Raw genomic sequence first — 57,671 nt, 5'->3', positions numbered from 1 at the left:
AAGCTTTACGTGAATTCTCTTCAAGTAAGGGAGAAATTCCTGGACGTAAAGGATATCCAGGATACTTATATTCTGACTTAGCTTCATTATATGAAAGAGCTGGTATTTCTAAATCAGCAAAAGGATCAGTGACACAAATTCCAATTTTAACAATGCCTAACAATGACATTACTCACCCAGTACCTGACTTAACTGGATATATCACTGAAGGTCAGATTACACTTGATTCTGAATTGAATTCAATGGGTATTTATCCACCTGTCAGTGTGCTTCCATCACTTTCACGTTTGATGAAAGATGGTATCGGTGAAGGATATACAAGAGCTGATCATTCAGATGTATCTAACCAGTTATTTGCAGCTTATGCACATGTTCAGGATGTTAAATCATTAACATCAGTTATTGGTGAAGATGAATTAACACCTGTTGATAGAAAATATATGGAATTTGGACGTTTATTTGAACAACATTTCCTTAACCAAGGTTTCAATACAAACAGATCTATTGAAGAAACATTAGATTTAGGATGGACTCTATTATCTGTTCTTCCTAAGAATGAATTAGATCGTATTGATAATGCGGTGTTAGAACAATTCTATGATCATGAAAAGGCAGTAGCTCAATTTGATCTTCAAGAAGATACAATGATTAAAGAGTTACAGCAGGCAGTAGATAATGGCTAATCAGGTCTTTCCAACAAAAGGGAATTTGATTGCTACCAAAAAGTCATTAGAACTCGCATATTTGGGTTATGACTTGATGGATAAAAAAAGAAATGTTCTCATCAAGGAAATGATGAATTTATTAGATGATGTCAAATTGATCAGAGATGATATTACAGATTCTTATCAGAAAGCTTATTATGCTCTTCAGGAAGCGAACATGTCACTTGGTATTATCAGTGATATTGTAGAAGCTGTTCCTATTGATGAAGGATTGAGTGTGACTTATCGAAGCGTTATGGGAGTCGAAATTCCAAAAGTGAGTTATGAAAAAACACCTCTTCGTCTAGGATATGGTTTTGAAAGAGCAAACTCTAAAGTGGATTATGCATATAGATGTTTCTATCATGTTAAAGAATTAACTGTGAAATTAGCAGAAATAGAAAATGCTGTTTATCGTCTAGCCAATGCTATTCGTAAAACACAAAAACGTGCTAATGCCTTGCAAAACATTTCTATTCCTGAATTTGAAAGAACAGTGAAATTCATTAGTGAATCTTTAGATGAAAAAGATAGAGAAGAGTTCTCTCGTCAAAAAGTCATCAAAACACAAAAAAATAAACAAGAAAGATTAAAGAAAGAACAAGGTCTTGAATGATCTTGTTTTTTTATCTATATAATAAAACTTATTAATTATTTGTGGATTAAAAAAGGGTTGGTGTAGTCATAATGTTAAAAAATTTTTATATATGAGTATTGTTTGAAACTAAAAAACAAGAAGAAATGTTTGAGATTAAATGAAAAAATAATAATACCTTAAGATTATCTTTACATGATATGAAGTAATCTCAATTTTTAACTTTATTAAAGAAAAATCAATGAATACATATATAATCTATGATATAATTTTTTTATTAAATGAAATAATATTTATAAAGATAAAATTAATAATGAATAATGTTTATTCAAGGAGTAAAATAATGATTTATTAAAGAAGAAAGGATTATTGATATTGTACAATTATTTGATAATTTTGATTTATTTGACGATATGTTTTCAATAATTATAACGTATACTAATTAAGAAAGTGAGTGATTAGATGGATGCACAACAAGAGTATTATATAAGTTTAGTTAAAAGGTTAAGAAACTTACCTAATGAAAGAGAATGGCTTGAGTTCAAAGTGGATAACAATGATCCCAAAATTATAGGTGAATATATTTCAGCGTTAAGTAATTCTGCATCAATATGTGATAAGGATAAAGCGTATATCATTTGGGGGATTGAAGATAGAACACATGACATTGTTGGTACTCAATTTAAGCCTAAACAATTTAAGATTGGTAATGAGGAATTAGAAAATTGGTTATTTAGATTGTTAAAACCAAGAGTTGATTTCCATTTTGTTGAAGTTTCTATGAATGATAAAAACATTGTGATATTAGAAATTCCACATGCACATAGTCAACCTACGAGTTTTAAAGATGAAGAATATATTAGAGTGGGATCATATAAGAAGAAACTTAAAGATTTTCCAGAAAAAGAACGTAAATTATGGCTATCTTTTGAACAAAAACCTTTTGAACTTATGTTAGCTATAGAAAATATTTCTGCTTCTAAAGTAACTGAACTTTTAGATTGTGCTGCATATTACACTCTTATGGAATTACCTTTACCAAGTCATCGAGATGGTATTATTCATAATATGATAGATGAACAATTTATTGTTGAAATGGATAATGGTCATTATGCTATCACAAACATGGGGGCACTATTATTTGCTAAAAATATTAATGATTTTTCTCGTTTAAAACGTAAAGCTATACGTGTCATTCAATATAAAGGAAGTAGTAGGACACAGGCTTTAAGAGAACAGGTATTTACTAAGGGATATGCTATACAGTTTGATGATGTTACTGATTATGTAATGACATTAATTCCTCAAGAAGAAATTATAGAGGGCGGTCGTAGAGAAGAAAAGATTATGTTTCCTAGAAAAGCAATTAGAGAAATGATCGGAAATATGATTATTCATCAAGATTTAGCTGTGCATGGTAGTGGACCTATTTTAGAAGTTTTTGATACCAGAGTAGAAGCTTCAAATCCTGGAAGTTTATTGGTAGATATTGATCGTATTATTGATACTGCTCCGCATTCTAGAAATGAAAATATGGCTTCTTTTCTTAGAATAGTAAGAATCTGTGAAGAACGAGGAAGTGGATTTGATCGTATGGAAGAAGGAATGAATGAGCTAAAGATACCTGCACCAAAGGTTGAAACATCTGAGGATTTTACTCGTATTAAGTTATTCTGGTTTAATGATATAAGTGATTGGAAAAAAGATGATAGAATCAGAACATGTTATTTGTATACTTGTTATTGTTATATTAATGAAATAGATGTTTCTAATGCTGTTTTAAGAGAAAGATTTGGTGTGAGTTCCAACAAGAAAGCTATGATTTCCAAGATTATTAAGAGTACAATTGATGCTGGTTACATTAAAATATATGATGAAACAGCTTCGATGAAAATGAGACGTTATAAACCTTATTGGGCATAAATTTTTAGTTTCTGTAAGTTTCCAGTTTTACTTTAAAAACATTAATATATATTGGAAAACCTTGAATTTATATCATAATTTTTTGTTGAAATAACTCATTTTAGTTTCCATAAGTTTCCGATTTAACTTGATAAGTGATAATACATATTAGAAATCCTTGATTTTACAACAAAATTTCATATTAAAGTGAATTGTTTTAGTTTCCATAAGTTTCCAACCATAACTAATGATTAAAAAATATTTGGTTTCTAGGAGAACATATTTTCCATGACCTGACGAGATAATACATTGGTACAGTTGTGGAGTTAGTTCGATTCCAATAATTATCTTCTCAATGAAAAATGGGTATTTGTTTAAGGTGGAAGTCTTTTGAGAAGAGAGATAAAAAAATTAAATGAACAGCTTTGAAGGAAAGTTTTTTGTAAAGATTTAACAAAGAAAATAAAAGAAGGAACAAGGTCTTGAATGATCTTGTTCTTTTATTTTTAAGAAATATTAAGAATTTTTTAAGAAAATTTTAGAAGTGAAACATTATACTGATAATGGGTGGTTAATATGAAAAGAAAATTATTAATGACAGTGATCTTTATCATAAGTTTATCAACAATGCTGATGGATTGGTTTGGTGGACAGCGAGGTGTTCAGGATATTTCTGGACTCATTTTATTAAATAATCCTATTGCAGTGGCATGTATGATTTTAACATTGATTGGTATATGGACACATTATGGTGAAACAAGTTATATGCTGATTTATGTTGGTTTAACTGGTATTATGACGATGGAGATTTATGAGTTTTTAACATGGCATATCCTTACCATTTCTGGTTCTTTTAATTTAGCATTAAGCTTTGATTGGTGTAATCCAGAGTTTTATATTGCTGTGATGAGTATGATAGCAACCCTTTTGATTTATAGATATTATTTTCAAAAAATGGATTTGACAAAGTCACAAGATTATGTATGATAAAGAAAAAGAGAGGGGGGAGTTATGGTGCTTAAAGATAAAAAATATGATGCTTTAATAAAAAATATTTTACAGTTTTCAATCTTCTATAAACTCATGATTCTCTTTTTCTTTAGTCCTTTATTAAGATTTATTTTAAAAGAATATTTGAGTCAAGTTTCAGTCAGTATTGCTTTTAATCAAAATATGATTGATGTTTTTTTATCTATTCCTGGAATCATCATTTTACTGGTACTATTATTAGCAATAATGCTTCTTGTTTATTATAATCTTTATGTTGTGATACAAATTGTTATATTAGAATATCGAAAGCAATCTTATCATTTAAAAGATATTGTTTTAAAAAGCTTTCAAGATTTAAAAAATATACATAAACCAACGTTTATACTGAGTGGTTTATACCTTATTTTATTATTACCATTAGTTCATGTCGGGTATTTGAATAACTATATTCCTAGATGGAATATACCTCCTTTTATCTTTAAAGAATTACAGTTAACAGGGCTAGGACAAATACTGATCTTTTTTATATATATGCTTTATTATGGACTGTTCATAGTTATGATTTTTGTACCATTTTATTTGGTTATTGAACATGATTCATTGATCACAGCGGTTAAGAAAAGCTATCAGATGATTAAACAAATAACTTTTCATCAAAAAATACAGATTTTATTATGGATTGTCGTATGGGTAGTCATAGAAAATATAATGATGAGTCTTTTGCCTTATCCATTGTTACATAATCGAGATTTTAATATTTATTTGATTAAATATTTTGTTCATTTTGCTTCATTTCGTTATAGTGTGATTCAATATATAATTGTCTTTTTATTATCCGTGATTGCAATGATATTCTTTTTAAGATTTCTGGCATCTCTATTTTGTCAATATGAAACGCATTTTATGACAATTCAGGATGTTCAGATGGATACAACCCGTTTACAACAGACATTAGCTAATATTCAAAATCATTTCACATCATTGATTGAAAAAATAAAACAGCGTGTTTTTCAAATTCAATGGATTCAGACTTATAAAAAAACGATTCGTTTGATTTGTATTGTCTGTGTGATTGTTGGAAGTTTCGTTTATTTGCATCAAGATTCAAGATTACATAAGCCTTATGTGATCGGGCATAGAGGTTCAGGATATGTCATAGAAAATACTTTTGAAGCTGTAGAAAATGCCAATCAGTGTGGCAGTGATTTTGCGGAAATTGATATTCAGCTTTCACAAGATCAAATTCCTGTTGTTTATCATGATACAACGATGTCTCGATTATCTGACTCTTCTTCACCCGTTTCAAAATTATCAGCTCAGGAATTTGAAAATCTATCTTTATATGACCAGGGATTAACGGCTAGTCCTATCACTTTAGAACATCTGATTCAAAAAATGCAGGAACAACAATTAGATGTCAAATTACTGATTGAATTCAAGCCAACCAATGACAACTATCGAAAAATGGTAGATGAAGTTGTCAAGATTATACAAAAATATCATTTTGAATCACAAGCTATCTTTATGTCACTGCATTATCAAAGTGTTGCTTATTTACAGCATTTGTATCCAAAGTGGTGGGTTGGTTATTGTATTTATGGAAGTATTGGTGATATAGATAATAGTATTTGGGATATGGATATAGATTTTTTAGCGATTGAAGAGAATCGTGCGAGTACGTCTCTAATCCAAAAGGCAACATCTCAAATGATTCCTATTTATATATGGACGGTAGATAATGGTAAGAAAATGAAACAGTATTTAGATATGGGAGTAAGTGGACTGATTACCAATTATCCTGATAAAGGTCGAAAAGCAATTGATGAATATCTCAAAGAACATCCATATTCTTATTATTATGAAGATATTGAAAAAGCAGGATCCCCTGCTTAAAATTCAAGTTGAATATGATAAATTTTTCCCCATAAATAAATTTGATAGAAATAAGCCATAAGTTGTGGACCCATCATGAGTTGACCAAACCATGGTGCAGTGAAGCTTTGGCCATGTGATTGAATGAAGTTTTCCAGTCTTGGAATATCAAAGAATTGAAATAAGATATTAGAAGGATCCTTAAGGGATTCTTTTAATTTGTCTTCAATTAGTTTTTCATATAGTGGAGAATAAGTTTTAGGATATGGGTTTTTCTTTCGATGCACAATATCATCTGGTAAAAAATCAGCAAATGCCTGACGAAGAATACCTTTTTCTTCACCTTGATCAAACATATAGGCTTCAGGCATATTATAGAGATACTGTAAAATTTGAGTTGAAGCAAATGGAACACGGACTTCTAAGGAAGCACGCATGGTTTGACTGTCAGCACGTGTTAAAAGTGTTTGCATAAACCATTGTGTATTGAGATAGATAAGCTGTTTTTTACGATTGTCAGTATGAATTTCCTGTAAAGATTCCTGATAACGTTGAATAATATAGTCTTTAAGATTTAATTTTTGAACCTTTTCATTAAACATACTTAATCTCTGATCTAAATCACGCATCCAAGGGAAATAAGGCTGGTTGTAGAGTTCTTCTTTATAAAACCATGGATATCCTCCAAAGATTTCATCAGCACATTCACCTGATAATGTGACTTTATGTTCTTTTGAAATAGCTTTAGAAAACAGTAAAAAGCTTGCATCAATATCCGCCATACCTGGCATATCTCTGGCAATGAGTGCTTCCCTTAAAGCCTCTATTAAATCAGTTTGTTTTAAAACAATAGAATGATGATGTGTTGCATAACGTGATACCATCTGTTGAATATAACTATCATCCATTGTTGTCTGATAATCATAGGCATGGAAATATTTATCCTGGTCTTCATAAGTCACGCTGTAAGTCGAAAGTGGACGTACATATTGTGAAGTGATGGCTGTAATAATACTAGAATCCAGCCCACCAGATAACATGGTTGATAATGGAACATCACTTAATAATTGATGCTGGATACTTTGAATGACAAGATGACGAACGTGTTGGATAGTTTCAGTTAAATTTTCATCATGTGATTCATCATGAAGCTTCCAATAACATTGAATATGCAGTGTTTTTTGGAAATATAAGTAGTAGCCAGGTCTTAAAGCGTATATATCTTTATAAAGTGTTAATCCTGGTGTTAAGCTTGGTCCCAGTCCTAATAATTCTTTCACCCCATTTTCATCCACAACTGCTTTTCCAATATAGCTTAAAAGACTTTTGATTTCACTGGCAATGACAAGTGTATCTTTTTGTAAGGTATAGTAAAGTGGTTTGACACCTAGTGGATCTCTGGCCGCAAAAAGCTTTTGTCCATCATCAATGACAAACGCAAAAATACCTTCAAATAAGTCCAGACAGTGTTCCTGATATTCAATATATGCAGCTAAAACAACTTCACTGTCACTCATTGTATGAAACGTATAACCTAATTCAATCAGATGATTCTTGATTTGAGTCATATTATAGATTTCACCATTATAAGTCATACGATATGTTTTCTCATGATGGGTATAGAGAATAGGCTGATTGCCATTCTTTAAATCAATGATTGCTAAACGTGTATGTCCCATTAAACAATGTGGTGTCATCATATAGCCGATATGATCAGGACCACGTTTTTGCAGTAACTTTGTCATTGTCATGATTTTCTCATCATAATCAAATAAATGTTTTGAATAATTACAGATTGTTATAATACCACACATAGATTTCACCCCATACAATGTATGAATGGATTTAAAAAATATGAAACAAATCAGAGAAAAAAAGAAGACAAACTTGAGATTTTTAATGATAGATCTATGCTATGATACAGGTGGGTGATGAAAAGTGGAATGTCCAAGATGCCATAATCAAAATGTCAAACGTTTATATAAGCTTCATGGTAAATATTATTGCCGACAATGTATAGCTTTTCATCGTGTTTGGGTAGATGAGCCATATACTCAAGATCATACACGTTTTCCTCCACAAAAAGTAAGATATTCTCTTGATTTTGAATTGTCAAAATCCCAACAGGATATATCTAGACAATTGGTTTACAATTATCAAAATCATTATCATTCCTTAGTCTTGGCAGTTTGTGGATCTGGCAAGACCGAAATTGTTTTTGAATTAATACAATATGCCTTACAAAGAGGTGATCGTGTATGTTTCTGTATTCCACGTAAAGAATTGGTTAAAGAGCTTTATCAAAGAATAAAAGAAGCTTTTCATCAAATAGATATTGGTCTGGTTTATGGTGGACATATTGAAAATATCAATGCGCAATTGATAGTATGTACTATGCACCAGCTTTATCGTTTTGAAAAAAGTGGATTTCATCTGATGATAGCTGATGAAGTGGATGCCTTTCCATTTTATGGCAATCCTGTCTTACAACAAATTTTTATGCGTTGTTGTATTGGAAATTATGTTAAGTTAAGTGCTACATTTGTCAAAGAGGATATTGATGGTGAAGAATTACTAATTATGAATAGAAGATACCATGGCTATGATCTTCCAGTACCTCAACTGATCATTTGTCCTCATTGTTTACAAGTGTTATTGATTTCATTTTTGCTTAAGAAATGGAAAAAGAAAGTCATTGTTTTTGTACCACTCGTTCAAGATGTGGATAAACTGGCTTGTCAATTACAGTCTTATACACATTTAAGAGTTCGTGGTGTATCATCTATACACAAACATAATCAAGATAATCTGATGGCTTTAAAAAATGGCGATATTGATGTGATTGTTTCTACAACATTATTAGAACGTGGAATCACAATAGAAGATGTACAGGTTATTGTTTATCATGGTGAACATGATTTATTTGATCGAAGAACACTGATTCAAATAGCAGGACGCGTGGGGCGTAAAATTTCTCATCCTCAAGGTCATGTTTACATATTATCAAATGAACATACCTCCTCTATTAGACAATGCATTCATACAATCAAAAATCTCAATCAGATGAGTGTCTGATTTGTCATGCGCCACTCCTGAAACAAATATCTTTAGCTCATCTTCTTTGCCCATTATCGCTTTGTCAAAACTGCTTATCACAATTTCATGTTCTTGATATCCAGACAACTTTTCATCACTATCCTTTAAGGATTCTTTATGAATACAATGAATTTTTTAGAACACTTCTCTATCAGTATAAAGGACTCTATGATTATGCCCTCAAAGATGCGTTTCTTTGTACGTATTTATCCAAGTTCAAAACACAATATGATGAATATTTGATAGCAGTAGCCCCGAGTTCATCAGTCGAAAATGAAAAACGTGGTTTTGCTCCAATGGAAACCATAGCTTATACATTTTCACAACATGTGTTTACAGGATTGTATAAAAAAGAAGCATATAAACAAAGTGGCTTATCATTTGAAGAGAGAAAAAATGTTGTTCATAAAATAGGTATTCATCATCCAGAAGAACTTCAAGGAAAAAAAGTTTTAATTTTTGATGATGTGGTCACATCATCATCAACATTAACAGCTTGTCTATCTCTCATTAAGACAGGCCATCCTCAATGCATCGAATTATTAGTCTTATCAACAAAAAGCTTTCAAACAATATAAATGTACATTTCTTATAAAGAAGTGTACATTTTCATCATTTTCTATATGAGGAAAAAGTATTATAATAGAGTCAGAATAGGAGATGAAAACAATGAAAGTTCTTTTAATTAATGGTAGTCCTCGTCCAAGAGGTTGTACTTATACGGCATTAAATGAAGTTGCAAAGACATTAGAACAGGAAGATATTGAAACAGAGATCATTCAAGTTGGTCAAAAAGATATTCGTGGTTGTATTGGTTGTCGTCAATGCAAAACAAATGGACAATGTGTTTTTGATGATGAAGTCAATGTAGTTTCAAAGAAATTTGCTGAAAGTGATGGTATTGTCATTGGCAGTCCTGTGTATTATGCCAGTGCCAATGGCACTCTGATTTCTTTTCTAGATCGTTTATTCTATAGTACTTTGGCAGATAAAACAATGAAAGTTGGAGCAGCCGTTGTCAGTGCCAGACGTGCTGGAACAACAGCTACTTTTGATGAATTGAATAAATACTTTACAATTTCTCAAATGCCAATTGTTTCTAGTCAATATTGGAATATGGTGCACGGCAATACACCTGAAGAAGTCCAACAGGATTTGGAAGGATTACAAACGATGCGTACTTTAGGTAAGAATATGGCTTTTCTTATCAAAAGTATTCAGTTAGGTAAAAAGCAGCTAGGATTGCCAGAAAAAGAAGAATCAGTTCATACAAACTTTATTCGCTAAAAAAATATAATTTCCAGGGAAATGACTATAAAAAAGATAAACTTTGATAGAAAGAAAAATAAAATTCATCGACAGGATCTGCGTTCTTTTTTAAAATTAATCATTTATAATAGACACAACCATGAAGTAAAGGAGTTGTGAATATGCAAGGTAAAGTAAAATGGTTTAATGCTGAAAAAGGATTTGGGTTCATTGATCGTGGTGAAGGAAAAGATGTTTTTGTTCATTATAGTCAAATTATACAAGATGGATATAAATCTTTAAATGAAGGTGAACTGGTAGAGTTTGAGCTTTATTCAACAGAACGTGGTTTGCAAGCCAGACATGTTGTGAAAATTTGATGAAATTGAGATATGTAGAAAGCATATCTCTTTTTGTTTTGTTCATGAATTTTACATGATATTTACTTTGTTTTCTTAAGATTATATGCTATAATGTGAAATGTTTCAATATGCATGAAAGGAGATTTATTCATGGCAAGTAAAAAACAAGAAATTAGAAAGCAATTAAAAAAGAAAGAAGCCAAAGAATTAGAAGAACTTGGATTGAATCCTAATGCCGAAATCGTGGATTTAAACGATGATTTAGGTGAAGATGTTGTTGTAGAAACATTTGATGATGTGGTGAAAAAACCATTACAACCGATTGAATTTAATACAACACCACAAAAGGAAAAGAAAGGTTTTTTAGGTTCTATCAAAAAGGCTTTTTCACAAGATAATAAAATATTAAAGAAGTTAGAAAAGCAGGCACTACAAATTATGGACTTAGAGCCTCGTTATCAGGCAATGAGTGATGAAGAATTAGCTCATCAGACTGATCTTTTTAAAGAACGTCTACAAAATGGTGAAACTTTAGATGATTTATTAATTGAGGCTTTTGCGACTGTTCGTGAAGCTGCATTTAGACGTTTAGGATTAAAAGCATTTAAAGTTCAGCTTATGGGAGCTATTTCACTTCATAATGGTGATATTGCAGAAATGAAAACTGGAGAAGGAAAAACATTAACATCTATTTTCCCAGTTTATTTAAATGCTTTAACTGGACAAGGTGTTCATGTTGTGACAGTTAATGATTATTTAGCTGAACGTGATAAAACAGACAATGGAAAAGTGTATGAATTTTTAGGTTTAACTGTTGGGTTAAATAAAAGAGAGTTATCTAAAGAAGAAAAACGTGCACAACATGCTTGTGATATTACGTATACAACAAATGCTGAACTTGGATTTGACTATCTAAGAGATAATATGGTGACAAGATTAGAAGATAAAGTTTTAAGACCATTAAATTTTGCATTGGTTGATGAAGTTGACTCTATCTTAATTGATGAATCAAGAACACCATTGATTATTTCTGGTGGTAAGAAAAATACCGCAGCTTTATATATTCAAGCTGATAAGTTTGTCAAATCTTTACGTGAAGATAAAGATTATGAAGTTGATATTGAAAGTAAAACTGTTGCTTTAACTGCTGAAGGTATTTCTAAAGCAGAAAAAGCTTTTAAGATTAAAAATTTATATGATCCTGAGCATACAGCTTTGGTACATCATATCAATCAGGCATTAAAAGCTAACTATACAATGAGTTTGAATGTAGAATATATGATTGCAACTGAAGATGGAAGCCATGATATCAGAAATGCCAGCATTATGATTATTGATCAGTTTACTGGTCGTGTGATGCCAGGTCGTGCATATAGTGATGGGTTACATCAGGCACTTGAAGCTAAAGAAGGAGTTCCGATTAAAGAGGAAACAGTGACATTAGCGACAATTACTTACCAAAATTTCTTCCGTTTATTCAATAAATTAGCGGGGATGACAGGAACTGCAAAAACAGAAGAAGAAGAATTCAGAACAATCTACAATATGCGTGTTGTAGAAATTCCAACAAATAAACCAGTTATTAGAGATGATAAACCAGATTTGGTTTTCGCTAAACAGGCTGCTAAATATAAAGCGATTTGTGACGAAGTTGAAAAAAGACATAGTTATGGACAACCGATCTTATTAGGGACAGTTTCAGTAGAAACATCAGAATTATTAAGTAAGATGTTAAATAAACGTGGTATTAAACATAACGTCTTAAATGCGAAAAACCATGCGAAAGAAGCTTTGATTATTGAAAAAGCTGGAGTTATGGGAGCTGTAACTATCGCAACGAACATGGCTGGTCGTGGGACTGACATTAAACTTGGTGAAGGTGTTCCTGAAATTGGAGGATTAATGGTTATTGGAAGTGAAAGACATGAGTCTAGACGTATTGATAACCAGTTAAGAGGTCGTTCTGGTCGTCAGGGAGATCCTGGATGTTCATTGTTCTTTGTATCATTTGAAGATGAATTGATGCAAAGATTCGCAAATGAAAAGATGAAAGATAGAATGGGATCTTTCTTAGAAGATGAAGCGATTGAAAGTAAGATGGTCACAAAATCTATTGAAAATGCACAAAAACGTGTTGAAGGTCAGAACTTTGATATTCGTAAACAGTTATTACAATATGATGATGTGATGCGTCAACAACGTGAAATTATGTATAAAGAACGTGATGATATTATGTCACAAACAGATTTAGGACCTATTGTAAGAGGTATGTTTGATCAGGCTGTAGAACATACAGTACGTCAATTTACAAAACATGATGGTAAAAAAGATAATGTGGATGTTGATGGAGCATTAAACTATATTTCTAAAAACTATATGTTATTAGCTACGTTAACAGCTAAAAATAAAGAAGCAGTACAACATGATGCAAAGAAATTATCAACAAGTTTATCTGAAGTGATTTATTTACAATATCAAAATAGATTTAATAAAGATTTACCAGCAGAAGTGAAATTGGATTATGAAAGAAGAGTTTTATTAGGGGTTATTGATCATACATGGATTAATCATATTGATGCTATGCAAAAATTAAGAAATGGTATTTATTTGCGTGCTTATGCCCAAAGAGATCCACTTCAAGAATATACTGAAGAAGCCTTCTACATGTTTGAAGAAATGACAAAATCAATTTCTCAAGATATTACACGAAATATTGTTCATATGGGTATTGCACCTGGTAGTGATCAGGAAAAACAAATTCCAGCTGTTCAGATAGAATTGGAGTTTAAAGCAGATTAATGGAATTATATGAAATGAAGAATGGGCTTGAAAAAGCCCGTTCTTTACTCAATGAACTTTTTATTTCGATTGATATTGATGGCTTAAAAAGAGAAATTGAAGGTTTAACAGTTCAAACAATGGATGAAAACTTCTGGAATGATCAAGACCATGCTAGAAAAATATATGATCAATTAAATGAAATGAAAAAGAAAGCTGATACATATGATCATTTAATAACAGCTTTAGATGAATTAGAAGAAACTTATCAATATGTCAAAGAGAGTGATGATGAAGACTTTAAAGCTGTTTTGGATGAAGATTATTTAACATTTGAAAAAGAAATGGATGATTTTGAAAAAACGCTTTTATTTTCAGGTGAATATGATCATCATAATGCGTTATTGGAAATTCATCCAGGTGCTGGAGGAACAGAATCACAGGATTGGGCATCCATGTTGATGCGTATGTATCAAAGATATGCTGATAAAAAAGGTTGGAAAATTGAAGTCCTTGATTACTTGGATGGAGAAGAAGCAGGATTGAAGTCAGTCAGTTTGCGTATTGTGGGATATAATGCCTATGGACATCTAAAAGCTGAAAAAGGTGTTCATCGTCTGGTACGTATTTCGCCATTTGATGCGTCAAAACGTCGTCATACATCATTTGCTTCTGTGGATGTCATGCCAGAATTTGACAATGATATTGAAATTGAGATTGATCCTCATGATATCCGTATTGATACTTATCGTGCTTCTGGAGCTGGAGGTCAGCACATTAATAAAACAGATTCAGCAATTCGTATTACGCACTTACCAACAAACATTGTGGTAACATGTCAATCACAGCGTTCACAGATTCAAAACCGTGAACAAGCTATGATTATGCTGAAATCTAAATTATATCAGCTCATGTTAGAAAAACAGGCTTCTGAGCTTAATGAAATTAAAGGGGAACAAAAGGCTATCGAGTGGGGAAGTCAAATTCGTTCTTATGTTTTACATCCATATTCTATGGTCAAAGATAATCGTAGTGGTTATGAATCTAATAATCCTAAAGCTATTTTAGATGGGGATTTGGATGAATGCATTTATGCCTATTTAAAATCAATGGTAAAGGAGGATGACTAATGCATCAGGCAAAACATCTTGTACGTGATACATTGCTTGTGTTATTAGGCAATTTAATTTTGGCTTTTGGTGTCGCTGTATTTGCTGTTCCATCTAACTTAATTGTTGCAGGAGCAACAGGGATTGCTTTGATTATTTGTGAATTTATTCCAGTCAATTATGCAACTGTTGTATTTGTCATTAATATGGTGATGTTATTGCTTGGATTTATTGTTTTGGGTAAGAAGTTTGCTGCTGGAACAATATTAAGTTCTTTGATTTTTCCCTTCTTTTTAGCAATGTTTGAAGCCATTCCACAACTTCAGCATTTAACTTCAGATATGTTATTATCAGCCATCTATGCTGGATTATTTACTGGACTGGGATGTGGAATTGTATTTAGAGTAGGGTATAGTACAGGAGGAATGGATATACCACCCATCATTATGAATAAAAAGCTTCATATTTCACTTGGAGTCTGTGTTTATTTATTTGATGTTGTTGTTTTACTGGGACAATCATTCTTTACGAGCTTTGAAGGTATTTTATATGGAATTATCACAGTGTTTATTACAGCTATTGTATTAGATAAAGTGACAATCTTTGGAGAAAGAAATCTTCAGGTACTTGTGATTTCTGCTCATCATGAAGAAATTGCTGAAGCTATCTTTAAAGAAATAGATCGAGGTTGTACTTTTGTCAATGTCACAACAGGATATTTCCATGATCAGCAAAAAGCAGTATTATGTGTTGTCAATAACAGAGAATATCCTGTTATTAATGATTTGGTTATGGAAATTGATCCAACTGCATTTATTATTGGTAGTGAAATACATAGTGTTAAAGGTAGAGGATTTACATTACCTAATATTGATTTAGATAAACAAATAAGAGATCATGTTTCTTAATGAAAGTCATTGACAAATCAATGGCTTTTTTTGTGTTCTAATGATATGAAATAAAAAATATCCCTGTATTTATTCATACATGGGGATATCACCATAGTCATAGATAATTTCCTCCTGATAAAGAGGATAGCTTTCTATATAATTTTGATAATAAAGATAAGTTGTATAAAGAATATAGATGATACATGCCATTATTAAAGGAACAAGAATGATAGAAGCATATTGAAGAATTTTACGAGATTTCATATGTGTAATAGCATAATGATGATCGTAGTGATGATAAAAATCAATGACAATATCTTCAGGTAGTCCAAAATGATATATATAATCCTGATAGGAACAATCAGGATATTGTCGCTCATATTCATGTAATCTTGTTTTGAAGAATGTGAGAAACTTTTTTTCTTGGACATTGTGTAATGGAAATGTTGTATATAATTGATGATAATATTTTTTAGTATTTTTATTATTGAATTTTTGTTTTTTCATTTTGTAATAATGCCTCCATAGATTGATGAATATTTTGATATTCTCTTTTTAATGTTGTATATCTGACAAGACCAGGATCTTCAATGTGATAGAAAACAATGTTTTCTAATGAATAGCTTGAAATAAGATGTGTATCTTGAAGAAAGAAAAGTGAAATGAGAATATCTCCTTCAATAATTTGAAAGTGTTTATTTAAAATCTGATAAATGTGTTCACCAGAAAAATCTTGTTGTTTCAATAGATGTAAAATGATAATTTCAAATTGAGGGAATTGAGATAGTTGCATAAATATTATCCTTTCTGCTGATTCGCAAATAATTCAATAAGTGTCTGCAAAGACGTATTTAAGACTTCATGAGGACGTGTAATCAATGTTAAATCTGTTTTTAAAACTTCATCTTCGAGGATCACATGATTCAGCTTGGAGTCTGGATAGAAAGTAAGGATATTTTGTGGCACAATCGCAATACCCAAACCAGCTTGAGCCCATTGTAAAGATGTCCTTGAATCATCACATGTAATTTTAATATAAGGATGAAAATGAAGATTCAGGCAATAATCAGTAATAAGTGATAAATAACGCTGATGAATAATTAATGGTTTATTTTGATAGTCTGACATATGTGTCATGTTGGAATGTAAGAGTTCAGGAATACCAACGGCGACCATAGGATCCTTTAAAAACGCCTGACAATGCAGTTGGCTTTGATCAAAAGGGGTACGCACAATGCCTAAATCAATATGATGTGCCATTAATAAGTCTATGATTTCATAAGTACTTCCTTCATAGATGCGAAAAGAAACATGGGCTAGATTTTGATTTTGAGCTAAACAACTTGGAAGAATATTGGAATTAGAAGATGTGATCCCAATTCTTAAAACTTCATTTTGCATATCTTGAATTTCATGAAATGTCATCTCGTTTAAAGAAATCATCTGTAAGCTTCTTTTATAAAGGACTTTTCCAGCTTGAGTCAATTCTATTTTTCGATGTCCACGTTTTATTAAAGTCACACCGAGTTCTTCTTCCAATTGTTTCAGTTGCATAGATAAAGGGGGTTGTGCCATATGTAAAGTTTTCGCTGCCTTAGAAATTGTTCCTTCTTCTACAATTGTTTTAAAATAAATCATCTGTTTAATTTCCATTGAATCACCATATCCTAAAAGTATACCAATTATACTTTATATATATTATACATATAATACAATTTTCGTTATAATAAATCAAGAAAAGGAATGATAAAAACATGTGGATGAAATATTTAAAACCGTATCGTAAAGAAGCTGTTATTGGTTTCTTCTTTAAATTGATAGAAGCTTTTTTTGAATTGATTGTACCTATTGTTGTGGCAGATATTATTGATTATGGTATCTCTCATCAGGATCAGCCATACATTTTACAACAAGGCCTTTTATTATTGGCATTAGCTTTATTAGGATATGCTTGTGCTTTGGTGTGTCAGTATTTTGCCTCAAAAACATCTCAGGGATTTGGAACTTATTTAAGAAATGATATGTTTAAAGCGATTCATGCTTATGATTATGAAAATATAGATGAAATTGGAATTCCATCATTAATGACACGTATCACTAATGATACGAATCAATTACAGTTGGCAGTTGCGATGACGATTCGTTTGGCATCACGTTCACCATTTTTAATTTTAGGTTCATTAGTCATGGCTTTTCGTATTTCAGTACCGATTGCTTTGATTTTTATTTGTGCAGCACCAATACTCGCTTTAGCGATATATGGAGTGATGTCAAAATCCCTGCCCCTTTATTTAAAAATTCAAAAACAACTGGATCATGTATCATTGATTTGTCGTGAAAATTTAGCTGGTATTCGTGTGATTCGCGCTTTTTCTAAACAGAAACAAGAAAAAGAACGTTTTCAACAGGCAACTCAAAAACAAAAAGATATGCAAATACAGGTTGGAAAACTTTCTGCACTTTTAAATCCAAGTACCAGTGTGATTGTCAACTGTGCTATTTTGGTCATTTTGTATGCAGGTGGTTTACAGGTCAATGCGGGATATTTAACCCAGGGAGAAGTAATAGCATTAATCAATTACATGAATCAAATTCTATTATCAATGTTTGCATTTGCTAATGTGATAGTCATTTATAATAAAGCAACAGCTTGTTATAAACGTGTACAGGAAGTTTTAGCTATTCAACCGGCTATTCAGAATGGAAAATGTCTTATTGATAATCAAGAAGGTCCATTGGTGACATTTGATCATGTCAGTTTTTCATATCAGGGGAGCCATGCATTGCATGATATATCTTTTTCTATTCGTCAGGGAGAAACAATTGGAATCATTGGTGGGACTGGTTCGGGAAAATCAACTCTTATCCATCTGATTCCTCGTTTCTATGAAGCGACGCAAGGACAAATTTATATCAAGAACAAACCTATTCAAGACTATTCTTTATTTTCTTTAAGACAGATGATTGGTTTGGTTCCACAACAGGCTACGCTCTTTACAGGAACGATTAAAGAAAATATCTGTTTGGCTAAAGAAAATGCTAGCGATGATGAAGTCAAACAGGCCTTGCATTTGGCACAGGCATCATTTGTAGATGAGTGGAAAGATGGCATTTATAGTCATATTACACAAGGTGGACATAATCTTTCTGGTGGACAAAAACAACGTTTAACGATTGCTAGAGCATTGGTGAGAAATCCTGAACTTCTTATATTAGATGATAGTGCCAGTGCATTGGATTTTGCGACTGATGCTGCTTTAAGAAAAGCCATTTCCACACTTCCTCAAACAACAATTATTGTTTCTCAACGTGTCAGTGCAATTATGCATGCTGATAAGATTCTTGTTTTGAGTCATGGTGAATTAGTGGGAATGGGAAAACATGATGAGTTGACGAAAACTTGTGAAATATATCAACAAATTGTCACATCACAAATGTCTAAGGAGGTGGCATAAATGGATATCAAAACAATGAAGCGTTTATTATCATTTTGTCGCCCGTATATGAAATATTTATATTGTGCTTTATTATGTTCATCAGGACAGATTGTTTTTACATTGTTGACACCTGTTTTTATTGGACAGGCTGTTGATCATATTATTGGACAGGGACTTGTGGCGTTTGATTTGTTATTTCAAAAAATGCTTTGGATATTGGGAAGTGTTCTGATTGCGGAAATTTTTGATTGGCTGGTAGTGAGATTATCTAATCGTATGACATATGCGATTACAAAAGATTTACGTGATCAATTATTTGAAAAATATGAAACATTGCCTTTAAGTTATATTGATAGTCATGCTCATGGTGATCTGTTAAGTCGTATGGTTAATGATATAGATTTAATTGGTGATGGTCTTTTACAGGGATTTACACATTTATTTAATGGGATTGCGACTATTATTGGAACGATTTGTTTTATGTTATATATTCAAACAACAGTTGCATTGATTGTGATTGTTTTAACACCTTTATCATTGGTTGTAGCAACAATTATTGCCAATAAGACATATAAGTATTTTCAAGAACAGCTGGCTTTAAGAGGAGAACTTGGTGCTTATGTAGAAGAAATGATTGGCGGTGTTAAAGTTGTCAAGGCTTATGGTTATGAACAAACAAATCAGGAGCGCTTTGAAGAAATCAATCAGCGTGTTTATATCAGTGGTGTTAAATCACAGTTTTTAGGAGCATTAGCCAATCCGAGTACAAGAGTTGTCAACAATATTGTTTATGCCAGTGTCTGTATTGCAGGATCTTTATATGTGATTGGTGGTTCTATGAGTGTTGGAGCTTTATCAAGTTTTTTAAGTTATGCCAATCAGTATACAAAACCTTTTAATGAAATTTCTAATGTCTTTACCGAATTACAAACAGCATTGGCTTGTGCTTCAAGAGTTTTTCATTTATTAGATATAGATTCAAGTCCTAAACAGGGTCCAACGAAAACACTTTCGTATATTCAAGGACATGTCCAGATTCAACACCTCAGTTTTTCTTATCGAGATGATGAACCATTCATAGAAGATTTCAATGTGGAAGCAAAACCAGGGCAAACTATTGCAATTGTAGGACCAACAGGATGTGGAAAAACAACTTTTATTAATTTATTAATGAAATTTTATCAGCCACAACATGGTCAAATATGCATTGATGGCATTGATATTCAGGATATGAGCAGTGATTATGTTAGAAGTCTATATGGAATGGTTTTACAAGATTCTTGGTTATTTCAAGGAAGTATCAGGGATAATATTGCTTATGGAAAAAAAGAGGCAACTGATCAGGAAATTATAGAAGCAGCCAAAAAAGCTCATGCACATAAATTTATTATTCAGTTAAAAGATGGCTATGATACAATGATTAGCGAAGAAGGTGGAAATCTATCACAGGGGCAAAAACAGCTATTATGCATTGCACGTATTATGTTAGTCAAACCACCAATGTTGATTTTAGATGAAGCGACAAGTTCAATTGATACACGTACTGAAAAGCAAATTCAAGAGGCGTTTGATTTAATGATGGAAGGACGTACAACCTTTATTGTTGCACATCGTTTATCAACTATCCAAAAAGCTGATCAGATTCTTGTCATGAATCATGGACAAATTATTGAACAGGGAAAACATGAAGAGTTATTGAAAAAGCATGGCTTTTATCATCATTTATATTATAGTCAGTTTGAAATACAAAAATAAAAACACGAGCTTCGTGTTTTTATTTTATCGAGAAATCATTTTTCTTAATTTTGTCTTATCAACAAAACGTGTTGGGAAACTATAATCTTTTTGAGCATAAACAAATGTAACTTTATTGTTATAAGTGAAATTCACTTTTTTCAGTTTACGATAATCTATCAGCATTCTTCCTACCATTAAGTTCTTACGACCTACTAGCACAATTGTTGAAAGAAAATAAGCATAAACAACAGTTAATAGTGCTGCTGCATTTAATCCATTATGGAAAAATGATGAACGAGAAGTGACGATTCCATATATAACAGCAATAATACCACCAATAACAGCAATCAAATAAATGATAGTTAAAATTACATAAAAAATAAGACCACCAGTATTTAAACAAAGCTGTAAAGAATGATCTTGTTTACGACAACGAAAAAACGTAACAATAATGTTAGCGATAGAATATGTAAACCAAAGAAAAATAATTATTAAAACAAACGATAGAACTAATGAAAAAATTTCCTGCATAAATTAAACTTCCTTTCATACTTCTCTATTATACATATAATTTTGCTTTTCGCCTAGAAAAAAATGAAAATATGTGAAATCTTTATGAATTTTTATTATAATAGACACTAGGGAAGTGAAAATATGGAAGATTTAAAGAGTTATGAAACACGTGTTATTGAAATTAATGAAGTTGATGATATGGGAGAATATTTCTTTCATCATCTTTTGAATCGTTTTGCTCAAATTGCAACAGAGAGCGCTATGAAGTTAGGTGTATGGAATTATGATATGATGTCAAAATATGGATGGGTTGTGGCTAAACAGTATCTTCATTTAGATGAACCTATTCATTATCAAGATCGTATTGAATTATCAACAACGATTTCTAAAGGAACATATGTGAGTTTTCCAAGATATTATTATATTAAAAAAGATAATCGTCTGATTGGCACATGTTCTTCTGTTTGGACATTATTAGATATTCAAAAAAGAAGAATGGTTTCACCACAAAAAATAGGGATTACCTTTCCAGAAGCGCCTTTGGAGCATTTATTAGAATTACCACCAGCTATTCAAAAAGATATGGAATTCCAATATATCACGGAAAGAAAAGTTCTATATAGTGATGTCGATATTAATCAGCATATGAACAATACACGCTATGTTGAGTGGGCATTGGATTTCATTGATTTTGATAAACATCATCAGTGTTATATCAGTGATTTGAATATTCAATATCGTAAAGAAATTAGACCATTAGAAAAAGTTAAACTTTTTATGGCTGAAAATGGTCATCGTTATATTGTTGAAGGAAGAAGTCAGGAAGATGAGGTTTATTTTACAATAGAAATTTATTTTCGTGATAGATAATTTTCATAATATGAAAACATTTTTATAAAATTTATGATATGATAAGCATGTCCCAAATATCTATAATCGTATTCGTTTTCCCGTAAGAATACAAACAGGAAATAAGTTGCTTTATAGCAACTTTTTCTTTTTTACAAAACAGAAAGAATAAAATATGATTTATGATGTCTTTTATAGTGATTTTTCCAGCCATTGACCACGTTGTTGACGATAGAGAAGCAATAAACCTCTGACACATAATTCAATGCACATAGCCAGCCAAACTCCATGTAATCCCATTGTTTGAACAAAAAGAACGGATAGAGATAAACGAACACCCCAAATACTCAAAAGATTGAGTAAGCTTGGTATAAGAGTATCTCCAGCTCCACGCAAGGCACCAGAAGCTACAATGGAAACACCATAGAGTGGTTCGGCAAAAAGTTCAATTCGTAAAACTTCTGTAGCCAGCTGTTGGGTCTGCACATCTGGAGTTAAGATTTGAAAAACAAATGGTGAAATGACAAACATAACAATCGCAATGATTCCCATGATGATAGCGCCAAAGGCAACAGTTAAATTGGAAAAGGACTTTGCAAGTTCTTTTTTTTGAGCACCCATGCATTGACCAACTAATGTGGTTGCGGCAGCTTCTAGTCCATATCCAGGCATATAACATAAGCTTTCAGCAGTGATTGCAAAGGAATGAGCAGCAATTGCAATTGTTCCTAAAGGGGCAATAATCTTTGTAGACATCACCATGGCACCACAAATGGCTATATGTTCAAAAGCTAAGGGTGTTCCAATCTGAAAAGCATTTTTCAATGTTTCTTTTTCAAAATAGAACTTTTCATGATTTTGGAATTTTAATAGAGAAGAATGACAAGTCGTATACCAGAGATTGATAAAACAGACTGTCAACTGGGCAAGCGCTGTTCCAATGGATGCCCCCACAACACCAAAGTAATGAATGAAAATAAGATTATAAATCACATCTAATCCACACATGGAAGCATTGAGTAAACTCGGTATTTTCATATTACCACTACATTGTAACATGGAACTGCATAAACTATTTAATTGTAAAATAGGTAAACTTAATGTGAAAACAAGAAAATAGGCAGAAGCATTATCAAAAATAGCTGGATCAGCACCTAACCATGTTAATAAACTTTGATTTACAAGCACACCGATGATTAATAATATGCAAGAAAAAATGAGGGATGTGATAAGCGCAGTTTTGAAAGTACGACGTGCTTTTTCATATTGACTTGCTCCAATGAGTTGTGCCACCTGAACCGCAAAACTGGTTGCCATAGCACTACATAGACCACTTAAAAGCCAGCTGCTGGTTGATACAATTCCAATTGAAGCTGAAGCATCAGGACCGAGATGTCCAACCATCGCAGCATCAATATATTGCATTAAAATAGAAGAAACTTGTGATAAAATCGTTGGAATACTTAATTGAATAATAATATTGATTTTTTGTTTATTTGAAAGTACAGATTGATTTTTAATGATTTCAGTGAAATTTGTTGCCAAAAAAATTCCTCCCATCTTTAAGACATTGGAATCATTATACAATATTTTGTGGGTATGTTACAATAATGTCAAGGAGGTCAAATATGAAAAAAGAATTGGATATGATTCATATTTATGAAAACGGTCAATGTATTGGCTATGGTGGTAATCAGGACTGGTTTTTAGGTGATTGGGCCAAAAAGGCTGGGTGTGCCAGTGTTTTAGCAAGTCATCTTTATACATATTATTTATCTATCACACAAATGTCAAAGTCAGAATTTTTAGAAATTATGAATCAGATGTTTCAACGCTTTACTCCAGGAAGAATGGGTTATCCATTTTTATATAAATTTGCAAGAACATTTTGTCAGATGATGCAAGAAAAGCAGGTGTTCTTGAAACCTGTTTACATGAAACAGCCTAAAAGTTATTGGCAGGCTATGAAATTTATTGAACAGAGTATAGATGAAGGTAATCCAGTAAGCTTACTGATTTTATCTCATCAGGCCAAAGAACTTGAAGATGCTAATTGGCATTGGGTTTGTATCACAGGATATAAACATAGTTGTGATGGAGAATGGATTGTGTTTTCTGATTGTGGCATACGCCGTGAAATAGATGCTCATATTTTATTTGATATAAATGAAAAGAATGTCATAAAAATGGTCAGTATGAAAAAGAATCCTCAAAATTGAGGATCCATTTTTTTTATAAGTTTCAACATATCTGATGGAGGTTGACAAGTGAAGGTCAGTTTTTCTTTGGTAATAGGATGAATGCATTCTATTTGATAAGCGTGCAACGCTTGATGATTCAACAGGGCAGAAGAGTGACCATAAAGTTGATCTGATAAAATAGGATGTCCAATAGCAGACATATGAACTCTAATCTGGTGTTTTCTGCCACTATCTAAAACACATTCTATCAAAGAAAGATGATTCTTGCTGGAAAGGCAACGATAATGTGTACATGCCTTTTTACCATGAGGATGCACAATCATGCGTTGTTGATGGTGACGGTCTTTACCAATCGGTTTATCAATGGTATGCCATTGATGATCATGAAAAGTCCCCTCAACAATAGCCAAATAATGACGATGAATGTCTTTCATAGACAATTGATAATCTAATAAAGGCTGTACAAATGCACATTTCACAAAAATCATCAATCCACTTGTTTCATAATCTAAACGATGAATAAAACGAACGGGAAGATTATAACCCTGTTGATGATAATAGCCACTGACACGGTGCGCCAAAGAATTTGTATCATTTGGTTTAGCTGGAAAGACTTGAAGAAAAGGTGGTTTATTCACAATCAATAAAAACTCATCTTCATAAACAATATCTAAATCTTCATATACGGGTGGATACATCCCATCATCTTCTTGAAAAGCTTTGAATGTCAATTGATCACCTTTGACTAATACTGTTGAAGGTGAAACATAACGATTGTTGACAAGATATGATTTATTTTGTTTCATAAGATGAATTGTTTTTTTAGATAAATGAAACTGTTGAAATAAATCAATGATGGATATAGGTGAATCAATAAAGAGTGTTAAATAAGAGTGCCGAATCTGATATTTCATGAGACTTGATAAACTGTTATACGAATATCAATAGTCACATCAAATTCACCTAAAGTATCTAAAACATGACGACGTTCTTTTTTAATATGATAATAATGGGGTGTCATTTGTAAAAGATTGAGTGTATCTTCTTTTGTCTGTAAATGAATGGTCTGTTTATAATCATAACTTTCAACAACTGAAAAAGGTAAACGTATATGCTGATCAGATTTGATTTTAATTTCATCATAAATCAGTTCTTTGAATTCCACAAGATGATAGGGATTAGCTGTAACATGAATGATATAGCCATTTTTCTTTAGACAGCGTTCTATTTCCTGTGCATTAACAACCGTAAATAAAGCTGTTATAACATCCAAAGAATGATCATCAATAGGAATATTTTTAGAATTACCTACAATCCAATAAATATCTTTAGTATATTTTGTAGCCATTTGAATACCAATTTTAGAAATATCTAAACCATAAATTGTTGAATCGTCATTTAATAGTTCTTTGATACGATATGTATAATAGCCTTCACCACATCCTAAATCTAATAATTGACGTGGAGAAGATGTATATTTTGTTAGACAGTGCATAACTTCATTTAAAATACCATCATAATAACCTTTATTTAAATGATGTTGACGACATAGAAGACTTTCTTTATTATCACCAGGATTATTTGTGGCTTTATCTGGATTTAATAAGAGATTGATATATTTTTGTTTCGCAATATCATAACAATGACCATTTTGACAACGATAACTTTTACCATCGAGAATAAGTGGTTCATGACATTTGGGACAAGCAAGATGATGCATAAACTTCCTCCTTTTTTGTGCATTATATCATGTTTATATATATTTGAAAATACAAAGCATCCTAAGAATGTATGCGAATGAATAAAACATGTTTATTATTTTGAAAGGACTTATCAAAAAGAAAAGAGGCATGTTATAATGGGAAAAAGGGAGTGAAGGCTATGAATATCATTGATTTGTTAGACAATGAAACTTTATTTACAAAAAATGAATGAGAGATTGTCCATTACATCAAAGAAAATCCACAGGCTGTCATCAATATGACGATTAAAGAATTAGCACAGGTAACTTTTTCTTCGAATGCAAGTATTATTAGACTATGTAGAAAACTAGGCTATAAAGGCTTTCGTGATTTTAAAATAGACTTTATGCGTTATATGGAGTCTTTAAAATATGTCAGGCAGGATATTGATTTTTCATTTCCTTTTCAAAGTGATGAACCGACCTGGCAGATTATTAATAGCTTAGCGCATGTCTATAAGGAAAGTATTGACTTGATTAATAGTCAGTTAGATATAGATGAACTCGAAAAAATTGTGGATTTACTTGATTGTAGTCAAAGAGTCTTTATTTATGCGACTGGAGATTCCAAGATTACTGCTATGGGTTTTACCAATAAACTCATCAAAATAGGGAAATTCTTTTATATCGCAACAGAAAATAAAGAAGAAGTTTCTTTTTCTAAGGCTGCTACACCTCAAGATGTGGCCTTATTTATCACTTATTCTAAGCAGGATGTTTATCGTGAATCGCTTAGAATATTATTATATAATCATGTGCCTATCATCACAATTACCTCTAATCATGATGATATTCTATTTAAATACAGTCGTTATCATATATTGATTCCTCATAAAGAAAAAAATGAAAAAATAGCTACATTTTATTCGCAGATATCTTTTCAATATGTTTTGAGTATTCTTTATTCCTTGTTGTATAAAAAGCAGAAAAAGTCTATAGACAATAGACAATCATAAAAAGAGATTTCAAATAGGAAATCTCTTTTATTTTAAATTTTGAACTCCTTTTTCTAACATTTCCATTTGTAAAAGGGTTTGTTCATGTGTAATGATTTGCGGTTTTCCATTGACTATACAATCATAGATACCATCATAAACTCTCGCATAATCACCATCAACACTAGGAACTTTTTCTTCGTGATATTGACCTTGATCATCTACATATGTTAATACACCATAATGTGCAGGAGTATCCTTTCCAAAATCTTCATGATCAGGCATATAGAATAATTTCAGATGTTCTTCCTGACGATCTTTTGTTTGTTTGACAAACATTCCTTTTTTTCCATAAACAATAAAACTTGGTCTTTCTTTGATTCTAAAATAACTTGATTTGACAGAAACTTTTAAAGTCCCATAATAAAGATCTAAATCAAAATAATCATTCATTCTTCCTTCACCAAGCAATTGTCTGACATCATAATGAACATGATCAGGTCGACCAAAATAAGAAATCACCTGATCTAAAGTATGACATCCATGACCATATAAGTAAGAATGGGCCGGATCAAAGTGATCAACATTTTCTGGAACTTCAGGACGATAATAATCAAAATGCATTTCTAATTCTAATAAATCACCTAATTTTCCACTTTCAATGAATTTTTGAACAGTTAAAAAATCACTGTCATAACGTCTATTTTGATAAGCTGAACAATATAATCCTTTTTGATTCGCTAAATCAAAGATTTCTTTTGCCTGTTTTGAGTTTTCCATAAATGGTTTTTCTACTAAACAGTGTTTACCTGCTTCTAGTACCATTTTGGCATAATTGTAATGAAAATGATGTGTTGTACACACAACAATCATATCAATATCAGGATCTTGTAGTAATGCATTGACATCTTCACAATATTCTACACCATCAATAGCCTTCCATATATCATGACGAACATGAATATCAAAAATCTTTTTAATCATAAATTTGTTTTGTCTTTGTAAAACAAATGGAATATGGTAACGATTGGCACTTTTTCCGTTTCCAATATAACCTAATACTAATTTATTGTTGATCATTGTCAAAAATAACTCCTTCCTGTTGTCTACCTTTTTCCATAACTTGAGCAACCTGTAAACTTAATCCTATCATGGCTTGTGCTTTTTCAAAATCTTTTTCATTAATGATTCTGATAAATTCTTCAAATTCATAGTATAAACGATGCTGATCTTGAGGGAATTCATACTTTGTCTGATGTCCTTTATTATCAATGAATGTATATTCAGTCATCTGATTCATAGGTTTATCAATCACAATAACGCCCTGATCTCCCTGAAGAGTTGAAGTAATAGGCGCTTTACAGTCTTTAGCTCCAATAGAAATCGCTTTTAAATGAGGATACTCTAAAACCATAATACCGCTTGTATCAATACCTTTTTCAATATTAGCAAAGTAGTGCTGATTTTCAGGCTGTCCCATCAACCCTATAATAGCATGTAAATTATAAACATTTAAATCCATTAAAGCTCCACCAGCTTTATGATAATCAAAAGCAGGTAAAATACGACCTTCTTTAAAAGCGTCATAACGTGATGAATATTGACTGTAATTGAAGTTTAAGATTTTGATTTGTCCTAATTTGGATAAATGTGTTTTTAAAGACTGATAGGCTGGTAAATAATGGATATTCATAGCTTCTAAAATGATGATATGATGTTCATGACTTAAATCAATTAAATCTTGTAATTCATGCGCATTGGCACAAATTGGTTTTTCGATAATCACATGTTTTCCTTTTAATATCGCTTTTTTCGCAAAACCATAATGCAAATGATTAGGCAATGCTATATAGACTGTATCAATATCACTGTCTAATAATTGATCATAGTCATAAAAGATTTGATCTAAGTGATACTTTTGACATAATTCTTCAGCTTCTTGTTGAGTTTGTGTCGTTGCCAGTAAATATGTTTTTTCAATATCGAACTTTGAGTAAGTTGTCATTAAATCTTTGACAATCATTCCTGTTCCTAAAATTCCTAATTTCATGATTGTTCCTTCTTTCTTTTTAATTTTTGTAGACAATGGACGATGATTTGATGATCTTGATCATGTTCTAATCCTGAAACAATACAACATCCTATTCTTTGATTTTGGACCATTAATGGAAAACCACCACCACATATCGCAAACTGGGAATCTTGGAGATAATGATCATATTGATGCGTTTGTTCATTCTGAGCCCAGATATAATATGAGGAATGACCAAATGTTTCAACTGTTTTTTGTTTACGATTCAGCCATTCATCACCTGTTTTTCCATTCATCAGGTATTGAAAAACAATATCATGATGCAAAACAATACGGATACGAATGTTTTTGAGATGATCTTGTTTCACTTTTTCAACAAGCATCTGTCCTAAAATATAGGCATCTTCATGATCGAAAGACTGAAAAGATAAGTCCTTTTCTAATTGTAATAAATCATCCATATTTTCACCTCAATGAAATTATCTCATAAAATCTAAAAAAGGGAAATTATTTATAGAATTTTGAAAATAAAGTTCATGATTTATATGGATAATGAAAAAAAGTTGAACTTTTTTATCAAAATGATGAAAATCAAAAAAGGGCTTTATTTTTTTAAGAAATCAAGTAGAATAATGTTAAGAGTGATGAAAGGAGAAGTTTATGGGATTATTTAAAAAGAAAAAAACGGTCATTGATTATGATGCCATGTTTAAAGAACAATATAAGTCTATTAATCAAATCACACAACAGGCTCATAATGAATTGGATTATGTGATTAAAGAATCTTTATATGAAGTGATTGTAGAAAAATATAATGAATTGATTGATTTTATTGATCAGGGTGCTCATTTTGATAAAGCACATTTTGAAGCACTACGAGACAATGCGAAAAAAGAATTACAATCAATTCATCAGATTAATCAAAGTGAATAAATGAATATTCAGATTATTGAAAAGGTTATAGATGTCTTTAATCGCTATGGAGATGGATTAAGGTTTCAGATTGAACGTTTTGAGGAAGTTTTAAATGATGAAGCACCAGATATGATGGATGAATGTTATTTGGTTGTTTTAGGAATGAAAATGGGTGTTTTTGAAGCTATTATATTTGATGAGGATTTTGAAATCTCTCGATATGTTCGCTATTTATGTGAATTTGCTTCATTAAGTGAAGAAGAAGCTTTATTTATGGTGAGTGTATTTTCTCAAGTGATTGATGAAATAGGTTATTATTTTGAAATACCTGATGTTGAAGAATTTTTAAAAACAGCTTATCAACAAAATAATGATTCACATCTCTATGTTCTGGCAAGAACTTATTTTTTAGGTTTTGGAATCAAACAGGATTATGAGAAAGCTTTTGAAATCTTTTCTTATTTATATCAGCGTGGATATCATGAATGTTGTTATTATATCGGTTATATGTATGAACATGGATATGGTGTTGAACAGGATATTGCACAGGCATTCAATTACTACAAACAAAATGTTGACAGCTTATCAGCTTTAAGGTTGGGGCTGTTTTATATGTATGGACGCTATGTGACTCAAGATGATCAAAAAGCAATCCAGTATTTATCACAAAGTCAACAAAAAGAAGCATATCTTTATAAAGGAATTTTATTAGAAAAACAGAGAGAATATTCTGAAGCTTTTCAATCTTATTTATTAGGAGCAAAGCATTTTCAAAAAGAATGTATGTATAAGGTTGGACTGTTATTGAAGTTAGGTATAGGTGTGGATTTGGATTTGAAAGAAGCCATGCATTATTTTATATATGGATATTATCTGCTGCAGGAAGATTGTGCCTATGAACTGGCTATGATTTACTTTGATGGTATTGTTGTGGATAAAAATCAAAAGAAAGCATTAGATTATTTACATCAGTCAGCACGATTAAATAGTTATGATGCTTGCTTATTGTTAAGCCAATTATATGAACTTGGACGTTATGTAGAAAAGAATCATCGCTTTGCTTTGTCTTATTATCAGCAGGCACAAATCATCAGGAAGGAAAAAGAAGGGGAATATGAAATTATATAAAAAAGGAAATGATCAGTCTTATACTTTAGGTGTTTTTCCAACGATTGAACTGTTAAAACATAGACCACAGGATGTCGTCAGAGTGGTTGTTCATTCATCCATTCATCAAAATAGGGGATATCCTATGATTCAAGAATTATGCCAACAATATCATATTCCAATTGATGAACATGATCGTACGATTGAAAAATTAAGTCCTAAAAATAATTGTTATGCGATTGGCGTTTTTAAAATCTATACATCCCCCTTACAACAGGCTCATCATGTTGTTTTGGAACATCCCATGGATATGGGAAATATGGGAACAATTATGCGTACAATGTTAGGATTTGGATATAAAAACTTAGCTATTATTAAACCAGCTGTTGATATTTTTGATCCTAAAGTCATTAGAGCATCAATGGGAGCCATCTTTCATTTGAATGTTGCTTACTATGACTCATTTGAAGAATATTATCATGCATTTTCTAATCATGAGTTCTATCCTTTTATGTTGAAAGGGGCTAAAAATATTCATCAGGTTCATTCTCATCAATATCATAGTTTGGTTTTTGGTAATGAAAGTCATGGTTTGGATGATACATATTTAAATTATGGTCAAAGTGTTTTTATTCCTCATCATGAGGAAATTGATTCATTAAATTTGTCAATGGCATTAGGAATAGCATTATTTCATTTTTCAAAAGCAGAATTTGAAGGAAAAGAGGTATTAAGAGAAGATGTATGATTTTGATAAAGTGATTGAAAGAAAAGGAACAAACAGTGTGAAATATGATGGTGAAAAAATGCAAGATTCACATATGATTCCAATGTGGGTAGCAGATATGGACTTTGAAACTCTTCCAGAAGTCAAAGAAGCTTTGGTTAAGCGTGCCAGTCATGGCGTTTTTGGATATGCTACACCAACTGAAAGTTATTATCAGTCTGTCATTAACTGGATGAAGACACGCCATCATTTTGATATTCAAAAAGAATGGATTGTCACAACTTCAGGTGTTGTAGGTGCTTTAAAATTAGCGGTAAGAGCCTATACACAAAAAGGTGATGCCATTATGGTAATGAAACCTGTTTATTATCCTTTTGATGCATCTATCCATTTAAATGAAAGAATGGTTGTAGAATGCCCACTTGTATTTCAGGATGATCATTATGAATGTGATTTTGAAGTGTTTGAAAAACAGATCGTTGATCATGATGTCAAGATGTTTATCTTATGTAATCCACATAATCCCATTGGTAAAGTTTGGACACGTGATGAATTGTATCAGATAGGTAAAATTTGTCAGAAACATCATGTTTATGTGATTAGTGATGAAATTCATATGGACTTTATTTATGAGGGAAATGAACATGTTCCTTTCTATAATGTAGATCCATCATTTGGTGAATTCAGCATTATCTGTACAGCGCCATCTAAAACATTTAACTTGGCGGCTTTACAGACATCTAATATTATTATTAAAAATGAAGATCTACGAGAAAAATTTCAAAAAGAAAAAAATGCTTCAGGTATGAGTGATCCTAATATTTTTGGATTAGAAGCCTGTGAAGCAGCTTATACATATGGAGCTCAGTGGGTTGATGAATTGGTAGATTATTTATCTGGAAATATAGCTTATATGAAAGAATTCTTTGCTGAAAGACTACCAGAAATTAAGGTGATTGATCCACAGGGATTGTATCTGGTCTGGGTAGATATGCGAAGCTTAGGTATGAATAAAGATGAATTAGAAACATTTATGTTGGAAAAAGCACATTTATGGCTGGATGAAGGTTATATTTTTGGAACAGGTGGAGAAGGATTTGAAAGATTTAATGTCGCTTGTCCACGTTCAACATTAAAACAAGCTTTAGAACAATTAGAAAAAGCAATAAAAGAATGATAAAAAAGAGAATATTTATGGAAATTTTCATAAAATCAGTGTATGATATATGTGTAAAAAAAATGTAAAGGAGATTTGAATTATGGGATTAGTTTCAGCTAAAGAAATGCTTGATAAAGCAAAAGCAGGTCACTATGCTGTTGGTCAATTTAATATCAACAACTTAGAATGGACTAAATCAATTTTATTAACTGCGGAAGAATTAAAAGCACCAGTTATTTTAGGAGTTTCTGAAGGAGCTGCTAAATACATGACTGGATATAAAACAGTTTCTGCAATGGTGAAAGCAATGGTTGAATCTTTAAATATTACTGTACCAGTTGCTTTACACTTAGATCATGGTAGTTATGAAGGAGCTAAAGCTGCATTAGAAGCTGGTTTCTCTTCAATTATGTTTGATGGTTCTCATTATGGAATCGAAGAAAACATTGAAAAAACAAAAGAAATCGTAGCTTTATGTCATTCAAAAGGTGTATCAGTTGAAGCAGAAGTTGGTTCAATTGGTGGAGAAGAAGACGGAGTTATCGGTAAAGGTGAAGTTGCAGACCCTAAAGAATGTAAAATGATTGCTGATTTAGGTGTAGATTTCTTAGCAGCAGGTATTGGAAACATTCATGGTAAATATCCTGCTAACTGGGAAGGTTTAGATTTTGATGCATTAGATGCTATTCAACAAGAAACAGGAACTTTACCATTAGTATTACATGGTGGTACAGGAATTCCTGCTGATATGATTAAAAAAGCTATCACATTAGGAGTTTCTAAAATCAACGTTAATACTGAATGTCAATTATATTTCCAAGAAGCTACTCGTAAATATATTGAAGCTGGTAAAGATTTAGAAGGTAAAGGATTCGATCCTCGTAAATTATTAGCTCCAGGTGCTGAAGCTATTAAAACTTGTGTTAAAGAAAAAATGGAATTATTCGGATGCATTGGTAAAGCTTAATTTCATGTGAAGCAAAGTCAACTCATTGAGTTGGCTTTTTTGTATAAAACTATATATTTATTGATCTTTGATTATATGTAAAAGTGATTATTTTTTTGAATATTTCATAGAAAAAATAACAAAAAAAGACATCAACTTTGTCAAATGTGTAAGCGCTTTTTTGAATTGTGTTATTATATTCTAAAATTCTTGTCAAATTTAAAGAAAACTATTAAAATAAAAATGAAAACACAGATTATATAGGGAGCGGGGTTATATGTCAATGAACGATTATGTTAATATAACAATGTTTCGTAAATTTTCGTTTTCATATCATAATTGTACAATTGATAGTGACACGATGAAATCTGAAAAACTTGTGAAATTATTTGCTTATCTCCTATCTCATTATCAGCGAACAGTGCCTTCTAATGAACTGATTGAAATGTTATGGTATTTAGATGATGTTGATAATCCTATAGGAGCATTAAAAAATTTAATATATAGATTAAGAGCCTTATTAAAAAAAGAGTTTGGATTTACAGATTTTATTATCACTGGAAAAGGATCGTATGCGATTAATCCGGCGTATCATTTAAGAATAGATACAGTTGAATTTGAAAAGTATGAAAAATATTTAAGAGATTCTTCAAAACCAGAATATTTTGAAAAGTTTCTTAATGAATATACAGGGAAGTATTTGGTAGAAATTAAAGAAGATCATAATACTTTATCTAAACGTGTTTATTATCATTCACTTTATATGGATAAGGTTGTTGAGTATGCAAAGCTGTTGGAAGATAAACAGGATTATGAGAAGATGGAAATAATAGCTAAGCGTGCTATTGAGATTGATAATTTAGAAGAGTCTATTTATGAAATCTGGATTCGTTCTTTATATTTTCAACAGCAGTATAAAAAAGCAAAAGAGATATATAAAGCAACAACTGATTTATTGTATCAGACTTTAGGTGTTAAGCCATCTGAGTCAATGCTGAAATTATATGAGATGATTAAAAAAGAAAGTCATGATGAAGATTTAGATATTATGGAAATTCAACAGGAGCTTTCACGTGATGAAGCTTATGGGGCTTTTCTTTGTGAGTATGGAACATTTAGAGAAATATATACTATGCAATCAAGAATGATGGGAAGATTGGGTATATGTTCTCAGTTATGTTTAATCACAATTCTTGATCATTCACAGATTGAGGATCAACATTCCCAAAAAGCTATTGAAAGAATGATGACAAAAGTACAGGATGCTTTACTCAGAGGACTTCGTATTGGTGATGTTGTATGCAGGTTAAATGTGAATCAGTTTGTTGTTCTTTTGCCTGCATGCCATAATGACGATGCCAAAAGTGTTATGAATAGAGTTTTACGTAAAATAAAATATTCATTGAATCATACAACATTAACGATTGATTTCATGGTTGGAGAAATCATGCCAAAGCAATAAAGCATGACAAATAAATGAAACAACATATATTGACATACCCATTTTAGACTTACTGCAACAGTGAGTCTTTTTCTTTTTATGATGATTATAGAATGGTCTTTTTAGGTATAATAAACATATGATACATTACAGGGGGTTGAATATTTTGTTAGTGAATTTTGTTTATGATGATGAAGAATTATTAGAACCATATGAGTGGCAGGACGATGATTCTTATGAAGAAATAGAAAATGCACCTCTTTATCATGTTTCAACAAAACAGTTACATGATTTTTTATATGCGAAATTTTATCAATTCAGAGGAACAGATGGTATTTTTATTGTTGGTGATGGTCATTATTGCTTTGTTGTGGATATTAAAAATCATACAATTGTACGTAGAGGAACTTTTTCTTGGCAACAAAGACAACAGATTAATGACATATTAAAACAAGAACCGATGACTTTTTTTCAATATCAGATCAAAGATGAAGCTTATGATAAAGAATTTGGTTTAACAAGAAATGAGCGTTTAAAGAAAATGTGTCTAGAAGAAGTTATTGATGAGATTTTTGTGGTCCGTTATGATGTCTTCTTGGAAATATGCCAACAATTTCATATTGAGGGAGAAAATCCCAGTGAAAAATATTTGGCTTTAAAACATAAGATTGAAAAAGGATATACATCCTTGCATGAATTATTGTATAAAGAATTGGTTCAAAAAGGTTAAAAAGCAAACTTCATATCCATAAGAAGTTTGCTTTCTGTTTTATTTCTTTTTAATTGTAATTCCAATTTTTCTTTCCACTTTGGCTAGTTTCTTTCTTGCGATGATGCGTGCTTTCTTGGCACCTTCTTCTAAAATGTCATCTAAATAAGAACCACTCATAATTTCATGATAACGATTTTGTATCTTCTCAAGTTCTTCTCCTAAAACTTCAGCTAAATCATTTTTAAATTCTCCATATCCTTTACCATCATATTGTTTTTCAAGATCTTCAATAGGACGATTTGCTAATATTGAATAAATTTCCAACAAATTAGAAATACCTGGTTTATTTTCGGGATCATAATGAATATGACCATCGCTATCCGTCACGGCAGATTTGATTTTCTTTTTAGAAATATTGATATCGTCTAAGATATAAATGGTTCCTTTTCCTAGTTCATCGGATTTGGACATCTTCTTTGTAGGATTTTGTAAATCCATGATACGTCCACCTACTTTAGTCACTAATGGTTCTGGAATTTTGAAAGTTTCGCTATAACGTGAATTAAATCTTTCGGCAATATCACGACATAATTCTACGTGTTGTTTCTGATCTTCACCAACCGGTACAAAATCAGGATCATACATTAAAATATCCGCATTCATTAATGAAGGATAATTAAATATACCAGCACCAATGACTTCGTTTTTGGCTTTCTTATCTTTGTATTGTGTCATACGTGAAAGTTCTCCCATAGACACCATACATCCTAAATACCAACCAAGTTGAGCATGTTCTAAAACATCAGACTGTAAAAATAAAGTCACTTTTTCAGGATCTAATCCAGCAGCAATATACAATGCAATTAAATCTTTTGTATTTTTACGTAAATCTGCAGGCTTTTGATAAATAGTCATAGAATGAAGATTAGCAATAAAAATAAACATTTCATATTCATCCTGATAAGAAACAAAAGGTTTGATAGCTCCAATATAATTACCTAAAGTCACACGACCAGTTGGTTTAATTCCACTTAACATTCTTTTCATCATAACGACCTCCTTTAAAATAAAAAACGTCCTTAAAAAAGGACGTATAAATACGCGGTACCACCTTTATTCATATCATCGATATGCACTCTTGTCTTAACGCGACTCACGAAAAATGACTCATGCCATTTTTAGCTCCAGAATCCCAATTCATTATCGTTCATGGCTTGTTTGCATCACCCACAAGCTTTCTTAACATGAATAGATAACTACTCCATTCTTTCATTGCTGTAAAGTCATTATAGAACGACAAAGATGTAAAATCAATAGAATCATAAAAAATAATTTCATAATTGTTGAAAATGATGTATAATGAGTAAACAAGAGGAGATGATGTAATGATTAGAATTTATACAGCACCAAGTTGTGCTTCATGTAGAAAAGTCAAAGCATGGCTGAAAGAACATCAGATTCCTTATGTTGAAAAAAATATTTTTTCTACATTATTACGTGAAACTGAGTTAAAAGAACTTTTAGAAAGAAGTGAAAATGGAACAGATGACATTATTTCTAAAAGATCAAAGATTATTAAAGAAAATAAAATAGATTTAGATGATATGTCTATTAATGAATTAATTCATTTTATTCAAGAAAATCCATCTATTTTAAAAAGACCTATTATTATTGATGAAAGACGTTTTCAGGTCGGTTATAATGCTGAAGAAATTCGTGCTTTTATTCCTCGTGAACTGCGTCGTTTACAAGAATGTAATAATAGTGACTTCTGTCCACAATTTACTGATATTAAGGAACAATATTATCAGGACCATAAATGTGATGATGGTTGTGAATAAAAGATAATGAGTCGTTTCTATACTGAGATAGAGGCGATTTTTATTTTGTGAGAGAATGTTTTATAGTTGTCAAGAAAGTGATATAATATCATGGAGAAATGAGAAACAATGGAGGAAAAAATGATGATAAAAGGGGAACTTGAGAAAAAATGAAAAAAATGATCATAATTTCTTCTGTTATTGTAGTGCTGCTTTTGACTATGAGTATTTTTTTGCGTATTTATTTAAATCATATTGTCAGAAATAATATGATTGACCAAGTTGATAATACTGTTGATAAATACATTCATATAATACAAAAACAAATAGATAATGATTTTCAATTTTTAGATTCTTTTGCTAGTGTTTTACAGCTGGAAAATATAACAAACAATCAAGAATTTCCACAGGTTTTAGAAGAAACTAATGAACAAAATGATTTTATAACGATGATGTATTTTGATTTGGATGAAAGGGGAGTTGTTGCCAATTTAAATCAAGAGATATTGGTCAATAAGCCTCTAACAGATTTTCAAGAAGAAATTCAAAGTGTTGTTTATGATGCTTTGGCTGATCAACGTACTGTATCTGATATTTTTCAAAGTCAATTAACTCATGAAATGATTTATGCTTATGGAATCCCAGTTTATCAAAACAAACAGATTGTGGGAGCTTTAATCGCTACACAAACAGTAGAATTGCTGATGGATGCTGGGCAAGGAAGTGGTATTTTAGGTGGGGATACATATGCTTATCTTGTTGATGAATCTGGTCAAGTTTTAGTCAACTCTCAATATGATATTTTTCATCAGACTTCAATATTTCAACAACCTTTTTTGCAAAAACAAGATTATCAGTAAATGAAAGAACATTTAAAAGATCATCAAGATATAACATTTTCATTTGAATATGAAAATGCACAATATCATGCTCTATTAAAACCTATTGGATTAAAAGATTGGAACCTTTTATGTGTTAATATGTTGGAAAATTCTCACTTGTTTGCTGATAGGAATATGAGAATGGTAGGTTTGATATTTTTAAGTATCATATTGTTAGTTGTAGGATTGTTGATTTATGGTTATCGTATTATTTTAAAAAACAATCGTGAGTTACAGAAAGTCGCTTATTTTGATCATTTAACAGGAGCATATAATTTTTCTTATTTCATGACTTTGGGTGAACGATACTTTATGGATAATAAGTGTTGTAGTGTGGCTGTTTTAAATATTCATCAATTTAAGTTTTTTAATGAAATTTTTGGTCATGATTTGGGAGATCAGTTGTTATGTCATGAAAAGAAAGTGATTGAAAACAATCTACATGATGGAGAATTTTTTTGCCGAGATACAGCAGATCAATTTTATGTTTTTCTATGTGAAACAGAGGAATCCGTTTTATTGACACGCCTTAATCAAATGATGGAAGAGATTATTGAATATATGGATTTATTACACACAAATTATCATTTGAAGATTCATTGTGGTGTGGCGATATCAAGTGAAGAACTGATTGTGGATAATTGTTTTGAAGATTTAATGGTCAGAGTTATGTTTGCTTTAGCAAAATCAAAGGAAACGCTACTTTCTAATATTTGGTTTTATGATATTGAATTACATAAACAGGAAATAATGGATAATCATATTGAAAGTCATATGGAACAGGCTTTAAAAGATGGAGAATTTCAATTATATTTGCAGCCAAAAGTTGATATGGAAACTGGTCAATTACAAAGTAGTGAAGCTTTAGTCCGTTGGATCACACAAGATAACCAGCAATTGTATCCTAATCAATTTATTCCTATTTTTGAAAAAAGTGGCTTTTGTATGAAATTAGATATGTATATGTTTGAACAGGCGTGTCTACAAATTAGAAAATGGATGGATCAAGGTATAGAGCCTATCGGTATTTCTGTCAATCAATCTAAATTATTGTTCTATGAATCTGATTATGTCGAACGATTAAATGCGATTGTTCAAAAGTATCAAGTACCAGCTCATTTGCTGACTTTAGAAATATTAGAAGATTTGGTCATTAATAATGTAGATGCAGTCAATGAAAAGATAGAACAGCTACATCAAATAGGATTTAAAGTTTCAATGGATGATTTTGGAAGTGGTTATTCATCTTTAAATATTTTAGGAAAGATCGATATTGATGAATTAAAGATAGACAGAATATTTTTACAAGAAATATTAGATGGAAAAAATAAGAAAGCTCAAATTATTTTGGAAGAAATTATTAAATTGACAAAAATTTTATCTATTTCTACAGTTGTTGAAGGAATAGAAACAAAAGAATATCATGATTTTGTAAAGTCACTTGGTTGTCATTATGGACAGGGTTATTATTATGATAAACCTATAAGTCAACAAGAATTTGAAATACGATATATGAAAGAAAGGAGATAAACATGTGGGGGATTATTGCAACTTGGCGTATGGCTAAGGAAGGGATTGAAAAAGCTGAAAAAATATTAGATAGTCAAGGTGATGCTGGTGATGCTATTGAAATAGCTATTAAAGAAGTGGAAGATTTTCCTTATTATAAGTCAGTGGGATATGGTGGATTACCTAATGAAGCCATGGAAGTAGAATTAGATGCAGCATACATGAATGGAGATACTTTAAGTGTTGGAGCAGTGGCTTCTCTTCAAGATTTTGCAAATCCTATATCAATTGCCAGACGTTTATCGCATGAAACAGTCAATTGCATGCTGGTTGGTCAAGGGGCTGAAAGTTTTGCCAGTCAGGAAGGTTTTGAAAGAAAGAATATGCTTACGGATCGTGCTAAGATTCATTATAAAAATCGCATCAAAGAAGAGCAATCAAAACTCCAGCCATATGCTGGTCATGATACAGTTGGGATGGTGTGTTTAGATGATTCAGGTAAGATGACAGCAGCGACATCAACGAGTGGATTGTTTATGAAGAAAAAAGGGCGAGTTGGCGATTCACCTATTATAGGTTCAGGTTTTTATGTGGATTCACAAATTGGAGGAGCTTCAGCGACAGGCTTAGGTGAAGATTTAATGAAGGGATGTATTTCTTATGAAATCGTCAGACTCATGGCACAGGGAATGCATCCGCAAAAAGCTTGTGAAAAAGCTGTTTTTGAACTTGAACAAAAGTTAATCAAAAGACGAGGGCATGCAGGGGATTTATCTGTTGTGGCTATGAATAAAGATGGCGAATTTGGTGTAGCAAGTAATATTGAAGCATTTTCTTTTGTCGTTTGTTTACCACATTTAAAACCAACTGTTTATCTGGTACAAAGAGAAGGAAATCATTGTACCTATCAACCCGCCAGTCAACAATGGCTTGATGAATATATGCAAACACGCATGGCCCCATTGAAAGAAAAGTAGAGGAGATTGTATGAAACCAATAGTAGAAATTTGTTGTGGGAGTTATAGTGATGCTTTAGCGGCATGGAAAGCTGGAGCAACACGCATTGAATTGAATAGTGCTTTATCATTAGGTGGTCTGACACCTACATTGGCTACATTGAAAATGACAAAGCAAAATACAGGTTTAAAAGTCATAACAATGATTCGCCCTAGGGGTGCTGGTTTTTGTTATGATGAAGAAGAATATGAAGTGATGAAACAGGATGCAAAGATCATGTTAGAAAATGGAGCAGATGGCTTGGCATTTGGATTTTTAGATGCATCAGGACATATTGATGAAAAACGTACTCAAGAATTTGTTGAGCTCATCCATGCCTATCATAAGGAAGCTGTTTTTCATCGTGCTTTTGACTGTGTGGATGATCCTTTTCAGGCTATTGAAATATTGATTCAATTAGGTGTTGATCGTCTTTTAACAAGTGGTTTAAAAGCAAAAGCGATAGATGCTCTTGAACTTTTAGAAAAGCTTCAACAGCGTTATGGACAAGATATAGAAATCTTAGTTGGTAGTGGTGTGAATGCTTCAAATGTTTTAGAAATCTTACAGAAAACAAAAGTGCAACAGGTACATAGTTCCTGTAAAGATTGGGTTGAAGATGCTTCAACGATAGCAAAAGATGTTTCTTTTGCTTATGCGCCTGCTCCACATGAAAAAGATTATGAAATCGTCAGTCAAAAATTAGTTGAAAACATACTTCAGCAATTATAAAAACAGTCACTTATGACTGTTTTTATATGCTTCAAAAGCACGTGCAACTTTACTTGGACAATTGTGTTGATAGTGTAAATGATAAGGCTCAATGATTTTTAAAAATTGTGAGAATCCTTGGGTTTCATCATTGACTTCAAATTCTAGTTCATAATCATGTTGATCTAAATAAGTATTTTCATCTAAAGATAAAACACCTTCAGGTAATTGAATATCATAACGATGGGTTGTTAATGAAAAGGGATGTTGTAATTCATTGATCTTAATGCCATCATTTTCTAAAATATCCGTAATTTCATTTTTTAAACGATATTGCAAAAATAAATTTTTTTCTGTTTCTGTTAAAGACAGATTGGTTTCTAAACGATGATTTTGATAAGGTCTTTTTAAAGTGAGTTCGTACTGATTGTTTTTAGTACGAATACGTAACATATATTTTTTTTGAGATAAAATAGGGTGAGTGAAATAATCGTTGATTTGGATATAATCTTTTGTTATTTTATTTTGATAATCATGAAGAATTTGATGGAAGATATCTTGAGTTAAAAGAATTTTATATTCTATTTCTAATTGTTGCATTGAAATCACCTCACCTTATTTTATCTTGTATTGCATTCTATTGCAATTTTTATATAATATAAATCATAGGTGGTGAAGTTATGAAAACATATGCAATTGTATGTAAACAAGATCAGGAATCTATCACACTCAGTGAAAAATTAAAAGAACAGTTAAATACGTTTTTAACATATAATGAAAAAGAACCAGATATCGTGATTAGCGTAGGTGGCGATGGAACAATGCTTTATAGTGTGCATAAATATATAGATGCGATTGATCGTGTTGCTTTCATTGGAATTCATACAGGAACGCTGGGATTTTTAACTGATTATCAGCGTGATGAATATCTACAGCTTGTTTTGGATATTCAAAATGGACAGCATCGTATTTATGAACGTCATTTGTTGGAAGTGTCTTGCTTAGAAGGAACATATTTTGCTTTAAATGAAGTGAGAATTGAAAATAATCGTCGTTCTCAGGTTATGGATGTTTATATTAATGATGAATATTTTGAAACTTTTAGGGGAAATGGTCTATGTGTATCAACCCCAGTAGGATCAACAGCCTATAATAAATCTTTAGGAGGCGCTGTTATTAATACTTGTACAGGATTGATGCAGTTAAGTGAAATTGCAGGTATTCACCATAATGCTTATCGCTCACTAGGCTCTTCTTTGATTCTTGATCAATCGCATACAATTCGTTTTCAGTCACAAAGTTATCAGGGGGCTATTCTTGGCGTTGATCATCTGGTTATTGATTTAAAAGATAAGGATTGTATCTGTGTCAAAATGTCTTCCAAAAAAGCACGTTTTTTACAATATAGAAATGTGTCTTTTACACAGCGTTTAAAAAGGGCATATCTGAATTCATGAAACAATATTGGATTATAGATGAACCTTGTGTTATTGGTGAGTTTCTTTTACGTCATGGAATCAGTCAAAAAGCAATCAAAGCTATTAAAATGAAGGGAGAAATTCTGGTAGATGGAAAACATCAGACAGTTCGATATCTATTGCAGGTTGGGGAAACCTTAACCATTATTTATCCACCAGAAGACAATCATATGGTACCAGTTGAAATACCATTAAAGATTGTCTATGAAGATGATTATTTATTGGTTGTTGATAAGCCTAAGGGATTGCCTTCGATTCCAACTCGTCAGCATCCCTATTATACTTTAGCGAATGCTTTAACTTTTTATTATCAGCAAATTCATTTGAATTCAACTATTCATCTTGTTAATCGTTTAGATAAAGATACCAGCGGATTAATGATTGTTGCAAAATATCGTTATATTCATGATAAAATCATGAAAGATCTCCAGCATATTGATAGACGTTATCGTGCTCATGTTAAAGGGATAGTCAAAGCGGGTGGAACCATTCGTTTGCCTATTTATAAAGAAGAATTCCAAATGAAACGTATAATTGATAAACGTGGGAAAGAATCTTGTACGCACTATACTGTCAAAGCTATAAAACATGATAGAACCCTATTAGAAATGAAACTTGAAACAGGAAGAACACATCAGATTAGAGTTCATATGGCTGCTATTAATCATCCTTTGATTGGTGATAGTCTATATGGTGATGGTCAGGGCAATTTTGATTTAGATAGTTATATGGTTGGATTTGTACATCCAGTTACAAAACAAAAGATTGTTATAACAAAAAAACAGGTCTGTTATTGAATCACAGATCTGTTTTTCATAATATTATTTTGAGTGTTGATATCAATAAATAATGCAACTGCAATCATGTAAGATAAAAGTGAAGACCCACCATAAGAAATAAATGGCAATGTAATACCTGTAATAGGTAATAGACCTAAAATCATACCCATATTCCATATCTGCTGAAACAACAGCATGCCAATAATACCGATGGTCATGAACTTATCTTGCTGATTGGTAGAATCAAGACCAATCTTTAAAATGATGATATCAAAAGCAACAATAGCCCCAACGGTAATCAAACCACCAACAAAACCATAATTTGTTAAAATAACAGCAAAGATAAAATCAGTCTGCGCTTCTGGAAAGACTTTAATGACAGATTGGAAACCATGTCCAAGCCATCCGGCACTTCCATAAGAAAGTAAAGAATTAAACAATTGATATCCTTCTTTGTTGTATGTGCCTTCAGGATCAAGCCATCCATAAAAACGATCAACTTGATGGGAACTTAAAAACTTTTCAAAAATCTCAGGTTGATAAACAAAGAGATAGGCTCCTATCAACAATATAATACCAATCAAACCAAAACCAAAAATGAACCATTGCTTTCTAAGACCACTGGAAAAAATAACAAAAGCAGCACCAACTAATAAAATCAAAACAACACCCGTATCATTTTGAAGTAAAACAAGTAAAGCAGGGGGAATGACGACTTTCATACATTTCCAGATATATTTGATTTCTGTTTCTGTCGTATGAATGAGATAATAATCATTATGCTCTTTTGTGATTCTCGCTAAGGCGATAACGATGGCAATTTTCATAAATTCTGATGGTTGTATACTTAAAAAAGGAAAGTTAAACCATGAGGTTGCCCCCCCAGCCGTATTGACCAGAGGAATAATATGATGACCAGACCATAATCTTGTATAAATGAAATGCTCGATAGCCAAAATAATTAAGAGAACCATCAATATCCAATAGATAATCCAGATTTTATCATAAATCTGATCTTTCCCTATTTTATATATAATAAAAACCATAACTGCAGAAATTATATAAAAAGCGCCTTGTTTTAACCATAATGTTTCAGGATTTCCAACTTTATTAGAAATCATAGGCGTAGCACTTAAAATAGCAAAACAGCTAATCAATGCCAGAATACAAATGATACAAATCAATGGTTGTTCACGACAGAGTTTTTTGATTTGTTCCATGACATTGCTCCTTTCTTTTTTTATCTTCTTATAGTATACTATAAAAAAGAAATACTTCAATTAAAAAAGGATGTGAAAATATGGATGTTGAATATATTTTTGTTGTGATTGCGATTATTTTGGCTTTGATTTTACTTTATTTTGGATTTATTCATTTTATTAAGAATAAACGTTTAGATCAGGAAATGAAATCAACATTACCGATTGAAGAATTATTGCAAGCCCTTGGTGGGAAAAACAATATTAAAGAAGTACGTAGCAGTGCTTCTAAAGTTACAGTTGTATTGGATAATCAACAGCTTGTCGATATTGAAAAAATCAGATCTTTAGGAGCAAGTGGAATTGTTGAAGGAAAAGACAGTTTATCAATGATTTTTGGGAGACAGTCAGAAAATATAGAAGCTGATATGAAGAGATATATAGGATAACCTGTATATCTTTTTTTTGTAAAGATTTTGTAAAAAAATCAATTTTTGAAGCATATAAATAGCATTAAAAAAAAGAATCTGTTATATTGTAGTTGTCAAGTTCCAGCGACTCATTTTATGGCAGAAAATTGCGAAAAAAAACAAGTTATTTTATTGTTTCAATAGTATATTAGTGCTATAATGAATGAGAAATAAACAAACAGGGGGTTTAGAAAATGACATTTAAAGAAAAATGGAATGATGCTTGGGATGGTTTCCAAGCAGGGAAATGGAACAAGGAAGTGAATTTAAGAGATTTCATTCAATTAAACTACACACCATATGATGGTGATGATTCTTTCTTGGCTGGTCCTACTCAAAACACAAAAGATTTATGGGCACAAGTTATGGATTTAACTAAGCAAGAAAGAGAAGCTGGTGGAGTTTTAGATATGGATACAAAAGTTGTATCAACATTAACTTCACATGATGCTGGTTATTTAGACAGATCTAAAGAAAAAATTGTTGGTGTTCAAACTGATAAACCTTTCAAAAGATCTTTACAACCATTTGGTGGTATCCGTATTGCTGAACAAGCTTGTGAAACAAATGGATATAAAGTAGATCCAGAAGTTTCTTATATTTTCAGAGAATACAGAAAAACACATAACCAAGGTGTATTTGATGTTTATACTCCAGAAATTAGAGCTTGTCGTTCTTCACATATTATCACTGGTTTACCAGATGGATATGGACGTGGACGTATTATTGGTGACTACCGTAGAGTTGCACTTTATGGTGTAGATAAATTAATTGAAGATAAGAAAAATCAATTTGCGACAACTGAAAAGAGAATGACTTCTAAAGTTATTCAATTACGTGAAGAATTAAGTGAACAAATTAGAGCTTTAAGTGAATTAAAAGAAATGGCTGCAAAATATGGTTTTGATATTTCTAAACCAGCAACTAACTGCCAAGAAGCTATTCAATGGTTATATTTTGGATATTTAGGTGCAGTTAAAGAACAAAATGGTGCAGCAATGTCTTTAGGACGTACTTCTACATTCATTGATATCTATGTAGAAAGAGATTTAAAGAAAGGATTATTCACTGAAGAAGAAGTCCAAGAATTTATTGATCATTTCATTATGAAATTAAGAATTGTTAAATTCGCAAGAACTCCAGAATATAACTCAATTTTCGCAGGAGATCCAACTTGGGTAACTGAATCAATCGGTGGTGTTGGTGTTGACGGACGTCATATGGTTACTAAGACTTCATTTAGATATTTACATACATTATCTAACTTAGGAACAGCTCCTGAACCAAATATGACAGTTTTATGGTCAACTCGTTTACCAGAAAACTTCAAAGCATTCTGTGCAAAAACTTCAATTGAAACTTCATCAATTCAATATGAAAACGATGACTTAATGAGAGTAACTCATGGTGACGACTATGCAATTGCATGTTGTGTATCTTCAATGAGAGTTGGAAAAGAAATGCAATTCTTTGGTGCACGTGCTAACTTAGCTAAATGTTTATTATACGCTATCAACGGTGGTGTAGATGAAAAAACTAAGAAACAAGTTGGACCAAAATATAGACCAGTTGAAGGTGATTACTTAGATTACGAAGATGTTAAAGCTAAATTTGTAGATATGATGTCTTGGTTAGCTGGTGTATATGTTAACGCATTAAATATCATTCATTATATGCATGATAAATATGCTTATGAAAGAATTCAAATGGCATTACATGATAGAGAAGTTAAACGTTATTTCGCAACAGGTATTGCTGGATTATCAGTCGTTGCTGACTCTTTATCAGCTATTAAATATGCTAAAGTTAAATGTATTAGAGATGAAGATGGCGTTGTTGTTGATTACGAAGTAGAAGGAGATTTCCCTAAATATGGTAACGATGATGACAGAGTTGATGAAATTGCAACTTGGTTAGTTGAAACTTTCATGGCAATGGTACGTTCTCATCATACTTATAGAAATTCTTATCCTACAACTTCAATCTTAACAATTACTTCTAACGTTGTATATGGTAAAGCTACAGGTAATACTCCTGATGGTAGAAAAGCTGGTCAGCCATTTGCTCCAGGTGCTAACCCAATGCATGGTAGAGATTCTCATGGTGCTATTTCTTCATTATCATCAGTTGCTAAATTACCATTCAAAGATGCACAAGATGGTATTTCAAATACATTTACTGTCATCCCTGGTGCTTTAGGAAAAGATGATCAAGTTTTCGCTGGTGACTTAGATATCGAATCAATTAAAAACGGAAATCTTGATTAATAGAAAGAAGTGAAAACATGGCTACTCAAAAAGAAATTGATGAACTAGTCAAAATGTTAGATGGTCGCATGAGCTCTGGTTCAGGACATGTTAATGTTAAAGTGAATGAAGATGCTCATATTGAAATGGAAGAAGTCACTGTTGTGTCAAAGATGGATTGTGATAGTGGTGATACTGCTTGTAAGATTCCAAATTTACCAATGGATGACGATGATGAATTTTAAAGGAGGAGAAAATCATGGCTGCAAGTGAACAACAAGTTGAAAATTTAGTTGGAATGTTAGATGCTTATGCTTCAAAAGGAGGACATCATTTAAATGTTAATGTTTTAAACAGAGATACATTACTTGATGCTCAAAAACATCCTGAAAAATATCCACAATTAACTATTCGTGTTTCTGGATATGCTGTTAACTTTGTTAAATTAACAAAAGAACAACAAGATGATGTTATTTCTCGTACATTCCACGAAGCAATGTAATGAGGATGAAAAAGGTGCTGAGTTAAGCACCTTTTTTGATGTTATAAAAGAACGAAGGAGACTTATTTTTAGTGGGATTTTTGAATTGCATCAATAAAACAAATTTCTATGATGTCAATAGACATAGGAAAATGATTATTTATGAAAATTATATATAATGAATAAAAAATCATTTATTGTAATGAGCTGATTCTTATATTTACAAGTTATAGAAAAACAAACGGATTGTTTGTTTTAATGAAGTTCAAGAAAGAAGTGATGGGATGAAGAATAATAAATTAATACAATTATTTGTATCTACACTTTATTTAAGTGCCTTTACTTTTGGTGGAGGATATGTCATTGTGACATTGATGAAAAAGAAGTTTGTGGATACACTTCATTGGATTGATCAAGATGAAATGTTAGATTTAGTGGCTATAGCACAATCATCACCAGGAGCTATTGCGGTGAATGGAGCCATTGTGGTTGGATATAAAATAGCAGATATACCAGGATTACTGGTTTCTATATTAGGAACAGTTATTCCTCCTTTTATCATTATATCTGCCATTTCTGTGTTTTATGAAATATTTCAATCCAATATTTATGTTAAATTGATATTGGATGGAATGCAGGCAGGTGTAGGTGCAGTGATTTGTTCTGTTGTTTATGATATGTCAAAAGATCTTATCAAAACAAAGAGTTGGATGAACAATGCTATTATGATGATTGCATTTGTTGTCACATGTTTCTTTAATGTCAATGTGATTTATGTGATATTGATTTGTATTGCTATAGGGATTGTCAGAACGTTTTATCATAAAGGAAGTGATCATGTATGATTTTGCTGGAACTTTTTTTGAGCTTTTTACAGGTGGGATTGTTTAGTTTTGGTGGTGGATATGCAGCCTTGCCATTGATTCAAAATCAGGTGGTGACATTACATCATTGGTTATCACTGAGTGAGTTTACTGATTTGGTCACAATTTCTCAAATGACACCTGGTCCTATTGCGATTAATTCTGCTACATTTGTTGGTCAAAAAATTGCTGGTATATGGGGAGCTATATTTGCAACCATTGGATGTATACTCCCATCATGCATCATTGTTTCTTTGTTAGCTTATCTCTATTTAAAATATAGAAAATTATCTATGTTACAAGGTATATTAGAAACGTTAAGACCAGCTGTTGTTGCGATGATTGCAACTGCTGGTGTGTCTATATTAGTCAGTGCTTTTTTTGGAGAAAATACAGTCCATACTTTATCATCTATGCGCATTGATATGATGATTATATTTGCAATTGGAATGATTTTATTACAGTATAAAAAGATGGATCCTATATATGTGATGATATTATGTGGTATGATGAAACTGATTGAATATTTGATATTGTAAAGAAAATTTTATCTTTAAGTGGACTAAAAAATGTTTTGAAGTCTTCCTTATGAAAAGGAAATTATTGATTATGAAACAATGAGGAATTTAATAGGTGGTATGATTACTTATGTTTCATATGTATGGTTTTAAAGATTATAAGTTTGAAATAATTGTTGATAATGAGTTTTTACTAAAAAGATTTTCTATCACATTTAATGTATTAGATTTGGAAAGTAATGCATTCCAAAATCCTTTAGTTGGCTCTGCCATTATCGTAAAATATGATAGCGAAGATAATACCTAAGTATTAACAAGGCTAGAAATCTTATATGTCATGATATTCTGTGTTGATCGTTTCGAAAATAATTTCTTTGTTTTATTAGATAACCAACATATTAATAGAATCAATGAGATGCTATCTATTCTGTTTGGAAATAATGGGTGGGTCATTTGACCTACCCTTATAAATATAATATATGGATAAGAATGTTTTAAATTTGGTATATAAATGGTATAATTAAAAAAAGGAGTGATTGTAATGGATTTAAATCAAAAAATAGATATAAAAGATTTTCCAAGTTTAAATGACGTTTGCATAGTTCCAAAGAATATTTTAAATGAATTAATCGATTATTATAAATCTAATGAATATATAAAAAAGCATGTAAAAGAGGCAGAAGAAATTGTATTAGATAAGAGAAAAAGTTATACTCATGAAGAAATGATTGCTATATTAAAAAAAGAAGGATTATAGTATGTATAATATCAAATATAATGAAAGTATATTTATATTTGCTCAGGAAAATCATATAGTTATATCTGATATATTGGAACATATAAAAGACAATATCGAAAAATTTCCATATATGTATCCACTATATAATCGTCATGGAGTTAGTAATAAAAATTGTAGAGTTGTAAAAATACCAAATAGAAATTTAGAAATACTATATATTATTTTTGAAGATAATAAGATTGTTGTTATTGAAGATATTGCTTATTTAAACTCATCAGTAAAATTGAAATAATATTTAATCCTATTTAATAGAATTAAATATTATTTTTTTAACTGATAATGATGAGTATATTATTTACATGTTTAAAAGTAGTTATATTATCATTGTTTAAGTTAACAAATTTTATTCTACGCTTACGATAATGTTACATTTTGTTACTTTTTGTTTGAAAAATAAAACATATGAAATGATATTTTATAGAAAATATGTTAAAATAATAAAGAAAGTTGGTGAGATAATGAAAGGATATATTCATTCTTTAGAAAGTTGTGGAACTGTTGATGGTCCTGGAATCCGTTTTGTAGTCTTTTTTCAAGGTTGTCCAATGCGTTGTTTATACTGTCATAACCCTGATACATGGAAACCAAATACGGGAACACAGATGACAGTTGATGAAATTCTCAAAGAATTTAATACAAAGAAAGAGTTTTATAAAAACGGGGGAATCACTTGTACAGGTGGAGAACCCATGATGCAATTAGATTTCCTGATAGAATTATTTGAAAGATGTCGTGAAGAAAATATTCACACATGTCTAGATACGTCAGGGATTACTTTTCATAAAAATCCTGAATATTTAAAGAAATTAGATCGTTTGTTAGCTTCAACAAATTTAATTATGTTAGATATTAAACATATTGATCCTGAAGAACACAAAAAGTTAACTGCACAACCTAATGATATGATATTGAAATTTGCTAAATATGTAGATGATAAGGGTATTGATTTATGGATCAGACATGTTGTTGTTCCAACAATTACACAAAATGATGAATATTTATATCGTTTAGGCCAGTTTATCGCAACCCTTAAACATGTCAAAGCTCTAGATGTTTTACCATATCATACTATGGGTGTTGCTAAATATAAGAACTTAGGTATTGATTATCCATTGGAAGGTATTCCACCATTAGATAAAAAAGATGCCGTCACAGCAAGAGAAGTTGTTTTAAAAGGTATGAAAGATGCACTCAATCATAAATAGACACCCATGTGTCTATTTATTTTTAAAGGAGAATATTCATGACTATACAGGAATTACAGAAACAATTAGATGAAATGTATGCCAATAATGAATTGGATGAAGCTTATGCTTTTTTAGTTGAACAAGTCAATCTTGCTGTTCAAAGACAGGATAATGCAACGATTTTATTTTTGCTTAATGAAATGATAGGTTACTTTCGTGTTACTTCACAGTTTCAATCTGGGAATCAGATTGCTTTACAGATATTTAAAATTCTTGACATGTGTGGACTTGAAGAAACGATTGATGGTGCTACATCATATATCAATATAGCCACTTTTTATCGTGTACAGGGAAAATATCAGGAAGCTTTATCGCTTTATCAAAAGACAGAAAAGATTTATCATCATGAATTAGAACCATATGATGAACTTTATAGTGCCTTTTATAATAATTTAAGCCTGTTATATCAGGAAATGGGTGATTATCATCAAGCTATTGACATGCAAAAGAAAGCTTTGGCGATTGTTGAACAACTGGATGATTATAGAATTGAAGAAGCCATTACTTATACAAATCTTTCACAAATGTATTTAAGTATCAATCAAAATGATAAAGCTCAAAAATGTTTACATCAGGCGATCTCTCTTTTTCAACAATATGGACCTCATGATCCACATTATTTTGCTTCATTAGCGACTTTAGCGCAAAGCCATTATATGCAAAAAGATTATGTAAAAGCTTTAGATATTTATCATCGTGTCTTACATTTCATAGAGAGTGTCTATGGACAAAATAAAGATTATCAGACAATTCAAAAGAATATTGACAGAATTCAAAAAGAAATGAAGACAATCAAAGGTTTAGATTTGTGTGAAGCTTTTTATCAACAATATGGCAGAAACATGATAGAAGAAGAGTTTTCAGAAATTAAACCATATATGGCGGTTGGATTATTGGGAATGGGGTCAGATTGTCTGGGGTATGATGATGAGATTTCTCATGACCATGATTTTGGACCTGGTTTTTGTATTTTGCTTCCTCATGATATTTATCAGCAGTATCATAAACAGATACAGGCCAGTTATCAAAAGCTACCACAAGAATTCATGGGTATTCAAAGATTAACCTCAGCTCATGGAAATGGAAGAGTCGGTGTTTTTGAAACTGAAATCTTTTTTAAACAGTTTTTAAGACAAATACCACAAACTTTAGATGATTGGTTATATGCTGATGAAAATGCTCTTTTAGCTTGTACAAATGGACGTATTTTTGAGGATAATTATGGTCAAGTGACTCAAATCAGACAATATTTAAGTTATTATCCAGAAGATATCCGTATTAAAAAAATAGCCCGTTGTTTAGCTAAAATGGCACAATCTGGTCAATATAATTATGCCAGATGTATGCAAAGAGAAGATGAAGTTGCTGCGACGCTGGCATTGAATGAGTTTATAGATCAGACATTATCTCTTCTCTATTTACTGAATAAAAAATATAAGCCTTATTATAAATGGAGTTATTATGGATTAAAAGATTGTACATGTTTACAGGCAGTCACACCACTGCTTTTACAATTGGTTCAATTGCCATCTCAAAAGCAACATTGGCCTCAAAAGAACAATATTATTAATACTGATGATCAAAAAGTTGTGTTGATTGAAAAAATATGTCAGTTAGTCATTGGTGAACTTCATCGACAGGGCTTATCGACAAGTGATGATGATTTTTTAGACAATCACACACTGGAAGTCATGTCACATATTCAAGATGACCATATACGCATGAAACATGTTATGGAGGGATAGAAAATGGTTGATGAAATTGTACAATTAGAATGGGATTTTTTTCAACAGGTTCATCATATTGATGGCCGTGCCAGTTGTCAGGATGATTTTGAAACATTTTATCTACAAAGAAAAAGTCAGTTTGAAGCTTTTTATCAAAATGTTCAAAAAGCTTGTCTACAAGATTTAAAACTAGCTCAACAAATAGGGAGAAATCCAGTCATGGAAAAATATGCCTATATGATGGAAAGTACGGATCCAGAATATTTTAATACGATTCGAGATCAGTTACCTGCTGTTGATCAACAAAAGAAAGACTTTATTAATGCTTTATGTGATATTGAAGTATCAATGCGTGAAGATATGAATGATCAATATCCTTATTTATTATCTCAAGCCCGTTTCACTCATTCTTTGGAAGATGAAAAAGATGATACCTCATTTGAAACTTATTTAAGAGGTGAATTAATGACTTATAGTGATGAAACATTATATTTATATGGTCAAATGGTTTTGGATATGGTTCAAAAGAATGAAAATTTAATTGAAAAAATATTAATGAATACAGTAAAAGCTTATGGTTATGCTTCTTTAGAAGATGCAAATAAATTTATAATGGATAGTGAAAAGAAATAGAAGTCAATATCAAAATGTGGTAAAATAATAGTAGGGAACTAAAAAGGAGGAATATAATCATGAAAATCTTATTGTGTTGTTTGGCTGGTGTAACATCTACTTTGTTTGCTTCAAAATTAAAAGATGCTGCTTCAAGAAAGAGAGTTGACGCAACAGTTTGGTCTGCTTCAGAACATGCAGTAGAATATTCAAGTAATCTTGCTGATGTTATTCTTGTAGAACCTCAATTAAAAGGATCATATGAAAAAATCAAAGCAGACAACCCTGATAAACCAGTCATTTTAATTAGCGATGATGATTTTAAGAATTTCAATGCACAAAAGATTTTTGATATGGCATATGATGCTTGTCAAAAATAATAGGGATAATCAAGAATGAATAGCTTAGCTATCCATTCTTTTTAGATGTGTTATGAAAAAGATTATTTATTGTCTTATTTTTTGTCTTTGTCTGATGGGATGTCAATCAAAAACATTAAGTGAAAAAGAAGATTTAAAAATCATTGTCGCAAGTGATATACATTATTTTTTAAAGGATTATTATCAGGATTGTGAATGGTTTGAAGATTCCATGTTATATGGTGATGGCAAGATGGTCACTTATGGCGATGAGATTGTGGAGGCTTTTGTACAGGCGGTTATCCAGGAAAAGCCTGATCTTGTTGTTTTGACAGGTGATTTAAGCTTTAATGGAGAAAAAGGCAGTCATCAGAAATTGGCTCAGAAACTAGAACAATTAAAAGAAAAGAACATTCAGGTTGCTGTTATACCAGGAAATCATGATATTGATAATATCTATACAAAAGGTTATGGTCAAGATGATTATTTTGATGTGGATAATATTAATGCTAAGGATTTTCAGGATATTTATCAAAATCTAGGTTATCATCTGGCAACTTCGAAACATGATGAATCTTTGAGTTATCGTATTGATTTGAATCCTGATTTTGCCTTGTTGATGATGGATTCGAATGCACATGAACAAACAGAAATGACGCTAGGAGCAGGTGGATTTTTTACAGATTCAACTATGCAATGGTTAGAAAAGCAATTTCAGGATATTCAAAAAGATGGCAAAACGCCACTCGTTGCGATGCATCATAATTTAGCGATTCACAATGAATTGTTAAATAATGGATATACCATTAATGATCATGAGAAGATTGCAAAACTGTTTTCTCAATATCATGTTCCATTTGTATTAAGTGGACATATACATTGTCAAAATATCAAAAATATTCAAGGAATCTATGATATTGCGTCTTCATCATTATTGGATGCTCCACTTCAATATGGCATTATTGAATTGAATCAGGGTCAAATGAACTATCATACCCAGTCATTATCAATTTCAGTCAATGCAGATGAGTATTTTGATACAGTTTCTGCAAATAAATTCGGTAAATCTTTACAGGGAATATCAGATACTCAAAAAAGAACAGCGATTCAAGATGTATTAGTGAAAGCCAATCGTTACTATTTTACTGGTAACATCAATCAATATGTAGATGAACTTCGCTCTAGCGATGGTTATCAATATTTACAAAATGAAGATTTAAGTTTTTATCAACAGTATTTAGAAAGTATGTTAAAGGAAACAGAATCTTCACAGTCATTACAATTATCACTTACAATGAAGAAATAACTTTTGACTAGAAACAAGTTGTGATAAAATAAAAGAAGATAATAAGGAGGAAGAAAAATGAGATTAGGTGCAATTGAAGCCGGTGGGACAAAGTTTGTTGTTGCTATTGGAGATGAAAATGGAAATGTTTTAGAAAGAGATTCTTTTCCAACAACAACACCACAAGAAACAGTTGAAAATATTTTTAAATTTTTTGATGGAAAGGACATTGAAGCTTTAGGGTTAGGATGTTTTGGACCTATTGATCCTGATTTAAAGAGTCCAACATATGGATATATTACAACAACACCTAAACCAGGGTGGACAAACTATAATATTGTAGGAGCTTTACAGGAACATTACCCTAATTTGCCAATTGGTTTTGATACAGATGTGAATGGTGCAGCACTTGGTGAAGCATACTTTGGTGCAGCCAAAGGATTAGATAGTGCTTTATATTTAACAATTGGAACTGGAATTGGTGGAGGAGCCATTGTGGAAGGAAACCTTGTTCATGGTTTACTACATCCAGAAATGGGACACATGATTCTAGAACAAAGAGAAGACGATACTTATAAAGGAAAATGTCCATATCATGGAACTTGCTTTGAAGGTTTAGCAGCAGGACCAGCCATTGAAGAAAGATGGGGAATAAAGGGAAGTGAATTACCTGAAGATCACCCTGCATGGGATTTAGAAGCATGGTATATTGCTCAGGCATTAGCAATTTATGTTTTAACAATTTCACCAAAGAAGATTATTTTAGGTGGAGGAGTTATGCATCAAAAACAATTATTCCCAATGATTCATAAATATCTTCAAGAAAGATTAAATGGTTATGTTCAAAAAGATGAAATTACAACAGATGCTATTCAGGATTATGTTGTATATCCAGGATTAGGAGATAATGCAGGTGTTTGTGGTGCATTAGCACTTGCAAAAATGGCTAACGAAAGATAAGGGAGTTCATCCCCTTTTTCTTGTTTTTAAGACTTGACAGCATATTTTTCCAGTTATAAAGTATAGAATAAGAAAATGGAGGAAATCAAATGAGTAAAAAATTATATAGATCAAAACGCGATGTCATGGTATGTGGTGTCTGTGGTGGAATTGCTGAATATTTTGACATTGATCCTACAATTGTCAGATTAATTGCAGTTGCGCTTATTTTAAGTTGGGGTACAGGTCTATTTGCTTATTTAATAGGTGCTGTTATTATCCCTAAAAATCCATATCAATAATAGGATTGATTTCACTTTTAACAATAAGGTATTCTATCTTATTGTTTTTTATTTGATAAAAAAAGATATCCTCAAGGATATCTATAAAAATAATATATCAGATCTGTTTTGACTTTATGATTTTTTATGAAAAATCTAACCCTAGATAAATGTTGGTAACTATATTTAAAATATATTGATTATATGGTCTTAAATGAAAATTCATTTGTAAAGTCACTATATCTTAGCTCACACATGGAGTTCATGATCTTCTTGTATATTCCCTTGAAAGTCGTTTTGTTATAGTAATTTTTATTCTGATCTTTCATCTTATATAGTCCAATGTAGTTCTTCAAATACTTGTCTGATATCCCTCTATATCCATGCAAAAACAATTCAATAGACGAATGCAATCTATTGACCTTATCCAATGTATATCCGTCCTTTTCTTTCTTGCCTGATGGAATCTTAAT

Annotated in this window: 61 protein-coding genes and 1 other annotated feature (1 of these 62 running past the window's edge); of the genes, 47 read left to right on the top strand and 14 right to left on the bottom strand. The window is 31.5% G+C overall.

The genetic code is table 11. The annotated features are described in order from the left end of the window. The 5 genes from B5G32_RS00980 to B5G32_RS00960 form a co-directional block, all read left to right on the top strand. Nucleotides 1-683 carry the final stretch of a V-type ATP synthase subunit B gene (locus B5G32_RS00980; RefSeq protein WP_087244121.1) on the top strand. 766 nt of this gene lie to the left of the window's left edge, so only the last 683 of its 1,449 coding nucleotides appear in the window; its start codon lies beyond the left edge, outside the window; its stop codon occupies nt 681-683. Further along, complete coding sequence (locus B5G32_RS00975) at nt 676-1,320, top strand: V-type ATP synthase subunit D (protein WP_087244122.1); 645 nt, start codon at nt 676-678, stop codon at nt 1,318-1,320. Before B5G32_RS00980 ends, B5G32_RS00975 begins: the two co-directional genes overlap by 8 nt. Nucleotides 1,321-1,761: 441 nt before the next feature. Continuing rightward, nucleotides 1,762-3,222 (top strand): RNA-binding domain-containing protein, encoded by a 1,461-nt coding sequence (locus tag B5G32_RS00970; RefSeq protein ID WP_087935532.1) that lies wholly within the window; start codon nt 1,762-1,764, stop codon nt 3,220-3,222. A 555-nt stretch (nt 3,223-3,777) separates the two neighbouring features. Further along, the gene (locus tag B5G32_RS00965; protein ID WP_087935531.1) at nt 3,778-4,188 is read left to right on the top strand and encodes a hypothetical protein; all 411 of its coding nucleotides are present in this window, start codon (nt 3,778-3,780) and stop codon (nt 4,186-4,188) included. Nucleotides 4,189-4,212: 24 nt separating this feature from the next. After that, the gene (locus B5G32_RS00960; RefSeq protein WP_087935530.1) at nt 4,213-6,084 is read left to right on the top strand and encodes a glycerophosphodiester phosphodiesterase family protein; all 1,872 of its coding nucleotides are present in this window, start codon (nt 4,213-4,215) and stop codon (nt 6,082-6,084) included. Here B5G32_RS00960 and asnB read toward each other — a convergent pair. Then, on the bottom strand, nt 6,081-7,877 hold the full coding sequence (gene asnB / locus B5G32_RS00955; protein ID WP_087935529.1) for an asparagine synthase (glutamine-hydrolyzing): 1,797 nt from the start codon (nt 7,875-7,877) through the stop codon (nt 6,081-6,083). The two genes, B5G32_RS00960 and asnB, sit on opposite strands and share 4 nt — an antisense overlap. A 124-nt stretch (nt 7,878-8,001) precedes the next feature. Here asnB and B5G32_RS00950 point away from each other — a divergent pair, with 124 nt between their 5' ends. The 7 genes from B5G32_RS00950 (at nt 8,002) to B5G32_RS00920 (ending at nt 15,564) form a co-directional block, all read left to right on the top strand. Next, complete coding sequence (locus tag B5G32_RS00950) at nt 8,002-9,138, top strand: helicase-related protein (protein ID WP_087935528.1); 1,137 nt, start codon at nt 8,002-8,004, stop codon at nt 9,136-9,138. Then, nucleotides 9,096-9,737 (top strand): ComF family protein, encoded by a 642-nt coding sequence (locus B5G32_RS00945; RefSeq protein ID WP_087935527.1) that lies wholly within the window; start codon nt 9,096-9,098, stop codon nt 9,735-9,737. Before B5G32_RS00950 ends, B5G32_RS00945 begins: the two co-directional genes overlap by 43 nt. Nucleotides 9,738-9,828: 91 nt before the next feature. Continuing rightward, nucleotides 9,829-10,446, top strand: coding sequence for a flavodoxin family protein (locus tag B5G32_RS00940; protein ID WP_087935526.1), 618 nt, complete (start codon nt 9,829-9,831; stop codon nt 10,444-10,446). A gap of 143 nt (nt 10,447-10,589) precedes the next feature. Next, nucleotides 10,590-10,787 carry a cold-shock protein gene (locus tag B5G32_RS00935; protein WP_087244131.1) on the top strand — a complete coding sequence of 66 codons (198 nt, stop codon included), beginning with the start codon at nt 10,590-10,592 and terminating at the stop codon, nt 10,785-10,787. A 132-nt stretch (nt 10,788-10,919) separates the two neighbouring features. After that, a complete protein-coding gene (gene secA / locus B5G32_RS00930) occupies nt 10,920-13,568 on the top strand; it encodes a preprotein translocase subunit SecA (protein ID WP_087935525.1) in 2,649 nt (882 codons plus the stop codon). Next, complete coding sequence (gene prfB, locus B5G32_RS00925) at nt 13,568-14,677, top strand: peptide chain release factor 2 (RefSeq protein ID WP_087304505.1); 1,110 nt, start codon at nt 13,568-13,570, stop codon at nt 14,675-14,677. Before secA ends, prfB begins: the two co-directional genes overlap by 1 nt. Next, entirely contained in the window at nt 14,677-15,564 is an 888-nt protein-coding gene (locus tag B5G32_RS00920; RefSeq protein WP_087244134.1) for a YitT family protein, read from the top strand. Before prfB ends, B5G32_RS00920 begins: the two co-directional genes overlap by 1 nt. Nucleotides 15,565-15,633: 69 nt before the next feature. Here the strand turns inward: B5G32_RS00920 and B5G32_RS00915 are convergent, their stop codons facing one another. Genes B5G32_RS00915 through B5G32_RS00905 form a run of 3 tightly spaced genes read right to left on the bottom strand, consistent with a single transcriptional unit; the run spans nt 15,634 to nt 17,199 of the window. Continuing rightward, entirely contained in the window at nt 15,634-16,053 is a 420-nt protein-coding gene (locus B5G32_RS00915; RefSeq protein WP_087935524.1) for a DUF6120 family protein, read from the bottom strand. Next, the gene (locus B5G32_RS00910; protein ID WP_087935523.1) at nt 16,031-16,339 is read right to left on the bottom strand and encodes a hypothetical protein; all 309 of its coding nucleotides are present in this window, start codon (nt 16,337-16,339) and stop codon (nt 16,031-16,033) included. The genes B5G32_RS00915 and B5G32_RS00910 overlap by 23 nt, the downstream gene beginning before the upstream one ends. Before the next feature lie 5 nt (nt 16,340-16,344). Next, a complete protein-coding gene (locus B5G32_RS00905) occupies nt 16,345-17,199 on the bottom strand; it encodes a LysR family transcriptional regulator (protein WP_087935522.1) in 855 nt (284 codons plus the stop codon). A gap of 107 nt (nt 17,200-17,306) precedes the next feature. Here B5G32_RS00905 and B5G32_RS00900 point away from each other — a divergent pair, with 107 nt between their 5' ends. Further along, nucleotides 17,307-19,001 carry an ABC transporter ATP-binding protein gene (locus B5G32_RS00900; RefSeq protein WP_343286426.1) on the top strand — a complete coding sequence of 565 codons (1,695 nt, stop codon included), beginning with the start codon at nt 17,307-17,309 and terminating at the stop codon, nt 18,999-19,001. Then, nucleotides 19,002-20,738 (top strand): ABC transporter ATP-binding protein, encoded by a 1,737-nt coding sequence (locus B5G32_RS00895; protein ID WP_087935520.1) that lies wholly within the window; start codon nt 19,002-19,004, stop codon nt 20,736-20,738. Nucleotides 20,739-20,762: 24 nt separating this feature from the next. On the opposite strand, the gene B5G32_RS00890 is transcribed toward B5G32_RS00895, so the two are convergent. Further along, nucleotides 20,763-21,251, bottom strand: coding sequence for a hypothetical protein (locus tag B5G32_RS00890; RefSeq protein ID WP_087935519.1), 489 nt, complete (start codon nt 21,249-21,251; stop codon nt 20,763-20,765). A 123-nt stretch (nt 21,252-21,374) separates the two neighbouring features. On the opposite strand from B5G32_RS00890, the gene B5G32_RS00885 reads away from it, so the two are divergent. Continuing rightward, nucleotides 21,375-22,103 (top strand): acyl-[acyl-carrier-protein] thioesterase, encoded by a 729-nt coding sequence (locus tag B5G32_RS00885; RefSeq protein ID WP_087244141.1) that lies wholly within the window; start codon nt 21,375-21,377, stop codon nt 22,101-22,103. A 171-nt stretch (nt 22,104-22,274) separates the two neighbouring features. On the opposite strand, the gene B5G32_RS00880 is transcribed toward B5G32_RS00885, so the two are convergent. Further along, nucleotides 22,275-23,627, bottom strand: a complete 1,353-nt coding sequence (locus tag B5G32_RS00880) for an MATE family efflux transporter (RefSeq protein ID WP_204209556.1) — start codon at nt 23,625-23,627, stop codon at nt 22,275-22,277. An 83-nt stretch (nt 23,628-23,710) separates the two neighbouring features. Between B5G32_RS00880 and B5G32_RS00875 the strand changes: the two genes are divergently transcribed. Further along, nucleotides 23,711-24,301 (top strand): hypothetical protein, encoded by a 591-nt coding sequence (locus B5G32_RS00875; RefSeq protein ID WP_087935517.1) that lies wholly within the window; start codon nt 23,711-23,713, stop codon nt 24,299-24,301. On the opposite strand, the gene B5G32_RS00870 is transcribed toward B5G32_RS00875, so the two are convergent. Next, the gene (locus B5G32_RS00870; protein ID WP_087935516.1) at nt 24,292-25,197 is read right to left on the bottom strand and encodes an RluA family pseudouridine synthase; all 906 of its coding nucleotides are present in this window, start codon (nt 25,195-25,197) and stop codon (nt 24,292-24,294) included. The genes B5G32_RS00875 and B5G32_RS00870 overlap by 10 nt on opposite strands. Then, nucleotides 25,194-26,003 carry a methyltransferase domain-containing protein gene (locus B5G32_RS00865; RefSeq protein ID WP_087304493.1) on the bottom strand — a complete coding sequence of 270 codons (810 nt, stop codon included), beginning with the start codon at nt 26,001-26,003 and terminating at the stop codon, nt 25,194-25,196. The genes B5G32_RS00870 and B5G32_RS00865 overlap by 4 nt, the downstream gene beginning before the upstream one ends. Nucleotides 26,004-26,221: 218 nt before the next feature. On the opposite strand from B5G32_RS00865, the gene B5G32_RS00860 reads away from it, so the two are divergent. Then, nucleotides 26,222-26,980: a MurR/RpiR family transcriptional regulator gene (locus tag B5G32_RS00860; RefSeq protein ID WP_343286427.1), complete on the top strand. Its 759-nt coding sequence runs from the start codon at nt 26,222-26,224 to the stop codon at nt 26,978-26,980. 27 nt (nt 26,981-27,007) lie between these two features. Here the strand turns inward: B5G32_RS00860 and B5G32_RS00855 are convergent, their stop codons facing one another. From B5G32_RS00855 to B5G32_RS00845, 3 genes are read right to left on the bottom strand one after another with little or no spacing between them, the layout of a single operon-like run. Continuing rightward, nucleotides 27,008-28,039, bottom strand: a complete 1,032-nt coding sequence (locus B5G32_RS00855) for a Gfo/Idh/MocA family oxidoreductase (RefSeq protein WP_087935515.1) — start codon at nt 28,037-28,039, stop codon at nt 27,008-27,010. Next, nucleotides 28,026-29,009, bottom strand: coding sequence for a Gfo/Idh/MocA family protein (locus tag B5G32_RS00850; RefSeq protein ID WP_087935514.1), 984 nt, complete (start codon nt 29,007-29,009; stop codon nt 28,026-28,028). Before B5G32_RS00850 ends, B5G32_RS00855 begins: the two co-directional genes overlap by 14 nt. Further along, nucleotides 29,006-29,452 carry a heme-binding protein gene (locus B5G32_RS00845; protein WP_087935513.1) on the bottom strand — a complete coding sequence of 149 codons (447 nt, stop codon included), beginning with the start codon at nt 29,450-29,452 and terminating at the stop codon, nt 29,006-29,008. Before B5G32_RS00845 ends, B5G32_RS00850 begins: the two co-directional genes overlap by 4 nt. Before the next feature lie 199 nt (nt 29,453-29,651). On the opposite strand from B5G32_RS00845, the gene B5G32_RS00840 reads away from it, so the two are divergent. The 7 genes from B5G32_RS00840 to B5G32_RS00810 all read left to right on the top strand — a co-directional run bounded on the left by B5G32_RS00840 (nt 29,652) and on the right by B5G32_RS00810 (nt 36,016). Further along, nucleotides 29,652-29,924, top strand: coding sequence for a hypothetical protein (locus B5G32_RS00840; protein WP_087244150.1), 273 nt, complete (start codon nt 29,652-29,654; stop codon nt 29,922-29,924). After that, nucleotides 29,925-31,034 (top strand): tetratricopeptide repeat protein, encoded by a 1,110-nt coding sequence (locus B5G32_RS00835; protein ID WP_087935512.1) that lies wholly within the window; start codon nt 29,925-29,927, stop codon nt 31,032-31,034. It abuts the gene before it with no gap. Further along, on the top strand, nt 31,021-31,761 hold the full coding sequence (locus B5G32_RS00830) for a TrmH family RNA methyltransferase (protein WP_087935511.1): 741 nt from the start codon (nt 31,021-31,023) through the stop codon (nt 31,759-31,761). Before B5G32_RS00835 ends, B5G32_RS00830 begins: the two co-directional genes overlap by 14 nt. After that, nucleotides 31,754-32,917 (top strand): MalY/PatB family protein, encoded by a 1,164-nt coding sequence (locus B5G32_RS00825; protein WP_087935510.1) that lies wholly within the window; start codon nt 31,754-31,756, stop codon nt 32,915-32,917. Before B5G32_RS00830 ends, B5G32_RS00825 begins: the two co-directional genes overlap by 8 nt. An 82-nt stretch (nt 32,918-32,999) precedes the next feature. Continuing rightward, nucleotides 33,000-33,866 carry a class II fructose-1,6-bisphosphate aldolase gene (gene fba, locus B5G32_RS00820; protein WP_087245053.1) on the top strand — a complete coding sequence of 289 codons (867 nt, stop codon included), beginning with the start codon at nt 33,000-33,002 and terminating at the stop codon, nt 33,864-33,866. 256 nt (nt 33,867-34,122) lie between these two features. Beyond that, the gene (locus B5G32_RS00815) at nt 34,123-35,307 is read left to right on the top strand and encodes an AfsR/SARP family transcriptional regulator (protein ID WP_087935509.1); all 1,185 of its coding nucleotides are present in this window, start codon (nt 34,123-34,125) and stop codon (nt 35,305-35,307) included. A 151-nt stretch (nt 35,308-35,458) separates the two neighbouring features. Next, entirely contained in the window at nt 35,459-36,016 is a 558-nt protein-coding gene (locus tag B5G32_RS00810) for a hypothetical protein (protein WP_239386168.1), read from the top strand. A gap of 39 nt (nt 36,017-36,055) precedes the next feature. On the opposite strand, the gene trpS is transcribed toward B5G32_RS00810, so the two are convergent. Beyond that, the gene (gene trpS, locus B5G32_RS00805) at nt 36,056-37,045 is read right to left on the bottom strand and encodes a tryptophan--tRNA ligase (protein ID WP_087296789.1); all 990 of its coding nucleotides are present in this window, start codon (nt 37,043-37,045) and stop codon (nt 36,056-36,058) included. 35 nt (nt 37,046-37,080) lie between these two features. Then, nucleotides 37,081-37,280: a binding site (T-box leader), on the bottom strand. A 103-nt stretch (nt 37,281-37,383) separates the two neighbouring features. Between trpS and spx the strand changes: the two genes are divergently transcribed. The 5 genes from spx to B5G32_RS00780 all read left to right on the top strand — a co-directional run bounded on the left by spx (nt 37,384) and on the right by B5G32_RS00780 (nt 41,936). Then, entirely contained in the window at nt 37,384-37,839 is a 456-nt protein-coding gene (spx, locus tag B5G32_RS00800; protein WP_087245049.1) for a transcriptional regulator Spx, read from the top strand. A gap of 149 nt (nt 37,840-37,988) precedes the next feature. Beyond that, nucleotides 37,989-38,678 (top strand): cache domain-containing protein, encoded by a 690-nt coding sequence (locus tag B5G32_RS00795; RefSeq protein ID WP_087304484.1) that lies wholly within the window; start codon nt 37,989-37,991, stop codon nt 38,676-38,678. Continuing rightward, nucleotides 38,679-40,229 (top strand): putative bifunctional diguanylate cyclase/phosphodiesterase, encoded by a 1,551-nt coding sequence (locus B5G32_RS00790; RefSeq protein ID WP_087304483.1) that lies wholly within the window; start codon nt 38,679-38,681, stop codon nt 40,227-40,229. A gap of 2 nt (nt 40,230-40,231) precedes the next feature. After that, nucleotides 40,232-41,185, top strand: coding sequence for a glycosylasparaginase (locus tag B5G32_RS00785; RefSeq protein WP_087304482.1), 954 nt, complete (start codon nt 40,232-40,234; stop codon nt 41,183-41,185). Nucleotides 41,186-41,195: 10 nt separating this feature from the next. Next, nucleotides 41,196-41,936 (top strand): copper homeostasis protein CutC, encoded by a 741-nt coding sequence (locus B5G32_RS00780; RefSeq protein WP_087304481.1) that lies wholly within the window; start codon nt 41,196-41,198, stop codon nt 41,934-41,936. A gap of 6 nt (nt 41,937-41,942) precedes the next feature. On the opposite strand, the gene B5G32_RS00775 is transcribed toward B5G32_RS00780, so the two are convergent. Continuing rightward, complete coding sequence (locus B5G32_RS00775) at nt 41,943-42,515, bottom strand: CYTH domain-containing protein (protein ID WP_087296785.1); 573 nt, start codon at nt 42,513-42,515, stop codon at nt 41,943-41,945. An 80-nt stretch (nt 42,516-42,595) separates the two neighbouring features. Between B5G32_RS00775 and B5G32_RS00770 the strand changes: the two genes are divergently transcribed. Then, a complete protein-coding gene (locus B5G32_RS00770) occupies nt 42,596-43,372 on the top strand; it encodes an NAD kinase (RefSeq protein ID WP_087245042.1) in 777 nt (258 codons plus the stop codon). After that, complete coding sequence (locus B5G32_RS00765; protein WP_087935508.1) at nt 43,369-44,190, top strand: RluA family pseudouridine synthase; 822 nt, start codon at nt 43,369-43,371, stop codon at nt 44,188-44,190. The genes B5G32_RS00770 and B5G32_RS00765 overlap by 4 nt, the downstream gene beginning before the upstream one ends. Here the strand turns inward: B5G32_RS00765 and B5G32_RS00760 are convergent. Then, nucleotides 44,184-45,392, bottom strand: coding sequence for an FtsW/RodA/SpoVE family cell cycle protein (locus tag B5G32_RS00760; RefSeq protein WP_087935507.1), 1,209 nt, complete (start codon nt 45,390-45,392; stop codon nt 44,184-44,186). The genes B5G32_RS00765 and B5G32_RS00760 overlap by 7 nt on opposite strands. 80 nt (nt 45,393-45,472) lie before the next feature. Between B5G32_RS00760 and B5G32_RS00755 the strand changes: the two genes are divergently transcribed. The 16 genes from B5G32_RS00755 (at nt 45,473) to B5G32_RS00685 (ending at nt 57,219) form a co-directional block, all read left to right on the top strand. Further along, on the top strand, nt 45,473-45,820 hold the full coding sequence (locus B5G32_RS00755; RefSeq protein ID WP_087245039.1) for a PTS sugar transporter subunit IIB: 348 nt from the start codon (nt 45,473-45,475) through the stop codon (nt 45,818-45,820). Between the two features lie 215 nt (nt 45,821-46,035). Next, nucleotides 46,036-48,108, top strand: coding sequence for a formate C-acetyltransferase (pflB, locus tag B5G32_RS00750; protein WP_087245038.1), 2,073 nt, complete (start codon nt 46,036-46,038; stop codon nt 48,106-48,108). Nucleotides 48,109-48,125: 17 nt separating this feature from the next. Beyond that, nucleotides 48,126-48,332 (top strand): hypothetical protein, encoded by a 207-nt coding sequence (locus B5G32_RS00745; RefSeq protein ID WP_087245037.1) that lies wholly within the window; start codon nt 48,126-48,128, stop codon nt 48,330-48,332. A 14-nt stretch (nt 48,333-48,346) separates the two neighbouring features. After that, nucleotides 48,347-48,589, top strand: a complete 243-nt coding sequence (gene grcA3 / locus B5G32_RS00740) for an autonomous glycyl radical cofactor GrcA3 (RefSeq protein ID WP_087245036.1) — start codon at nt 48,347-48,349, stop codon at nt 48,587-48,589. 263 nt (nt 48,590-48,852) lie between these two features. Next, nucleotides 48,853-49,413 (top strand): chromate transporter, encoded by a 561-nt coding sequence (locus B5G32_RS00735; RefSeq protein WP_087304477.1) that lies wholly within the window; start codon nt 48,853-48,855, stop codon nt 49,411-49,413. Continuing rightward, complete coding sequence (locus B5G32_RS00730; protein ID WP_087935506.1) at nt 49,410-49,970, top strand: chromate transporter; 561 nt, start codon at nt 49,410-49,412, stop codon at nt 49,968-49,970. Before B5G32_RS00735 ends, B5G32_RS00730 begins: the two co-directional genes overlap by 4 nt. Nucleotides 49,971-50,079: 109 nt before the next feature. Beyond that, the gene (locus B5G32_RS13735) at nt 50,080-50,256 is read left to right on the top strand and encodes a hypothetical protein (RefSeq protein ID WP_158093935.1); all 177 of its coding nucleotides are present in this window, start codon (nt 50,080-50,082) and stop codon (nt 50,254-50,256) included. Nucleotides 50,257-50,490: 234 nt separating this feature from the next. Next, the gene (locus B5G32_RS00725) at nt 50,491-50,706 is read left to right on the top strand and encodes a hypothetical protein (RefSeq protein WP_087245033.1); all 216 of its coding nucleotides are present in this window, start codon (nt 50,491-50,493) and stop codon (nt 50,704-50,706) included. A 1-nt stretch (nt 50,707) separates the two neighbouring features. Beyond that, nucleotides 50,708-50,980, top strand: coding sequence for a hypothetical protein (locus tag B5G32_RS00720; RefSeq protein WP_087245032.1), 273 nt, complete (start codon nt 50,708-50,710; stop codon nt 50,978-50,980). Between the two features lie 226 nt (nt 50,981-51,206). After that, complete coding sequence (pflA, locus tag B5G32_RS00715; RefSeq protein ID WP_204209554.1) at nt 51,207-51,953, top strand: pyruvate formate-lyase-activating protein; 747 nt, start codon at nt 51,207-51,209, stop codon at nt 51,951-51,953. A 38-nt stretch (nt 51,954-51,991) separates the two neighbouring features. Continuing rightward, entirely contained in the window at nt 51,992-53,740 is a 1,749-nt protein-coding gene (locus B5G32_RS00710; RefSeq protein WP_087935505.1) for a DUF4037 domain-containing protein, read from the top strand. Nucleotides 53,741-53,743: 3 nt separating this feature from the next. Then, nucleotides 53,744-54,355, top strand: a complete 612-nt coding sequence (locus tag B5G32_RS00705) for a DUF4125 family protein (protein ID WP_087245030.1) — start codon at nt 53,744-53,746, stop codon at nt 54,353-54,355. A 59-nt stretch (nt 54,356-54,414) separates the two neighbouring features. Continuing rightward, a complete protein-coding gene (locus B5G32_RS00700) occupies nt 54,415-54,714 on the top strand; it encodes a PTS sugar transporter subunit IIB (RefSeq protein ID WP_087245029.1) in 300 nt (99 codons plus the stop codon). 52 nt (nt 54,715-54,766) lie between these two features. Then, complete coding sequence (locus B5G32_RS00695; protein ID WP_087935504.1) at nt 54,767-55,999, top strand: metallophosphoesterase; 1,233 nt, start codon at nt 54,767-54,769, stop codon at nt 55,997-55,999. A gap of 57 nt (nt 56,000-56,056) precedes the next feature. After that, on the top strand, nt 56,057-56,938 hold the full coding sequence (locus B5G32_RS00690; RefSeq protein WP_087935503.1) for an ROK family protein: 882 nt from the start codon (nt 56,057-56,059) through the stop codon (nt 56,936-56,938). 89 nt (nt 56,939-57,027) lie between these two features. Next, nucleotides 57,028-57,219, top strand: a complete 192-nt coding sequence (locus B5G32_RS00685) for a PspC domain-containing protein (protein WP_087304472.1) — start codon at nt 57,028-57,030, stop codon at nt 57,217-57,219. Nucleotides 57,220-57,671 lie beyond the last annotated feature (452 nt).

Source organism: Massilimicrobiota sp. An80 (genome assembly GCF_002159255.1).
Taxonomy (GTDB): Bacteria; Bacillota_I; Bacilli_A; order Erysipelotrichales; family Coprobacillaceae; genus Allocoprobacillus; species Allocoprobacillus merdigallinarum.
This window is presented reverse-complemented; position numbering and strand designations above follow the sequence as displayed.

Coding starts and splice junctions, on each gene's coding strand:
- B5G32_RS00975 (WP_087244122.1), top strand. CDS start 676: ATGGCTAATCAGGTCTTTCCAACAAAAGGGAATTTGATTGCTACCAAA.
- B5G32_RS00970 (WP_087935532.1), top strand. CDS start 1,762: ATGGATGCACAACAAGAGTATTATATAAGTTTAGTTAAAAGGTTAAGA.
- B5G32_RS00965 (WP_087935531.1), top strand. CDS start 3,778: ATGAAAAGAAAATTATTAATGACAGTGATCTTTATCATAAGTTTATCA.
- B5G32_RS00960 (WP_087935530.1), top strand. CDS start 4,213: ATGGTGCTTAAAGATAAAAAATATGATGCTTTAATAAAAAATATTTTA.
- asnB (WP_087935529.1), bottom strand. CDS start 7,877: ATGTGTGGTATTATAACAATCTGTAATTATTCAAAACATTTATTTGAT.
- B5G32_RS00945 (WP_087935527.1), top strand. CDS start 9,096: ATGCATTCATACAATCAAAAATCTCAATCAGATGAGTGTCTGATTTGT.
- B5G32_RS00940 (WP_087935526.1), top strand. CDS start 9,829: ATGAAAGTTCTTTTAATTAATGGTAGTCCTCGTCCAAGAGGTTGTACT.
- B5G32_RS00935 (WP_087244131.1), top strand. CDS start 10,590: ATGCAAGGTAAAGTAAAATGGTTTAATGCTGAAAAAGGATTTGGGTTC.
- secA (WP_087935525.1), top strand. CDS start 10,920: ATGGCAAGTAAAAAACAAGAAATTAGAAAGCAATTAAAAAAGAAAGAA.
- prfB (WP_087304505.1), top strand. CDS start 13,568: ATGGAATTATATGAAATGAAGAATGGGCTTGAAAAAGCCCGTTCTTTA.
- B5G32_RS00920 (WP_087244134.1), top strand. CDS start 14,677: ATGCATCAGGCAAAACATCTTGTACGTGATACATTGCTTGTGTTATTA.
- B5G32_RS00915 (WP_087935524.1), bottom strand. CDS start 16,053: ATGAAAAAACAAAAATTCAATAATAAAAATACTAAAAAATATTATCAT.
- B5G32_RS00910 (WP_087935523.1), bottom strand. CDS start 16,339: ATGCAACTATCTCAATTCCCTCAATTTGAAATTATCATTTTACATCTA.
- B5G32_RS00905 (WP_087935522.1), bottom strand. CDS start 17,199: ATGGAAATTAAACAGATGATTTATTTTAAAACAATTGTAGAAGAAGGA.
- B5G32_RS00900 (WP_343286426.1), top strand. CDS start 17,307: ATGAAATATTTAAAACCGTATCGTAAAGAAGCTGTTATTGGTTTCTTC.
- B5G32_RS00895 (WP_087935520.1), top strand. CDS start 19,002: ATGGATATCAAAACAATGAAGCGTTTATTATCATTTTGTCGCCCGTAT.
- B5G32_RS00890 (WP_087935519.1), bottom strand. CDS start 21,251: ATGCAGGAAATTTTTTCATTAGTTCTATCGTTTGTTTTAATAATTATT.
- B5G32_RS00885 (WP_087244141.1), top strand. CDS start 21,375: ATGGAAGATTTAAAGAGTTATGAAACACGTGTTATTGAAATTAATGAA.
- B5G32_RS00875 (WP_087935517.1), top strand. CDS start 23,711: ATGAAAAAAGAATTGGATATGATTCATATTTATGAAAACGGTCAATGT.
- B5G32_RS00870 (WP_087935516.1), bottom strand. CDS start 25,197: ATGAAATATCAGATTCGGCACTCTTATTTAACACTCTTTATTGATTCA.
- B5G32_RS00865 (WP_087304493.1), bottom strand. CDS start 26,003: ATGCATCATCTTGCTTGTCCCAAATGTCATGAACCACTTATTCTCGAT.
- B5G32_RS00855 (WP_087935515.1), bottom strand. CDS start 28,039: ATGATCAACAATAAATTAGTATTAGGTTATATTGGAAACGGAAAAAGT.
- B5G32_RS00850 (WP_087935514.1), bottom strand. CDS start 29,009: ATGAAATTAGGAATTTTAGGAACAGGAATGATTGTCAAAGATTTAATG.
- B5G32_RS00845 (WP_087935513.1), bottom strand. CDS start 29,452: ATGGATGATTTATTACAATTAGAAAAGGACTTATCTTTTCAGTCTTTC.
- B5G32_RS00840 (WP_087244150.1), top strand. CDS start 29,652: ATGGGATTATTTAAAAAGAAAAAAACGGTCATTGATTATGATGCCATG.
- B5G32_RS00835 (WP_087935512.1), top strand. CDS start 29,925: ATGAATATTCAGATTATTGAAAAGGTTATAGATGTCTTTAATCGCTAT.
- B5G32_RS00830 (WP_087935511.1), top strand. CDS start 31,021: ATGAAATTATATAAAAAAGGAAATGATCAGTCTTATACTTTAGGTGTT.
- B5G32_RS00825 (WP_087935510.1), top strand. CDS start 31,754: ATGTATGATTTTGATAAAGTGATTGAAAGAAAAGGAACAAACAGTGTG.
- fba (WP_087245053.1), top strand. CDS start 33,000: ATGGGATTAGTTTCAGCTAAAGAAATGCTTGATAAAGCAAAAGCAGGT.
- B5G32_RS00815 (WP_087935509.1), top strand. CDS start 34,123: ATGTCAATGAACGATTATGTTAATATAACAATGTTTCGTAAATTTTCG.
- trpS (WP_087296789.1), bottom strand. CDS start 37,045: ATGAAAAGAATGTTAAGTGGAATTAAACCAACTGGTCGTGTGACTTTA.
- spx (WP_087245049.1), top strand. CDS start 37,384: ATGATTAGAATTTATACAGCACCAAGTTGTGCTTCATGTAGAAAAGTC.
- B5G32_RS00795 (WP_087304484.1), top strand. CDS start 37,989: ATGAAAAAAATGATCATAATTTCTTCTGTTATTGTAGTGCTGCTTTTG.
- B5G32_RS00790 (WP_087304483.1), top strand. CDS start 38,679: ATGAAAGAACATTTAAAAGATCATCAAGATATAACATTTTCATTTGAA.
- B5G32_RS00785 (WP_087304482.1), top strand. CDS start 40,232: ATGTGGGGGATTATTGCAACTTGGCGTATGGCTAAGGAAGGGATTGAA.
- B5G32_RS00780 (WP_087304481.1), top strand. CDS start 41,196: ATGAAACCAATAGTAGAAATTTGTTGTGGGAGTTATAGTGATGCTTTA.
- B5G32_RS00775 (WP_087296785.1), bottom strand. CDS start 42,515: ATGCAACAATTAGAAATAGAATATAAAATTCTTTTAACTCAAGATATC.
- B5G32_RS00770 (WP_087245042.1), top strand. CDS start 42,596: ATGAAAACATATGCAATTGTATGTAAACAAGATCAGGAATCTATCACA.
- B5G32_RS00765 (WP_087935508.1), top strand. CDS start 43,369: ATGAAACAATATTGGATTATAGATGAACCTTGTGTTATTGGTGAGTTT.
- B5G32_RS00760 (WP_087935507.1), bottom strand. CDS start 45,392: ATGGAACAAATCAAAAAACTCTGTCGTGAACAACCATTGATTTGTATC.
- B5G32_RS00755 (WP_087245039.1), top strand. CDS start 45,473: ATGGATGTTGAATATATTTTTGTTGTGATTGCGATTATTTTGGCTTTG.
- pflB (WP_087245038.1), top strand. CDS start 46,036: ATGACATTTAAAGAAAAATGGAATGATGCTTGGGATGGTTTCCAAGCA.
- B5G32_RS00745 (WP_087245037.1), top strand. CDS start 48,126: ATGGCTACTCAAAAAGAAATTGATGAACTAGTCAAAATGTTAGATGGT.
- grcA3 (WP_087245036.1), top strand. CDS start 48,347: ATGGCTGCAAGTGAACAACAAGTTGAAAATTTAGTTGGAATGTTAGAT.
- B5G32_RS00735 (WP_087304477.1), top strand. CDS start 48,853: ATGAAGAATAATAAATTAATACAATTATTTGTATCTACACTTTATTTA.
- B5G32_RS00730 (WP_087935506.1), top strand. CDS start 49,410: ATGATTTTGCTGGAACTTTTTTTGAGCTTTTTACAGGTGGGATTGTTT.
- B5G32_RS13735 (WP_158093935.1), top strand. CDS start 50,080: ATGTTTCATATGTATGGTTTTAAAGATTATAAGTTTGAAATAATTGTT.
- B5G32_RS00725 (WP_087245033.1), top strand. CDS start 50,491: ATGGATTTAAATCAAAAAATAGATATAAAAGATTTTCCAAGTTTAAAT.
- B5G32_RS00720 (WP_087245032.1), top strand. CDS start 50,708: ATGTATAATATCAAATATAATGAAAGTATATTTATATTTGCTCAGGAA.
- pflA (WP_204209554.1), top strand. CDS start 51,207: ATGAAAGGATATATTCATTCTTTAGAAAGTTGTGGAACTGTTGATGGT.
- B5G32_RS00710 (WP_087935505.1), top strand. CDS start 51,992: ATGACTATACAGGAATTACAGAAACAATTAGATGAAATGTATGCCAAT.
- B5G32_RS00705 (WP_087245030.1), top strand. CDS start 53,744: ATGGTTGATGAAATTGTACAATTAGAATGGGATTTTTTTCAACAGGTT.
- B5G32_RS00700 (WP_087245029.1), top strand. CDS start 54,415: ATGAAAATCTTATTGTGTTGTTTGGCTGGTGTAACATCTACTTTGTTT.
- B5G32_RS00695 (WP_087935504.1), top strand. CDS start 54,767: ATGAAAAAGATTATTTATTGTCTTATTTTTTGTCTTTGTCTGATGGGA.
- B5G32_RS00690 (WP_087935503.1), top strand. CDS start 56,057: ATGAGATTAGGTGCAATTGAAGCCGGTGGGACAAAGTTTGTTGTTGCT.
- B5G32_RS00685 (WP_087304472.1), top strand. CDS start 57,028: ATGAGTAAAAAATTATATAGATCAAAACGCGATGTCATGGTATGTGGT.